A 44434-nucleotide genomic window follows, 5' to 3' on the forward strand; every position below is an offset into this window, starting at 1 on the left:
CATCCCGAACAGGACCGTGAAACGACCTAGCGCCGATGATAGTATGGATACCCATGTGAAAGTAGGACACCGCCAGACGCCCCATAAGAGAAGAACCCGGTTGAGAGATCAACTGGGTTCTTTGCTTTGTATGGATACCCATGTGAAAGTAGGACATCGTCAAACAACCATTTAGAGCTCCGGACGGTTATGGATCGGAGCTTTTACTTTGGGTGGCGTGTCTGTTTAGGTCAGATATGTGACACTTATACAAGATTATTTATAGACTCAAATTTCCGAATTTTTGCATTAAATGAAAAGAATCACAGTTGATATTTAAACACTCTGTATTACATGTGTTTTAATTAGAAATTCGGGAATTATCCTTTTTAAATAAAAATATAATTTTAATAGATGGTAATAATATGTTGTTTTATATCAATAGGCGGAGTTAACAATATTATTAAAATTTTTTAGATGCTAAAAGAGGTTGTTTTTTTAAGTGTTGGCAATTTTTGATTGTGACAGAAATAGAAAAGATAATTGAGCCTGAAATTATTAAGATTGTTTTTTGCTTGTATTCGAGAGTAGTGATATATAATATCACTAGATAAATCAACATTAATTCAGGTCATTACATCCTTTGAATTGCGGCAATAAACTATAAATATTAATAAATATTTGCATTTATAAACCAAAAAATCAAAAAGGAGATAGCATTGAGCATTCAAAAATTATTAGATGATGTTACGTTATGGCGTGAAAGTTATAAAAAGGCTAATGCATTATTTGACCGCCAACTTGCGCCTGCTTTTCGTTTATTGAATCTATTTTGTATCAATGAAATGGCATTATCCAATTGCTTAGCATTTTTATTGGATAAAAATGAAACACATGGTCAACAAGACTTATTTATTAACAAGTTTTATGAGTTATTTTCTTCACAAAAAAACATACAGCTTGAGTCAAAATATCAGGTTGTTACTGAATATAAAATTCCTACAGGACAGCGGATTGATATTCTCCTCACAGATCATATAAATTATATTGCAATTGAAAATAAACCATGGGCATGTGATCAAAAAGATCAATTAAAAGATTATGGCACGTGGCTACATGGAGAAGCAAAAAATGATAAAAATTGGCTATTGATCTATTTATGTAATAGAGAGATTAACGAATATACTTTGTCTGAAGATACCGATGAGTCTATTTGCGATAATGTATTACACATCACTTTTTATGAATTACGCAATTGGTTAATTGATTGTGCTTTATATGTTCAAGCACCTAAAGTAAGATTATTTGTTGAGGATTTAATTCAATATATTCAAGAAAACGTAAATGGAGAAATCAATATGAAACAACAAGATGAGTTAGTTAAAATGATTCTTTCAAATTCTAACAACCTTAATTCAGCACTTCTTATTGCAAATAATATTGAAGTAGTAAAAAAGGAATTATTTGATAAATTTATTAAAAACTTACGAGACCAAACAGCCAATTTAGGTATGGTAGGTATCAAAATTGAAGGAGATACTGAAATTGAAAAACGTTATGCAGGTTTTCAAATAAAGTTTGATCCAAATGATTATTTTGTTTTGCGTTGGGAATCTCAAGGTACAATGCAAAGAGATATAATTTATGGGATTCGTCGAAAAGATGCTACTGTTCAGCCTAACAAAAAACTATACAAACATATTGCAGAGCAAATGGAAGGTATCCTTTCATCACCACAATCAAATGAATTGTGGTGGCCTGCTTGGGATTCACCCGAAAAAAATGCCATGCCAAAATTCATAGAAGACGAAACATGGATAAGTTTTTCCAATCCTCAGGAGAGTACTTTTACTAAGTCGGTCATTGAAATAATTCGTCAAGTGTATGAAAAACAAACATTGCGGGCATTACTTAAAGAGCGTTGAGGCAATTAACATGCATAATAGTATGATTAATACGTATTGTTATTTAATTTAAATCAACAACCATACCGCAATAGAAATCTTTATATTAAAGGTTTCTATGACGTACTTACTGATACTATTATTGGCAATGACTATATTTTTATGCAGATGTTGGCTAAGCTAAGCTTACAATCCCAGCTTTAGAAGGAAATCATATAAAAGCTATAGTGCCTACCAAGGCAGGTAACGTTTGGGCTATGCAACTACGAGAAAGTCATTGTGTGACGATTACCATGAGCTGCGCTATTGTTGGCTTAAGTCGCTGTGCTGACTATTATCAATCTAAATTACCGGATGATTCGGTGATTGTGTCGGTACTCAGTGCTATCACTGACAGGCATTTACGTTGGGGGCTTTCCCAAGTGTTTTAATCGCATCAGCATGCTCTGTTATAAATGAAATCATAAACGTGTTTATCGGGTGTATTGTCAATTAAAGCTTAATCTTAGGGTAACGCGTAAAAAATGCATTCCACCACAAAGCCCAGAAAATTATCAGTACCGAATAAACAAGGTGAATGCTGGTCAATGGATTTTATGGAGGACAGCAGTCGCAATCAACGCAGGTTTAGAACTTTTAATGTGATAGATGACTTTAATCGTGAGGTGTTAGGCATTGATATCGCGGTCAGTTTGCCGGCTGGCAGGATTACCCGTTATCTGGATAAACTGGCTAAATATCATGGTTATCCACTAAAAATACGAGTGGATAATGAACCGGAATTTACCGGAAATACGTTCACTTACTGGGCAAAATCACATGGTATAACTACAGAAGAGTACATCAACCCCAGCAGCTCATATCAAAATGGCTATATTAAACGATTTAATCGTTGGTATCGTACTGAGGTACTGGATTTATATCTTTTCAATAATCCGCACAAGCAAGGAACGTAACCGAAGAATGGCTAACCATTTATAACGATAAACGACCCCATGAAACATTGAATAATATAATGTAAATTGAATATAAACCTTAAAACAAGCAGTATAATTTTCTACTTGGTTTGTTTACTAAGTCTAGAGTATTTGCAAAGCTATACTACAAAAATCCAGTATTGATGCTCCTTTAATTTTGTTATATGGAAACAGTTAAAACCATGACATTTTGTTTCATTTAGTCAGAAATTTCACTGTGTTTGCTATGAACAGTCATAAACATGGTTTAAGTGAGAAAACCGGTGTTTATGATTACCATGTAATGTCTGCTAAGACTTATATCCTGATTCAGGCTTTGATGCTTAAGCTTGTAACTATATATTGCGTTTAGTGATGGGAGCAGTTGTGCCCTTATTATTGGGTTTGTTTGAGCAGTTTGTGGTAGTAAAAAAATCATTGCTTAATTTGAAATTAAAAATCTTTCTGACCCCTGAGTATAGTAGTTATATTATCAATCATGATTTGTTATATTCTGATTTTGTAGCTTGTTTGGCGAAAAATGTAAAGAATCGGCTTTTGAACTTGTATAGAAATAGCTGCAAAGATATCTTTACTGTCATGTAGTTAAAGCTAATGCTTTATTTTATCCACTATTTTTATAGTAATTTTATTTGAAAAGTAAAGCAATAACCCAGATTAACCATAATATGGCGCAGCTAGCCAAGGCGTATTTGAGTTGCTTTATTGCGCCCTCATACCTTTGCTGCAAGGAAAAGTATTGCAGTTTTTCTTTTTGCCAGATAAAAGCAAGAATAATACCCGCCTGCTGATTATTTTTTGGTGTAAGTTCAGAGAAATAATGGTTGTCCAGCCACAGGCGCCAGCACTGATAGATAACAATGCCAGCGTTTCCTGTAATCAGTACATGTATGAAACCAACAGGCGCGTTGAAGATTACCCATAATAATGGCACTAAAGCCATCAGCAGCAAAAAGCGCCAGCTGGCTAGTGTTTGTCTGATTAACTGTCTGTTCAGGTAAGGATCAGCGGGTTCTGGGCTATTCTGGTTTGCCATTGTCGAAGTAATTCCATATGTTGGGTGCTAAGCACAATTTGCGGGCGTTGTCGCTGCACAAAGGAATATGCCTGCTCTACGGTTTTGAAATGGTCAAAAGCCAGTAGCCAGGCAATAACCACAACTGCACTGCGCGATAGTCCCAATGCACAATGTACCAGTACGCTACTGTTTTGTAGGCGTAATTTTTCTAGCTCAATTACTGCTTGCTGTAATTGAAGCATGGTGGGGCAAACCAAATCAAGCATGGGCATACAGCTGTAGACACAATTGCGGGTTGGATATGCGCGCGAAAATTCGAAAGTTAAATCAAGCACAGCTCGTTGATATATTGTGCTGCATGGGTAACTACCCAAAAAAATATGTCGTCTGATTGGACTGACAGCAGGAATTTTACGCGTGTATAACCAGCGGGAAATGCTCATTATGTAACGCCATGGTAACAGTAAGCAATAGGCTGCGGCGGTATATTTACCCTGCTGTGATTTATATACCAGACCAACACCAAAACGATAAGCAAAACTTACGATAAATAAAGCAAGTGTAAGCCATAATAACCAAGATGTTAACCACAGACTAAGACATGCACACAATAAAGCTGCCAAACCATAGTATCTTGCCAGCTTTATCGATTGTGCAGATTTTCTATGTAAATGTGATAATTTATTGGGTGGTATCAACCAGTCGATAAACATGCCGATAGCTATACCGGTAATAACATCAATAAAGTGGTGTTGCCATGTAGTTAGTACGGAAATGGCAATTAGCAGAAACCAGCCATGGATCAGCCAATGATAGCGTTTGGCAGTATGTCGCAGAAAATGTTGCCACAATAGCCAGCTCAGGATGATGTGTAGTGATGGTGATTGGTTATAAGGTAAGTCAAATTGTTCCAGTTGGCTAAACCACCATCCGGCAAAACCTTCTACTTTCGGCCGGGTAAAGCTAAAACGGAGTGGAAACAGCAAAAAGCCAATGCAGGCAAAGGTAGATGCTAACAATAGCCGGCAAGCCAGACGCTTCTGTTCGGATAAGGAGCGGCAAATAAATAATGATATACCGTAGAGAAAATCTAGACTCCAGTAAGGAATAATGGTTAGGGGTATAAAAGGAATGTATTGTTCCCAGTTAAAAACGATGCTATTTATATTAATACGTGTGGCAGTAAACTGGTTTATTTGACCATAGGTCAGGAAGAAATAGGGGCCAAGAAGGCATAACCAACCTACTGCCTGCAAATTTATTTTACTGCGTAGATTCATGATGCACGGCGTATTGCTATAGAAACGCTAAAGATGCCCCATTCATCGATAATTTGTGTGCATTTATCGAAGCCGGCTGCGTTTACTAATGCATCCATTTCACCCTGAGAGCGATTGCGCATAATCCATGGTTGACCTTCACGATGGCTGGTGAGTGACCATGCAATGGTTTTCAGTTGTGGATGCCATGGCTGGTTGGTATATATCAAGATACCGCCAACAGGAATAGCGGCGGCTAAACCGTTCAGTGAGGTGCGTAATAGGCTATTGTCTGGAAAAAGTTCGTATAGGCCGGAAACGATACCCAGTGTTGGTTTGGGCGAGAGTGAAGCCAATTGTTGCTGATTGAATGCATCGCCGATTTCAAATCGTGCTTTAGCGCTTAAACCGTAGGCAGCTATCATCTGCTGTCCTTTGTTGACATTGATTTCGCTGTAATCGCGCAACAGGATTTGTTCAACGGTATCAATACTGGATAATGCTTCAATCACGTATCGGCCATGGCCAGCAGCAATGTCAACTACGCGAACAGGCATTTTTTGTGCTTGTAATTTAGATACCGCCTGCTTAATCATGTATTCCAGATTGATTTTGCGCTGCCGGATACCTCGCCAGCCAATACTGTTCAAATAGGCTTTATCAAACTGTTTTCCCAGCCAGTTTTTGCCTTGTGGTTGGTTTTGGTAGACATAATCCAATGTGCTGCCAGAATCAAAGCCTGTTTCACAACCCAGCTTAATGCCATTGGAAAGTGTACCAAGAGTACTCATGCCTTTATGCAAGGCACGATAAGCAAAGGCACTGGGTGAAAATGGCACAGGGCCGCCGCTTAGTTGGCGCCAGTTATCTGCACTTGGGCTCCAGCGATCTTCATGTTGGTAGTTAAAGTTGGGAGCCGGTTGCTGGTACAGGGTATCGACAAAGTTGTGAATTTTTGTGAATGCTTCTTCGCGGTTAAGTTCACCCAATGTGTCGTGATAAAAACCAGGAAGAATGTGCATTTCTTTCAGTGGATTGCGAATACGTTGATAGAAATCCAGTTGTGGCTGTCGATGCACAACGTAATCCTGACCGGAGATCAGCAATTGGGTAGGTAACGTAATGGCTGCGGCATCTTCAATAATGCGATCAGCTGTACGGTACAAATCCAGCAGGATATTGACTGCAATGGCGCGGGTAATCAGTGGGTCGCTATTAAAACTGTTAATGCGTTGCGTATCATGAGTTAGGTACTTGCCTTTGACGTATGAATTAACGAAAAACAGACCTTTGAAATGTTGACCAATTGCTAATAGGGGACGGGCAAATGGAACATATAATTTTACTTTGAAAGCCGGAGAGGCCAGTACCAGCCCGCGAATTTGCGGTGCGTAATCGTGCGCCCAAGTTGCTGCCAGTACTGCACCCACACTCTGAGCAATAACGATAATATTGGCAAGAGGTGTCTGGCTATCAGCGGCAACAAATTGCACAAAATCATCTACGTCCTGTACTGAGCGTGCCAGTGACGGACTGTAGCCACGACGGCCGGGTGAGCGTCCATGGCCACGGGCATCCCACGCATAAAAGTCTGTATCTGGCATGTTCAGCTCATCAACAATGTGTTGTAAGCGGCCAGAATGTTCATGCCCGCGGTGAAACAGGACAATAACTTTGCGTATTGTGCCGGTGGTGATGGCAGGCCAGTGGCGATAAAATAATTCTTGTTTATCGCTGGTATGAAAAATACTTTCTTTTGCTTGGCGTTGTTCAGTCATTGGAGTCTCTTTTTGTATATTGCGGACGCAATGCTAGTAAATTGTTTAATAGTTTAGCCTTGAATTGTTCTTTGTCGGGGTGGTAATACATGGGGCAGCCAATGTTGACATCGATAAACAGGGGCAAAGGGATGCGATTGCCTTTGGCCATTATCTGTTCAGTGCCTTGGAGCCACACTGGAATAATCGGTACATTGGGCATGGCGGCACTTAGATACCATAAGCCTGATTTTAATGGCTGCATTTTCCCGGGCTCACCACGTGAACCTTCGGGAAAAAGAATAAGAATTTTATTTTTGCGTAAGGCGTCTTCGCAGCCTTGCAGGGGATTGCCCTGACCACTATTCTGCCGGGTCACTGGAATAATATTCAGGATGTTGAGTGCAAACCAGGCCATCCATTTATTACTGAGAAAGTAATCAGCCGCCGCCGCAGGATGAATGTGGCGTTGTTGTAAGGGTGAATAGAGTGACATCAACGCAAAAACGTCCATATGACTATTGTGGTTGGCAACAATGATGGCAGGACCCCGTTTGGGCAAGTTGTGGTGTTGGTGAATACGTAAACCCATCCATAAACGCATAACCGGCCATACTATGCATAAGGCAAAAATTGGTTTGAGTAATGATTTCAGCATGGTTTAGTAATAGAAATAACGAATAAAGTGAAAAAATACGGGGGCGGTAAAAATCAGCGAATCCAGACGGTCGAGAATGCCTCCATGTCCGGGTAACAGTGTCCCGCTGTCTTTAATCCCGATATCCCGCTTGATTGCAGACATGACGATATCGCCACAGAAACCGCTTACGCTGATTAGCAGGCCGGCCAGTAAGGCCATACCCCAGTTGAGCGAGGTGAGTAGCGGGCCTAATAGCATGGCAGCAATGGTGGTGCTGCCAATTCCACCGAGTAAGCCGGCCAGTGTTTTATTGGGACTGACTTTGGGGGTGATTTTAATTCTGCCCAGAGATTTGCCCCACAGATATTGGGTAATATCGTTGAATTCGGTTAAACCCACCAGAAAAAGTACCAGCAGTGCACCAGTTTGTTGATTATCGTTGGGTAGTACTAAGAGAAAAGCAACATGGCTAAAAGTAAATACAGTGGTCATCAGACCCCATTGTAGCTGGGAGACAGTGCGCAGAAAGTGTCTGGTATCTCCGGCAATCACCATGCGTGCTGGTAAGAACAGGAACATATAGACGGGAATGAATACGATAAACAGCCCATACCAGTCGATTCCGATTAACCAGTAATTAATCGGAATGGTGATAAACATCCATAAAATGGGCATCCGGTCGGCATGGCGGGCAGGTACCAGTGTTAAATATTCTTTTAAGGCCATGAAGCTGACCAGCGCAAAAAAACTTAATCCGAGCCAGTGTGGGCTAATCAGTGCCAGAGAAAACAGGATGATAATAATCCACCACGTGCGAATGCGTAATGTTAGTTCGTGCCAGTCTTTATTCGGTTTCAGACACACCAGCAATCCATTAATAACTGTTGCCAGCAATAACAGGCTGAAGATAACCAGTAAGGACTTTTGCAGCAGCATATTAGTGGCCTCCGGTTAAGGCACTACGGCAGCGGTTAATGCAAGTCCATAGCAGTAAGATGATGGACGCACACCACAACAGATTATTCCATGAGGTTAATTCAGGCCAGATGGCCAGCAGTAATGACCATGTGCCAAAAATCAGGGCACGGTCACTTTTACCCATTGGGCCGGCATAGCTGCGAATCCCGTTAATTGTTTGGGCGAGAATGCCGCAAAATTCGGTGAGCACAGCGCAAAACAGCATAATCAGTACTACTGTAGTATTGCTGCCCAGTAACAGGATAAAGGGTAAATACAGGGCGACATCAGATAATACGTCGCCCAGCTCATTTAAAACTGCACCAAGCCGGCTTTGTTGGTTGCATTCGCGTGCCAGCATACCATCCAGCGCATTGAGTGCCATGCGAATAAACAGGGTAATGGGTAACAGCCAGAATAGCCCGGGATGGGGGAAAATGGTCAGTATGACACCAATAATAACTGAAAGGGCCATAGCGGCAAGGGTTACGTGATTGGCGGTAATGCCCCTTTTGTATAGCCAGAACATAAGTGGACGTAGTAGTTTTTGAAAAGCCGGTTTGATTTTGTAGAGAGTCATGCTTATGCAAGTATGTGGTGTAATTTTTCTATTATAAAATGTATTTAATATTGTTGTTATGTTATTTTTATTAAAGATATTTTGCTTTGGAACGATTTGTCTGGTGATGCTGCTAATCGGTGATAATAAATTTATATTATTTTGTAGCGGGTATTTATTTTTGGTATCTATCGGGCTGGTAGTTGTGAGGCTGATATGGTCTTTAAGCTTTTACTGATATATAAACTGCCGGTAATACAAGATAATATTACCGGCAGTTTTCAGCGTAAATGGAGGCTGAAATACTTTATTCTCCCTGTGGCATTACCCACATCTGGTTTTGATTGTATTGCTGCATAAATTGTTTGAATTCTGGCGACTGATAGGCTGCTTTCAGGTCTTTTGCCCATTGCGTGTCTTTGTTTTTTTCATTGATGGTAACCACCATTTCCATTTCCGGAACCACTTTTTCGCGTAATACAGCTTTTTTCGGATCCAGTTTCGACTGATAAGCAATGCCGCCGGAGGCAAAACCAAAATCTACTTCATTCAGTGTGCGCGGAATCATTACGGAATCAATTTCCTTGATTTTTAGCTGTTTGGGATTGCTGGCAATATCTCTGGTGGTAGCCAGTATTGGATTAGTATTGGGTTTTAGCTGGATTAGATGGTTGTCGGTGAGGATGTGTAGCGCACGGGAAGTATTGGCCGGGTCGCTCGGAATCAGCACGCTGGCGCCATTGGGGGCTTGCTGGATGGAAGTGTATTTATCTGAATAAATGGCAGCTGGAACTGTAGGAATATGTACCAGCGGATACAGGTGTGTGGCTTTTTCATGGTTAAAAACGTTAAGGTAAGCGGTGTGCTGATCAAGGTTAAAATCAACTTGCCCATTATTAACTGATTGATTATTCACTTCCAGCGTGGAAAAATTCAGGGTTTTGATTGTATAGCCCTGTTTTTCCAGAATGGGTTTGATACCTTGTTCAAAGACAGTGCTATAGGGCATGGCAGAAGCACCAAAAACCAGTTCTTTTTTTGTGGTTGGGGTAGTGGGTGCTGTGTCCTGCTGGGTTTTGGAGCAGGCAATCAGGCCTGTTGCCACTAAACAGGATAAAACAAGATAGATAATTTTGTTCATAATGTACCTGCTGAAATTTAATATGGAATTTCAGTATATAATTGGAATGAGTCTGCAAATATACTGATTTTAAATAACTTTACTACTAAATAGAATAAGCATTTATGCCATTTGTCCTCTGCTTGAATAGTTATGCTCACTGATTTAGAAAAAAACGCCATACGCGACCATTACCAGAATATCGCTAAAAGCCTGCCTCATTTCCGGCCACGTCAGGCTCAGCGGGAAATGATTGCAGCCATTGCCAATGCATTTTCGCGTACTCAGCAACAGCAGGCTGGTGAGGATGCACCAGAGCGCAATGGTGAATCCATCGTTATAGTAGAGGGTCCAACGGGTGTCGGGAAAAGTCTGGCGTATTTACTGGCCGGAGGAATTATGGCGCAGACACGTGGCAAGATTCTGGTGGTTAGCAGTGCCACGGTGGCCTTACAGGAGCAGCTGGTGGGGCGGGATTTACCATTTGTCGTCAGGCACAGTGGCTTGAGTTTGAGCTTTGCGCTGGCAAAAGGACGTGGACGTTATTTGTGTCCGTATAAACTGTATCAATTAACCCAATTAAACGCGCAGGATAGTTTGCAGGGGTTTGAACCACAACAGGAATTATGGGACAGAAAGCCAAAGGTGGAGGAATTAGCTGTATTGCGCGAAATGGCGGACCAGTTTGCTGCACGTACTTTTAATGGTGATCGTGATACTTGGCCGGAACAGATTGATGATGGTCTGTGGCAAAGGGTAACCAATGACCGCCATGGCTGCCTGAAAGCCGGCTGCCCTAATCGGCCGGAATGTCCGTTTTTTCTGGCACGGGAAACGCTGGAAACAGTGAACGTGGTTGTGGCCAACCATGATTTGCTGTTAGCTGATATCGGCATGGGCGGGGGCGTGATTCTGCCATCACCGGCTAACAGCTTTTATTGCATTGATGAAGCTCATCATTTATCGCACAAGGCCTTACAGCAGTTTGCTGCTGAACACAGCCTGAATCAGGCATTGTGGTTTTTAGACCGGATGGGTAATGTTGTCGATAAAGTGGCTGGTGTGCTGGATAAAAGTGAGCTGGCTGTACTGGCTGCCGAGGCTGCATCCAGCTTGCAGGAAAGCTTGCAGGAGTGGCTGATTCATCTGGCTGATGAACCCAGTCTGGCCACACAGGAGGGCATCGAAGAAAGCAGCTGGTTGTGGCCGGATGGTACTATTCCGTCCAGCTTAAGTATGCTGGTAAATAATACAGCCATAGCCGCACGCATGCTGCTCAAGCACATAAACAGCATGAGTGAGGCACTAGCGGCCGCACGGCGCGATAAAAATCAAGATAGCAGCCTGCTCGACCGGCTAAGTGGTGATTTGGGTATGCTGCTGGCGCGAACAGAGCAGGTAGTTGATGTATGGGATTTAATTTCTACTGAGAATGTAGAAGGTGAAGCACCACTGGCTAAATGGATTACGCGAACTTTTAAAGATAAAGTGGATTACAGTTTTAATGCCTCACCAATTACCAGTGCCAGCAAATTAGCCAGTGGTTTGTGGCGGCGTGCAGCCGGTGCCCTACTTACCTCAGCAACGCTGCGCTCGCTGGGAACATTCGATTTACTGTTGAAGCAAACCGGCCTGACCTGGTTGCCGGATACCACCATGCTGGCACTGGATAGCCCGTTTCATTTTGCCGAACAGGGTGAACTATATATACCGGCACTGGCCGCCAGTCCGAAAGATGCTGCTGCGCATACCAGTGAAATTGTCAAGTGGCTGCCGAAACTGATTAATGAAAATGAAGCCATTGGTACTCTGGTGCTATTTTCTTCGCGCCGACAAATGCAGGAAGTGGCACTGAAATTACCAGACAGTCATTTGCCGTTATTATTGGTACAGGGGGAAATATCCAAACAGGTATTATTGCAGCGCCATCAGGAAACCATTGCTGCCGGTAAGCCCAGTATCATTTTTGGGCTGGACAGTTTTGCCGAAGGGCTGGATTTGCCTGGTGAAATGTGTGTGCAAGTAATTATTGCCAAGCTGCCATTTGCCATGCCGGATAACCCGATTGAAAAAACCCGTAACCAGTGGATAGAAGCACGCGGCGGCAATCCATTCATGGAAATTACTGTGCCGGAAGCGAGTATCAAGCTGATACAGGCAGTAGGACGGCTGATTCGTACCGAAACCGATTACGGCCGGATAACCATTTTGGATAATCGTATTTTGACAGCACGTTATGGCAAGCAATTACTGGCTTGTTTGCCGCCATTCAAACGCATCGGTTAGGCATAAATCTGGGGGGAAAAGCATAATCTGTCTACCTTGCTGAGTACTGGGGGTTTGTCATATCAACCAAGCGTGGCAATTGACAATCACTTGATTAATCTTTAATATTAGAAGCTTTCGTATATTTATCTGGATTAGCTCCTATGAAAACCTTTTCAGCTAAGCCGCATGAGGTGAAGCGTGATTGGTATGTAGTTGACGCTCAAGACAAAGTTCTGGGTCGTTTGGCTGCTGAAATCGCTCGCCGTCTGCGTGGCAAACATAAGCCAGAATACACGCCGCATGTTGATACTGGTGATTACATCATTGTAATCAACGCTGACAAATTGCGCGTGACTGGTCAGAAACAGACTGACAAAAAATACTATCGCCACTCAGGCTTCCCGGGTGGTATCTATGAGCGTACTTTTGCAGAAATGCAAAACCAATTTCCTGGTCGTGCGCTGGAAAAAGCCGTTAAAGGTATGTTACCTAAAGGCCCGTTGGGCTATGCCATGATTAAAAAACTGAAAGTATATGCTACTGCAGAACATGGCCATGCTGCTCAACAACCTAAAGTTTTGGATATCTAAGGACACGCAATGAACGGTAAATATTACTACGGCACGGGTCGCCGCAAAAGTTCAGTGGCTCGTGTTTTCCTGCAAAAAGGTAGCGGTCAGATTATTGTAAATGGTCGTCCGCTGGATGAATTCTTTGGTCGTGAAACCGGCCGTATGATTGTACGTCAGCCATTGGTACTGACCGAAAATCTGGAAGCTTTTGACATTAAAGTTAATGTAGTAGGTGGTGGTGAAACTGGCCAGTCTGGTGCGATTCGTCACGGTATTACCCGTGCACTGATTGACTACGATGCAGCTCTGAAACCAACTCTGTCTGCTGCTGGTCTGGTGACTCGTGATGCACGTGAAGTTGAACGTAAGAAATTCGGTCTGCGCAAAGCACGCCGTGCTAAACAGTTCTCCAAACGTTAATCTGTATTGTTATATTTCAAGCAGTTTACGAATTCAACAAAAAGAGCCTTTATGGCTCTTTTTGTTTTGTATTTAGTTAACGGAAACGAATTATTAATAATTTAAGATTTTAATTCATCTAATAAGCGTAAAGCCAGTAGCCCATGCCCCATTGTTGCTCCTGCTCTGACAGCTGCAGCAACAGAAATAAGTTCAGCTAATTCCTGTTTACTTGCTCCTACGCGCATAGCGCCTTTAGTATGAATATCAATACAGTAAGCACATTGTGTAGTCAGGGCGACGGCTAATGCAATAAATTCTCTGGTTTTGATGGGAATAATGCCATCTTCACGCTTGACTGTTTGGTGATCGAATTCTATAAAAGCCCGTGCTTCCTGCGGTGCCAGATTCAATAAGGAAGCTACATATTTGATATCATCTGGAGATTGATAATTACTCATTTAAATTTTCCTTAAGGTTAAATAATTTATAATTAGTAAGTGGATTAGTTCGCCAATAATAAAATAAATACAATAAATTCAAATAAATATACTTGTGCAATAAAATAAATTCAACATGTCGTACTATTTTTACTTTAGGTGTGCTGAACGTGATTCATCTTTTTTTGAACATGGAATACATGTTTTACTTGGATTGGTTATTGTTATTATGAACCTGATTAGCCAACAGGCAGGGCATGCTTTTAATGCAATAAATCCTGAAATGGCTGATGTAAGTCCTAATATAATGCTCCACCCAGTGCCTTGAATAAAAAGATATATTGTTAAAGCGAGCAAACTAAATCCAGTATATCTACGGAGTAAATGTCTTAATATGGAACTATTTCTAAACATCACGTCCCTTTTTACGTTAAAAGAGTGAAAACTGGAAAAATAAACTTAAACCAGCATGACTATGCTTAGGCAGCATGTATTGAATTAAAACTTCAACTCATAGAGTTGTGAAAACAGATAAAATTGTTCTTTTTTGTCTTCTATTCATCCAAAAAGATTTGTGAAGTCAGTTTTTCCTTTATCATTGTTCTAGCCCGGTGCAGTCTACTTTTTACAGCTTCAATAGTTATACCTAATTTTTTGGCGGCTTCGGGGGCGGTATATTCTTCAATATCCCGTATAATTAATATTTGGCGATAAATCGGTGGTAGGGTCATAATTGCATTGATTAAATCAATGCGCAGATTTAAATCAGAATCAGGTGTTGCTATGTTTTCCAGATTAAATTCTGTCTCGGTATTTTTTGATAGTCGGGAACTAAATAACCGATAACATTCTCTTTCTATAATTCGGAAGAGCCAACTGGTATAAGCTTTTATTGTTTTTAATGTGCCAATCTTTCTGTGAATTTGCCAAAGTGCTATCTGTACCACATCTTCTATGTCTTCAGATGTGGTACAGGTTTTTCTGGCAAATCTTCTGATATCTTTTTGGGATACAATTAATAGTTGTTCTAAAGCCTGTTTATTACCGGAACAGGCGGCTAGAATTAATTTTTCTGAATTCTGTTTCATGGCAATTTGTCTGTCGCTATCTTTGGGTTTTGCTATATTGGGAACAAATATTGAAGTTGGGGAAAAGATTTAAATTATGTTTTTCACCAACTCTATATTTATATAGAGGATAGAAATGCGTAAAAGGATTCAAAAGATTTTTATTTTTAAAAGATATAGGCATTTTGATATTAATTTAACTGATTTGTAATATAAATGCGTTGCTATTCGCTAACGATGGCCTACTGGTCAGTCAATTTTGTATTCTATATGCAGTAAGCCTGTCCAGTTTCGGCATACATTTCTATTTGAAGAAATAGATTTATTTTTATGTTAATTAATAATAAATTTATGGTCGAAAAGCTTTGCTTTGCAGTGATTGATATTTTTAAGAAATGAGATTGTGCTGGTTATTAAAGTATTTATTAGATTTTAGTGATTAAGTAGTAGAAACGAATATTTTTATTTAAATATATGATATATAATAAATTTTTCCAAAAACTGTTTTGGGGTAAAAGTTATATAGAGTAATCTATAATAAAATGCAATTTATGTTCACTGATAAAGTATAAGTGTATTTATGTGTCTATCAATAATTATTTTAATGTTGATAGACAGTTTCTGCTAATAATATATTTATATTTAAATAACTGTTTTATCAGGATGGCTTTCAGTAATTTGCCTATGTCATAGTGATCAGTCTGTTTGTGATGATTGTAAGTATGTACTGCAATTGTTATGGGGCAGTTGGTGGTTTAGTATTACGGTGTTTATACCGATTGTAGCCAAATAGGTACTGGCTGGGAAAGCGTGCTACCCATTGTTCGACATTGTTGTTGATAATCTGGGCATCAAGTTCACGATTGCCATTGAGTGTACCTTCCAGCGGAGCGATATGCAGGGCAAAGCCGCGGCCGTGGGGCAGACGTTCGCCGCAAAAGAACAGGGCGGTTACTTTAGGCATGACGGCCAGACGTGAGGCCAGTGTCATGGTGTAGGCTGGTTGGCCAAAAAAAGTTGCCCATACGCCTTCACCTTCACCAGGTACCTGATCGGGTAAAACGATGGTGGCCTCTTTGTTTTTTAAGGCACGTACGATTTGTTTGACGCCCTGCATATTGGCCGGTGCGGTATAGCCGTTATCGCGGACGCGGCCATTATTCATTACGCTTTCGAGCCAGCTTATTTTGGGTGGGCGATACATGGCGGTGAGAGGAAAGGGCAGTTTTTCGCTCAGGTAACGGCCGGCAAGGTCGTAATTGCCCAGATGCGGGGTAATGAGCAGCAGACCTTCGTTGCGAGCGAGGGCTTCTTCAATGTGTTCCCAGCCGTGCACTTCTTTAAATAGGGAGACAATGTGTTTGCTGGAGCGGGTCCATGCAATGGATAGTTCTAGTCCGCTTTTAGCTGTTTCGGCGAAAACGGATTTAACCAGTTTCTCTGCTTGTTGGTCGTTGGCAGCAAGTTTGCTAAAATGTAGATTTCTAGTTGTGCGTTTACGTTCGTTGGTGGCAAAGTAATAGCCAAAACGCCCCAGTATTGAACCTATGCCTTGTAAAATTGGCAAGGGAATTAATGCCAACAAGGAAAATACGACATAAACCAGCTTTTGCATCTGTTCTGTATCTCAAACTTAAAATTTGGGCGACATTGTAACAAAAGCATCTATAACTGCCCATAAAGCATTATTAGCATCAGAAAGTATCCGCCAATTATGAGTGAATTTCTGTTTACTTCCGAATCGGTATCTGAGGGTCATCCAGACAAGGTTGCCGACCAGATTTCCGATTCTATTTTAGACGCTATCCTGGCTCAGGACTCTGCTGCACGCGTGGCAGCTGAAACTTTAGTCAATACCGGTTTGTGTGTGCTGGCCGGCGAGGTTTCTACGCGTGCGCATATTAATTATATTCAGGTTGCACGCGATACGATTAAGCGTATCGGTTACAACTCATCGGAGCTGGGCTTTGATGCCAGCGGCTGTGCGGTGATGGTATGTTATGACGAGCAGTCTCCTGATATTGCGCAGGGTGTTAATGAAGGGGAAGGTCTTGACTTGGATATGGGTGCCGGTGATCAGGGGCTGATGTTTGGTTATGCCTGTGATGAAACGCCTACACTGATGCCGTTTGCCATTTATTATGCACATCGTCTGATGCAGCGCCAGAGTGAAGTGCGTAAAAGTGGTGAACTGCCATGGTTGCGCCCGGATGCAAAAGCGCAGCTAACCTGTGTGTATGACAGTGAGACTGGTAAGGTGAAGCGCATTGATACGGTAGTGCTGTCTACGCAGCATGAACCGGATGTCGGGCGTGAGGAACTGGTTGAAGCGGTGAAGGAATATATCATCAAGCCAGTATTGCCTGCTGATATGTTAACTGATGAAACGCAGTATCTGATTAATCCGACCGGCCGTTTTGTGATTGGCGGGCCGCAGGGTGACTGTGGTCTGACTGGGCGCAAGATTATTGTGGATACTTATGGCGGTGCGGCGCCGCATGGTGGTGGCGCGTTTTCTGGTAAAGACCCTACCAAAGTTGATCGTTCCGCCGCTTATGCCTGCCGTTATGTGGCGAAGAATATTGTTGCTGCCGGTTTGGCCAGCCAGTGTCAGATTCAGATTTCCTATGCGATTGGTATTGCACAGCCTACTTCTATTGCAATTGATACTTTCGGTACCGGTAAAGTTGATGAAAATCGATTGATTGAGATTGTGCAGCAGCATTTTGATTTGCGTCCGAAAGGGATTATTAAAATGCTGGATTTGCAGCGGCCGATTTATGCGAAAACGGCAGCATATGGTCACTTTGGCCGTGAAGAGCCGGAATTTACGTGGGAACGCACAGATAAAGCGCAATTATTGCGTGAGGCTGCGGGTATTTGATTCAGCTTGTATGAAAAAAGGCTGCTTTTGAGGCAGCCTTTTTTGCTGGTTGTTGTGTCGGCTGCTGATATGGTTTTGACAGTTGCAGAATTTGGTCAGAATAGGTGTGTGTTGGGTTTATGGTAGGCTGAAAGCTTGTCTGAAGCCTAAACTAAACTTGCTGTTTTTGTCGTTGTTAGTGGTGTGTTTGCTAAGAAAATTGGAGTTTTGTATAGGGGGAAAGGTGCAATTTTGTTCAAGGCTGGTGTGAAAGGTTGTTGAGACAGGCTGGATAAAACAGTTATCTGGTTAATATGGCGTAAAAATCTTCAAAATAACTAAATATTTAATCTGCTATCAAATATAATTATGCCCTTAACACATAAGGATAGTTGTGGATTTTTGTCTTATGGTTTGTATAGAAAAATAATTATCAGTATGGAATTTGTGGCTGGTTATTAATAAATTCGGCTGGTTGATTTTTCTGTGATTGGTTCTGGCTGTTTCTTGGTCTAAATGATGGCTCAAAGCAGTTTATGATTATGGTGTGGCTCGCCTGTTTTCTGGTATGACATATGGCAGATTATGTCTGTGAGCTGGAAAAGGTACATCGTTCATGATATTTGCTGATAGGACGGTATGCGGGCATATAAGAGTAATTTTCAATAAATTTGATAATGTAGTGACTATTTTGGGGTTGGAATATTTTCAGCCAAACTATAAGCTTCATTTATAATAAGTGGTATGGTTATTGTAATGGTTTATTTTTTGGATTTTGAGGTGCTCTAATATGGGTTTTTCTCTTCCTGCTACCGAACTGGAAGCTGCTTTAGGGGTGCTGGCAGTGAAAATGCCAAGCATGAATGTTCAACTGGTGATGCTCAGCCGCTTAATACGTCTGGTGCACACAACCATTCAAAGTGAGCTGAATGAGCGTTTGCACAAGCACCACCTGTCAGAAAGTCTGTGGCATGCGCTGCTGGCGGTTTATGCGCGGCCGAATCATGAAATTTTACCATCAGAACTGAGTAGTATTCTGAATCTAACCCGCACCAGTGCAACGCGTCTGTCTGATGATCTGGTGCTTAATGGCTGGGCAACGCGTTCTACTCATCCTTTAGACCGGCGTAAAATTACGTTGAAATTAACCAAGGCTGGTGAGAATCTGATTCAACTGGTTAGTCCGGAAACCAATGAGGTGCGCCGGCGGGTATGGTCAGCCCTGAGTGAACCGGAATATGAACAATTGCAGCAGTTACTAACCAAGTTATTAACTGCTGCTTAACTTTTTTGCTGAGATTTGCATGAAATTAACTGTGTCTGTGCCCCGATTCCGATTACGTCAGTTATCCCTTGTTACTCCAGTTGCTTTGCTGCTGTTGTCTGCCTGTGCCAATTTTGGCCAGCAACCAGATTTGCAAACACCTCAGGAGGCGACACAACTGCAATTACCTGCCGGTCAGTCTGCCCATGCTAGGCAGAACTGGTGGCTGGGTCTGAATCAGCCGCTGTTGAATAAGCTGATGGATACTGGTTTGGCTAATGCACCGGATTTGCGTATTGCTGCTGCACGTGTTGCGCAAGCAGAGGCGCAATGGCGTGGTGCCAGAGGTGAGGCTGGTGTACAGGTAGGAGTACAGGCAAATGGGGTAGCTGCCTATTTGAATCCGAAGCCAGACTCAAATAGGGCTGGTGATGACCCGAATCATGTTTTCCGTAATGAAATGGCTGCTGTAGCCGTTAATTATACTTTTGATTTCTGGGGCAAGCAGCGGAATCTGATTAAGGCGGCACTAGGTACGCGTCTTGCTGCTGCCTATCAGCAGGAACAGGCACGGCTGGTACTAAGCCAGAGCATTGTATCGCAATATACCCAATGGCAGTTGTTGCAGGAACAGGCGCATATTCTGCAACAGCGTATTGGTGTGAATCAGCAGTTGCAGAAGCTGGTTGCTAACCGGATTCGTGCTGGTCTGCAACCAGCCAGTGATGAGTATGCGTTTACGCAAACAGTATTGGGTTTGCAAAGTGCTTTGCGTCAGACGCAGGCGGATATCGAACGTACCCGTCACAGCATGGCGGCACTGGTTGGTCTGTCGCCAAACCAGCTACCGGCAATGGTACCTCAGCCGCTGGATAAAGTGCCTGAGGTGGCGGTTGATGGTCTGCGTGCGGATATTCTGGGACAACGGCCGGATATTGCTGCACAACGGGCTTTATTACAATCGAATTATTTTGGTATTAAGGCGGCAGAGGCGGCATTTTATCCTAATATTGAAATTAAGGGATTGGCCGGTCTGGCGCACGTGGACGCGTTTGATCTGATACATTCTTCTTCACGGATGCTGGGTATTGTGCCAGCTATTTCGTTGCCTATCTTTACTTCGGGCAGTTTGCAAGCTGCATTGTCGGGTAAACGTTCTGCCTATAATGAGCAGGTAGCTCAATATGACAAAACGGTATTGACAGCCTTGCAGCAGGCAGCCGATGCTATAAGTGATTATCAGCACAGTACGGTGGCGTTGCCATTGCAGCAACAGGCTTTTCAGGTGGCACAGAAGAATGCGCTATCCAGCAGCAAACGTCATGCGGCAGGGCTGGACAATGCTATTACCAAACTGCAACGCGAAGATACTGCTTTGAGGGCACGTGCTGATTGGGTTAAAACCATTGCATGGCAGCAACAGAGCTGGAATAGTCTGCATGCTGCGCTGGGTGGTGGTTTCCAGCTTTCAGATACTCAGGCTACTCGTTAATTTACTGTTATTTTTCTATTTTATTGAGCTATTTACGTATGAGTGAACAAAAGCAAACTAACGAGGCAGTAACAACCTCGCAACCGGCGGTTCAGCCGCAGTCTGAACGAGTGCCCGCAGGCCGCAAGCGCAAGCTGGTGGTGCTGACTGCCGTATTTCTGCTGATTGCGCTGGGCTTTCTGCTGATGTATCTGCTGGTCTGGCAGCATAAAGAATCCACTGATGATGCATATGTGAATGGCCATCTGGTGCAAATTACACCGCAGATTACTGGTACGGTGCAGAAGGTGAATGTGGATGACACGCAAACCGTTAAAGCCGGGCAGGTGTTGGTTGAACTGGATAACAGTGATATGCAACTGGCGTTTGAACGGGCACATGATGAGCTGATTAATGCGATTCGCCAGAATCAGCAGCAGACTGCTCAGTCACGTCAGGCCAGTGCACAGGTGGCCGCACAACAGGCTCAGTTAAAACGTTTGCAAGCAGACTTGCTGCGTCGCCAGAGTCTGGCCGGTACGGATGCCATTTCTGCTGAAGAGTTAAGCCATGCTCGTGATGCGGTATTGGAAGCTCAGGCAAAACTGAAAGCTGTGCAAGGGCAGGAAAGTGCGGCAAAAGCGGTGTTGGGTCATAATGTTCCGCTGCGCCAGCAGCCGGCAGTGATGACAGCAGTCAGCCATCTGAAAAGTGCATGGCTGGATTTACAGCGTACCCATATCAAGGCGCCAGTAGATGGACAAGTTGCCAAACGCAATGTTCAGGTGGGGCAGAAAGTGGCTACGGGCGCGGCACTGATGGCGGTAGTACCATTGAATAATGTCTGGGTAGATGCCAACTTCAAGGAAAGCCAGCTGGCTAAAATCCGTATCGGGCAGCCGGTGGAAATCAGAGCAGATGTGTATGGCAGTAAAGTAACCTATCACGGTAAGGTGGCGGGTTTGTCTGCCGGTACGGGTGCAGCGTTCTCTCTTTTACCGGCACAGAATGCAACCGGTAACTGGATTAAAGTGGTACAGCGCGTGCCGGTGCGTATTGCGCTGGATCCGAAAGAGCTGGCTGCGCATCCGTTGCGGGTAGGGTTATCAATGGATGTTGAGGTAAATACGCGTAACCAGAATGGGCAGGATTTAACATCAGTGCATGCGATTCCCACCAATGGCAGTATGGCTGCAATTGACTGGACACCAATCAATAATATGATTGAGCAGATTTTTGCCCAGTACGCTCCCTGATTCTGTTAACGCCGAATCTCTTATCTGGATACTGCTGGTACAGGAATAATAGTTCTGTCACCAGCAGGCTTTACTCAGGTAGTGATTTAGCCTGATTTTACTGTAATTCCAGAAGCATCATCTTTATGAACTGTATTTTTGTGTCTATGGACACAGATTTGGATATGCTGAAAGATGAAGTATGTTTCTGCAATAAGGCCGCTTGAATGACGCATTCTCCTTTAAAAGGTCCGGCACTGGCTTTGGTTACAGTGGCACTGTCACTGGCCGTTTTTATGCAGGTGCTGGATTCCACCATTGCCAATGTGGCATTGCCAACCATTACTGGTAATCTGGGTGCAGCCAATAGTCAGGGTACGTGGGTGATTACTGCGTTTGCGGTAGCGAATGCGATTTCAGTACCGCTTACTGGCTGGCTGGCGCGCCGTTTTGGTGAAGTGAAAGTTTTTGTTGTGGCAACACTGTCGTTTGTGTTGGCCTCGTTTTTATGTGGTATTGCACCCAGTCTGGCATTGCTGGTGTTTTTCCGCGTGTTGCAGGGTGCTGTGGCCGGGCCGATGATTCCGCTGTCGCAAAGTTTGCTGATGGCTGCCTATCCGCCGGAAAAACGTCCCATGGCACTGGCTATGTGGTCGATGGTAATCATTGTGGCGCCGATTTTCGGGCCGATTCTGGGTGGTATTATCAGTGATAACTGGCATTGGGGCTGGATTTTCTTTATTAATGTGCCAATTGGTTTGCTGGCTGCCGGTATTTCATGGCAGATGATGAAAAAACGCGAAACCGAAACTGTACACGAGCCAATCGACCGCATGGGCTTATCGCTGATGGTAGTAGGCGTAGGTGCCTTGCAAATGATGCTTGACCGCGGCCATGAGCTGGACTGGTTCTCGTCCAATGAAATTATTGTTTTGGCTGTTATTGCTGTAGTGTGTCTGGGCTACTTTGTTATCTGGGAATGGTATGCCAAGTACCCGATTGTAGACTTGCGCCTGTTTAAAGACCGTAACTTTACCGTAGGGGTAATTACCCTCAGTACAGCCTATATGACCTATATGGGAGCGATCGTACTGCTGCCGATGCTGTTGCAGATGCAGCTTGGTTATACCGCTACCTGGGCGGGGCTGGCAACGGCACCTATTGGTATTTTCCCAGTATTGTTGTCGCCGCTGATTGGTAAGTTTGGTAACCGGCTGGATATGCGGGTGCTGGTAACCATCAGCTTTACTGTATACGCTATCTGTTTCTTCTGGCGTACCAATTTTAATGCTGGCATGGGTTTTATGGATGTATTCTGGCCGCAGTTTGTGCAGGGGATTGGCATGGCGATGTTCTTTATGCCGTTAACTCAGATTACCCTGTCTAATATGTCTGGTTCGCAGATTGCCAGTGCGTCGAGTATTTCCAATTTTGTGCGCATTCTGGCTGGTGGTATTGGTACTTCAATGGTAAATGTATTGTGGGATAAACGTGAAGCTTTGCATCATACGCAATTGGTGGAAAACATCCATCCTTATAATAGCACCATGAATGAGTCAATTCAGGGTATGAATCAGCTCGGTTTAAGTGGTGTACAGCCGTTAGGTTCGATTGAGCATACTATTGGTCAGCAGGCGCATATTATGGGTGCGAATGATTTATTCTGGCTGTATGGTTTGACTTTCTTAATTCTGATTGTGCTGGTATGGTTTGCCAAGCCACCGTTTGGTAGTGGCGGTGGCGGCGGGGCACATTGAAATCCTTTGCTATCTATTAACGCGGCCTGTGCATTCTGTGTAGGCCGTGTTATTTTTTATCCTTTCCGTATACACAACACTCTTACAATCTGTTGTAAGGCAAATGTTTATATACAACTGTGAATGTAAAGTGGTGGCAGCTTGTGTACAATAGATAGCGTTTAAGTGCATGGCTGGCGATAAGCAGTTAGGTAATATTAGTAATGATGATGAAATTGGCGTTTGCTTTTTTATATGTGCTGCAATTACTGCCGTTGTGTATGATTCATGCACTGGCACGATGTGTGGGCTGGTTAAGTTATTATGCGGTAGCGCTGCGGCGGCGCATTGGCCTGATTAATTTGCGCCAATGTTTTCCCGAATGGACAGAACGGCAGCGGCGCAAGGTACTGCGTGAACATTTCTATCATATGTCCATGCTGTTACTGGAATATGGCCTATACTGGTATGGCGATGCCCGACGGTTGAAAAAGCTGGTGCGCTATCAGGACAAGCATTATCTGGATGATGCACTGGCTGCCGGTGAGAAAGTGATTTTACTCTATCCGCACTTTACTGCTTTTGAGGCGGCGGTGTATGCCCTCAATCAGGATGTTCCTCTGATTAGCGTCTATTCACACCAGAAAAACAAGCAGATGGATGAGCAAATTCTCAAAGGCCGCCAGCGTTATAACAATGCTTTTCTGATTGGACGTACGGAAGGGCTGCGTGCCATTATCAAGAAAATCAAAGCCAGCAGTGCGCCGTTTCTTTATCTGCCTGATCAGGATTTTGGCCGGCGTGAATCGATTTTTGTGAATTTTTTCGCTATTCCCACTGCTACGATTGCCGGTCTTAGCCGTATTGCAGCTTTAACTAAAGCTAAGGTTATTCCGGCAATTCCTACCCGTGAAGCGGATGGCAGTGTGACCTTGCGTTTTTATCCGCAGTGGGAAAATTTCCCCAGTAAAGACATCGTTGCCGATACCCAGCGCATGAATGATTTTATTGAGGCACGGGTGCGCGAACAGCCGTCACAGTATTACTGGCTACATAAACGTTTCAAAACTCGCCCAGAGGGCGAGGCATCGTTTTATCAGAAAATTCACAAATAAAAACCGGCTATCCGCGCTACAGCAAACAGCCGGGCAAAAAATACTGCTGCCATGAGTTGATTCTCTGGCAGCAGTTGTTTATTCAGACACCTGATAACGCTATAGACTGGCCGATATAAGCATCGTTATGTAGTGCTTTCAGCATAAAATGAGCCACATCCGCACGGGCAATGCGGCCGCTGCCCGTTGGAATGCCCTGTGCTGCTTCAACATAATGACCAGAAAGGGCATCATGAGTTAAGCCAAGCGGGCGCACAATCGTTGCGTCCAGACCAGCCGCCTGAATCTGCTCAATTGCAACACGATGATCGGCCAGCGGATGGCGTAGAAATTCCATTGCTGCCTGACCACGTTCACCTTCCAGCTCATTATCCACACCGGCGGAAGCGCAGTAGACGATGCGTTTAATGCCATGTTGCTGCAATTGCGGAGCAATATTGCTGAGCATGCGCTGCAAATCATTACCCGGTTTGACCCCCTGATTGGTGTTCAGGGCTGAGGCCACTGCATCGTAATGGCTGTTAGCGGCAAACAGTGCCACAACATCAGTAGCCTCAAACGCATCACAGCGGCGAATATGCAAGTTGGGATGCTGTAAGTTGAGTTTTTCCGGTGTGCGCACTGCCGCAGTAATTTCATCACCATTGGCTAGTGCCTGCTCAACTAAAGACCTGCCAACGCCACCAGTGGCTCCAAAAACCAGAATATGCATCAATGTTCTCCCGCTAAATAGTCAGAATCAGTTTAATAAACCGATGGTATAAAAATAGTCCCGATAAATGGCTGCTTTACGTTCCAGTGCGAGCGGATAGGCACGCGAAGAAGAGGGCAGTCTAGATAAAGTTAGATGTCGGCCAGCCAGTGTGGTATCACTGGAATGGCCGATAGTTGGTGCAGCTGTACCGGCTGGCAGAAGCTGTAGTAGTGTGCTGGTGGCCTTGTCACCGGTAGTCATTATGTGCTGACAATCCGGAATCTGTGCCAGTAAGGCCGGTAAATCTACTGGGGTAACCACTTCGAGAAACTTGTCTGCTGCATTGTTTTGCAGGCGCCTGATCTGATAGGCAGTATCATTAATAGCAATGCCGCGTTCAGACAAAAAAGCACGGATTAAGGGCTCATTAAATGCTTTATTGTTTTCGGTAAAGAAATAGTGTTTGTCCTGAAAAAACACCAGCCCAAAAATGCGCCACATATCATTTTGTAGATTGGGATAGTAAAAGTTCATTTTCCAGCGTGCAGTTGGTGGCGGGAATGAACCCAGCATCAGCAGCCGCGCACTGGCTGGTAGAAACGGTGCCAGTGGATGTGTTTCAACTATTATTTCAGCCATAAATACCCATAGCGTAATGGTGTTGTCTAACAGCGGCCAAACAGGCAGGCAACCATATGTGCCTGTTCTTCTGTATAACCCGGTTCGCCCAGTCGCGCCGCCATCACCCATTCATTGGAAAAGCCCTGCTGGCCACTGTATTCATGCCACAGGCGCTGCTGTTCGGCTTTATTGTCATTTTTAATGGCCACTTGCATGCGTTGCTTGATGTTCAGTGGTATAGAATCACTCATCATAACCTCCGTAAGTTTCAGATAAGTTGCCCCTGATTTTCATAGCGGCGGTGAAACCATATCAGACAGGCACAACCGCATAATGTCAGTGGTACACCCAGTAATGCCGGATATTGATAGCCCCAGTGCTGGCTGATGGCCAGCCCACCGCTATATGAACCAATGGCATTCCCCAGATTAAATGCCATCTGTACACTGGCTGCACCAAGCAGTGCACCGCCCGGGGAATGGCGCAGCAATAATAATTGCTGCGGTGCCGATACCGCAAACAGGCAGAATGTACACATACACATCAGTGTTGCCGACAACCAGCCAGTTGAAGCAAACAGAAAAATTAGTAGCAGCGCCACAGCCGCCAGCCCCTGCAAACTGGCGGCTACCTGTCCCGGCGTATAGCGGTCTGACAAACGGCCACCACACCAGTTGCCAGCTACCATACCGGCACCAGCCAGTATCATTAACAAACTAACCTGATTGCCACTGAAACCGGATATCTGCGTCAATAACGGGCTGATATAACTGAACCAGCAGAAGATTCCGCCATTACCTAAAGTAGTGGCCGCCAGAATCAGCCACGGTGCCGCCGATTTCAGAAAATGGAATTGTCCCAGAATACCGGTATCTGGTAGCCGTTCTATTGGTGGAATAAAACGCTGCAAAGTAAACACTAGCACAATTGCCACTACGGCGACCAAAGTAAATACCAGCCGCCAGCTTAAATGCAGACTCAGCCATGTGCCGACCGGAACACCAAGCAGATTGGCTACTGTCATGCCGGCAATCATCATGGCTACCGCCTGCGCCGAACGTCCGGGAGGCGCCAGTTTGGTAGCGACAATCGAGCCGATGCCAAAATAGGCGCCATGTGGCAAGCCGGAAATAAAACGTGCCACCAGCAAAGTTATATAGCCGGGTGCCATGGCCGCCAGTAGATTACCAATCGCAATCAGTACCGCCAAGGACAGCAGAATGGTTTTGGGCGGTAAGCGGTAACTTAATACCAGCAGCCATGCTCCACAGCATACACCAAGCGCATAAGCAGCAATAAAATGTCCGGCCTGTGCAATATCGATACCAAGTGAAATGGCCACATCTGGCAGAATACCCATCATACTGAATTCTGCCATGCCTAGCGCAAATGTGCCTAACGACAACGAAAGTAAGCTTTTTAATAACATGATAATCTACAGCCATAGTTCGTTCAGCTATAAACAGCAAGTTTAGACGCAGCTTGCCTGCTTGTCACTTTTCGTGCACATAAATGCCACCACAGGCTGTATACACGCGATGGTCAATTGACTTTCCACCAGTGTGAGCAGCTATGCAAATAACAGTCAAGACAATGTACTTGGCAGCAGCCAGAGTGCAGATTTCTGCAATGGCAGTCAGATAATAGTTAACAAAAGTTGTATAGGTTGCCTGTGAGAGGGTTGGTTGATTGCGCCAGCCAGAATCATAGCCAGAATCAAAATTGCTCATATCATAACAGTATCGGCACTGCTGTTTCGTATACAGCAGTACTTATGGGAGCTATTTGTCAGGGCAATTTGTTGTTTATGGCGTCTTTAAAATTTCTGGGATTAAATCAGGCTGAGGTAAGAAACAGCTAAAAATGTATTAATTTAAGGTGTAATATGGAACATATTAATATGTAAATAATTTAGAATTTACTGCTGGAGTAGACAGAAATGAAGAAGATAATCGTGCAGTTTTCAACAATTAATGCTTTGATGGCAGGATTGTTTGATGGGGTATTCGGTGTTAGGGAAGCAAAAAAACATGGTGATTTTGGTTTGGGCTGCTCGCATGCACTTGCCGGTGAGGTAATTATTGATAAGGATTTTCTGGAAGCAGACGGTGATAAAGCGGTAAAGGTCATGAGTGACGATGAGCTTTTGCCATTTGTACAGATAACAACGTTTCAGCCGGATAAGGTAGTGGATATCATCGATGTAAGTAAAAATAATCTGTATACACATCTAGCGCACTATTTGCCACTGGATAATGTATTTGTGGCCGTAAAAATCAGTGGCCGCTTAATAAGCTGAAAATCCGCCGTCCGTTTGCGCAGCAGAAACCTTATCCGTCTGTAGTCAAGGTATTTGAACAGCAGGTAGTAGATACTGTAGAGGATGTAAGCGGTACATTAATTGGTTTCTGGACACCGGAATTTTTCAAGGAGCTATCAGTAGCCGGTTTTCATCTGCATTTTATTGATATCACGCGCAAATTGGGCGGGCATGTAATTGATTTTATGGCCAGTAAGGCTGAGCTGGCGTTTGAGCGCAAGCAAGCGGTAGAAATTGTGCTGCCTGAGGACGAGGAATATTTGCGCAAAAACCTGAAAATGAATGATCTAAATAATGTTATTAAACAGGTAGAAAATTAATCTAGGCGTGTTACACTATTTTCCGGTTATCTGGAATAGATTTAAGGGGTGTACGGTAAAATTTACAGGTACTACTGGATAACTTGCCTGCTATTTGTGCTGAAAGTGTAAACCATGAAAAAAATAATCTGTGGGCTATTCTGCCTGTGTTTGCTGGCCGGCTGTAACCGGCAATCAGCGGATTCAGCCACCGCTTCATCTGAAACTGCCAGCCAGCCTGCGCATATGCCGCTGGCGATTGACCCGGCGTTGACAACATCTGTTGATCAGCAGTTGCTGGCGTTACAGAAGAAGCTGCCACAGAAGCATAACCAGATTATGTTTAACGCAGCAGTACGGCATAACCAGACAATTTATTATTCGTATACGATGCTTGATAGCAAGCGTACTCAGAATAATTTTAATGTGGCCGCGGCGAAAAAAGATTTACAGCAGAATTGCCGCCAACCGCTGACTCGGCGTATGTTGCTGGGTGGATTTAATTTTGTGTATGTTTATACGTTTCAGGATCATTCACAGGTGAGTGTGCCGCTGTCTGGCAAAGATTGTCGCTAGAGGTGTCGCTCGGCTTGATGATTGCTTTCTGACTGACATAAACAAGGGGGCAGTTAATGCCCCCCTGTTATTAAGTGATTGCCTTTACAGTTACTGTTTCAAACGGGCAAAGGCCGCAGCCATGGCATTATCTGCACTGCTGGGCTTGTGTGGCGTTTTGCCATTCTGTTTGCGCGGGCGTTCGTTGCGTTGAGATGCTGCCTGAGCATCGTCATTCAGACGCATGGACAGAGCAATACGTTTGCGCGGTATATCAACTTCGATTACTTTAACCTTAACAACATCACCGGCTTTAACAATATCGCGCGGGTCGGCAATGTAACGGTCGGCCAGTGCGGAAACATGTACCAGTCCGTCCTGATGGACACCAATATCAACAAAGGCGCCAAATGCAGCCACATTACTGACCACGCCTTCAAGTATCATGCCGGGCTGAAGGTCGGTAATGTCTTCCACACCGTCGGCAAAGGTGGCGGTTTGAAATTCACCACGTGGGTCGCGGCCGGGTTTTTCCAGTTCGGCCAGAATATCGTTAATGGTAGGCAGCCCCACATTGGCATCAATGTAATCGGCGGGTTTCAGTGCCTTGAGCACGCTGTGGTTGCCAATAAGCTGGTCGGCACGCAGTTGCGCTGTCTGGAGCATTCTGGCAACGATGGGATAACTTTCGGGATGGACGGCACTGGCATCCAGTGGCTCATCTCCACCCTGAATGCGCAGAAAGCCGGCTGCCTGCTCAAAAGTTTTGCTACCCAGACGCGGGACCTTAAGCAGATTCTGACGATTGACGAAAGCGCCGTTCTGGTCGCGGTAGCTGACAATATTCTGTGCCAGTGTGTTGTTTAGGCCGGAAATGCGAGCCAGCAGTGCAACTGAGGCAGTGTTCACATCTACGCCCACTGCATTCACGCAGTCTTCGACTACCGCGTCCAGACTTTTGGCTAGCTGGCTCTGGTTGACATCATGCTGATACTGGCCAACGCCAATGGATTTGGGATCGATTTTAACCAGTTCTGCCAGTGGGTCTTGCAGACGGCGGGCGATGGAAACCGCTCCGCGCAGGCTAACATCCAGATTGGGAAATTCTTTAGCGGCCAGTGCCGAAGCAGAATAAATGGATGCACCAGCTTCGGATACAACGATTTTTTGTAGCTGGTAATCAGGTAGGGCGCGAATCAGTTCGCCGGCCAGTTTGTCAGTTTCGCGGCTGGCAGTGCCGTTGCCGATGGCAATCAATTGGACTTTATGCTGTTTAACCAGATGCATCAGTATAGTTAGTGCGCCTTTCCAGTCGTTACGCGGTTGATGCGGGTAGATGGTGGCGGTTTCCAGCAGCTTGCCGGTATCATCGACCACGGCTACTTTCACACCAGTACGGATGCCGGGGTCAAGCCCGATGGTGGTAAGGCGACCGGCCGGTGCGGCCAGCAGTAAATCTTTCAGGTTTTGAGCAAAAACGCTAATGGCAGCCTGATCTGCATTTTCTTTTAGTCGGTTCAGTGCTTCCAGTTCCAGTGACAGGAAGATTTTGGCACGCCAGCTCAAGCGTACGGTGTCGCGTAACCAGCGGTCGGCGGCACGTCCCATATCAGCAATGCCAAACTGTTGCGCAATCAGTTGTTCGTAAATACTCTGTTCGCTCAGTGGGGTGTCATCTGGCTGGTATTTCAGACTGAGTGCCAGTATACCTTCATTGCGGCCGCGCAATATGGCCAGTGCACGGTGACTGGGCATACTGTGAATCGGTTCGCGGTGATTAAAGTAGTCTTTGAATTTCTCGCCGGCACTTTCCTGACCTTCGAGTATCGTGGCATGGATTTCTCCTTCACGCCACAATTTATCACGTAAGCGCCCAATAAGATTGGCATCTTCGGCAAATTGTTCCATTAGAATTGCACGCGCGCCATCCAATGCCGCCTTGCTATCGGCTACGTTGTCGTTCAGATAGCTTTGTGCGGCGCTTTCCGGATTCAGGTCTGGCTGCGTGAGTAGGGCTTCTGCTAGTGGTGCCAGCCCATGCTCACGGGCAATCTGGGCTTTAGTACGGCGTTTGGGTTTGTAGGGAAGGTAAATATCTTCCAGTGCGGTTTTGTTATCAACTGCTGCTATGGTCTGTCGCAATTCATCAGTGAGTTTGCCCTGTTCTTCGATACTGGATAAGACTGTCTGTTTGCGTTCCTGTAATTCTCGCAGATATTGTAGTCTTTCGGCGAGGGTACGTAGTTGAGTATCATCCAGGCCTCCTGTGGCTTCCTTGCGGTAACGTGCCACAAACGGTACAGTGGCGCCATCATCCAGCAGGTCAATCGCTGCTTGAATCCGTGCAGAAGCAACATTCAGTTCTGAAGCAATTTTCTCAGTGATGTTCATAACAATTTAATATGCAATAAAAAAGGCAAGCATAGCTGGCTATAGTGGCTTTGTCACCTGTTCCTGTTCGTGAATATCGCCATAAGGTATAGTGAGTTGCCTGTATCAGTAAAAAAGGCTATTTGTCTGAGACAAATAGCCGTGAATATTGCTTAGATTAGATGGGTTTATCTGGCGACCGGATAAGTGCCGGGTATCAGGATATCCGTATTGACGGTTTTGATATCAGTATGACCGGTAAAGGCCATGGTGGTATCCATCTCATCGTAGATGATTTCCAGTGCGCGTGTTACTCCGTCTTCACCATATGCACCCAGACCATACAGGAAGGCGCGGCCAATCAATGTACCTTTGGCACCCATGGCAATGGCTTTAAGAACGTCCTGTCCACTGCGGATTCCACTGTCCAGCCAGACTTCAATGTCATTACCTACCGCAGAGATAATATTGGGTAAAGCATGGACAGTAGACGGCGCACCATCAAGCTGGCGGCCGCCGTGGTTAGATACCACAATCGCATCTGCACCGGATTTCACCGCCATTTCGGCATCTTCGGCATCCAGAATGCCTTTGATAATCAGTTTGCCACCCCATAAATCCTTGATTTCTTCAATGTCTTTCCAGCTCAGGCGTGGGTCAAACTGTTCGGATGTCCATGAGGACAGTGAGGTCATGTCAGCTACGCCTTTGGTATGGCCAACGATGTTGCGGAAAGTACGGCGTTGGGTATTGAGCATGGCCAGACACCATTCTGGTTTGGTAGCCAGATTCAACCAGTTGCGCAGGGTTGGTTTTGGTGGGGTAGATAAGCCGTTTTTGATATCTTTGTGGCGTTGTCCCAATACCTGTAAATCGGCAGTAACCACCAATGCTGAACATTGAGCAGCCTGAGCACGACGAATCAGGTCGCGCATGAATTCACGGTCACGCATCACATATAGTTGAAACCAGAAAGGGGCGCTGGTATTTTCAGCAACATCTTCGATGGAGCAGACAGACATGGTAGACAGAGTGAATGGTACGCCGAATTTTTCTGCCGCCCGCGCCGCCAGAATTTCACCATCAGCGTGTTGCATACCGGTTAGTCCTGTCGGTGCCAGTGCCACAGGCATTTTTACTTGTTGCCCTACCATCGTGGTTTCTAGTGTACGGCCGGTCATGTCGGTCAGTACGCGCTGACGAAGCTTAATTCCTTGAAAATCATCACTATTGGCATGATAGGTAGATTCTGTCCACGAACCGGTATCGGCATAATCGTAAAACATTTTCGGTACTTTGCGCTTAGCAACTTTGCGCAAATCTTCGATACAGGTCATCTTGCTTAATTTGTTTTGCATGTGGTTACCTATTTTCAAATTTTCTTGATGGGAATAGTTTTAACTGGACAAGATAAAGTTATACATCAATTCTATCTGGTTGTAATCACTGTCATTGATTTTTGTCGGCATTTAAACTGGTGAGGGCTGCCAATAATCAGACAACACGAGATAGTTTATAAATCATCACCATAATCAGAAGCAGCAGGCAGCTAATGCCAATCAGCATTGTCCAAGGTCCCCAGCGCTGCGTACGTCCACAAAATCCAGCCGTTAATATGGCACAGCAGATGCCGAGTAGGATTAGCAAAATATAAAAGTCCATCTTCTGCTCCAGTAGAATTACTTTGTTGTAAATAATTGATACGATTATTGTAACGGTCAGCCTCCTAACATGTTAGTTTTTTACAGATACAATTATTGTATATAGTATCAGTCCATATATGATATGTATTCATCTGTGTAAAATACTTGGCAGGCAGCAATACCAAAACTGTGGTTTGAACACCAAAAATATCAGGGTGAATGTAATCGTTCTTATCTGCCTGAACAATTGGTCACACAAAATAGGCTTTATCTGTTACAAATTATCCATAAAATAAAACCCCACTCGTAAGTGGGGTTGTACATATAAGGAGAAAAAATTAGTCTTTTTTCTCTTTGTCTTTTACTTCTTCAAATTCAGCATCGACGATATCGTCGTTGCCTTTGTTTTGTGGCTGTTCTGCTTGAGCGCCAGCCTGCTGACCTTCGGCCTGTGCCTGAGCATACATCATTTCGCCCAGTTTCTGGCTGGCTGTACCCAAAGCCTCAGCTTTAGCATCAATTGCAGCTTTGTCTTCGCCTTTAACAGCTTCTTCAGCTTCCTTGATGGCTGCTTCAATTTTTTCTTTCTCAGCAGCATCCAGTTTGTCGCCGTATTCACTTAGAGATTTCTGTACAGAGTGAATCAAGGCTTCAGCCTGATTGCGGCTGCTTACCAGTTCAGCCAACTTGCGGTCTTCTTCAGCATTGGCCTCTGCATCTTTTACCATGCGTTCGATTTCTTCTTCACTCAAGCCAGAAGAAGCCTGAATAGTAATATTGGCTACTTTGCCAGTGCCTTTATCTTTAGCAGATACATGCAGGATACCATTGGCGTCAATGTCAAAAGTTACGTCTACCTGTGGAACACCACGCGGAGCTGGCGGAATATCACTCAGGTTAAACTGTCCCAGACTCTTATTGGCAGAAGCACGTTCACGTTCACCCTGTAATACATGGATAGTTACAGCACTCTGGTTGTCTTCAGCGGTAGAAAATGTCTGCGTTGCCTTGGTAGGAATGGTGGTATTTTTATTGATGAGTTTAGTCATCACACCGCCCATGGTTTCAATACCCAGAGACAATGGCGTTACGTCCAGCAACAATACGTCGTTACGGTCACCAGCCAGTACCGCACCCTGAATCGCAGCACCTACAGCAACGGCTTCATCCGGATTAACGTCACGACGTGGTTCCTTGCCAAAGAAGTCTTTAACCGCTTCCTGTACTTTTGGCATACGGCTCTGACCGCCTACCAGAATCACATCGTTAATTTCGTTTACGCTCAGGCCGGCATCTTTAATTGCGGTGCGGCATGGTTCGATAGAACGAGTAATCAGGTCTTCTACCAGACTTTCGAATTTGGCACGGGTAATTTTCATGGCCAAATGTTTCGGGCCAGAAGCATCCATGGTGATGTAAGGCAGGTTGATTTCAGTCTGCTGGCCGCTGGACAGTTCGATTTTGGCTTTTTCCGCAGCTTCTTTCAGACGCTGTAAGGCCATTACATCATTTTTCAGGTCGATGCCCTGATCTTTTTTGAATTCATCAATGATGTAGTTAATCAGACGCTGGTCAAAATCTTCACCACCGAGGAACGTATCACCATTGGTGGCCAATACTTCAAACTGTTTGTCGCCATCAATTTCAGCGATTTCAATAATGGAAATATCAAACGTACCACCACCAAGGTCATAAACGGCAATCTTGCGGTCGCCTTTTTCACCTTTATCCATACCAAAAGCCAGAGCCGCAGCGGTTGGTTCATTAATAATACGTTTTACGTCCAGACCAGCAATACGGCCGGCATCTTTAGTCGCCTGACGCTGGCTATCATTAAAATAGGCCGGTACGGTAATCACAGCTTCAGTTACTGTTTCACCCAGATAATCTTCAGCTGCTTTTTTCATTTTGCGCAATACTTCAGCAGAAACCTGCGGAGGTGACAGTTTTTCACCATGCGCTTCTACCCATGCGTCGTTGTTGTTGGCCTTAACAATCTGGAAAGGCATGGATTTGATATCGCGCTGTACTTCAGCATCATCAAATTTACGGCCAATCAGACGTTTTACCGCGTAAACAGTGTTCTTCGGGTTAGTTACAGCCTGACGTTTGGCTGGGGCACCCACCAGAATTTCGTTATCGTCCAGATAAGCTACAATGGAAGGTGTAGTACGTGCACCTTCAGCATTTTCTATTACCTTAGTCTGGCCACCTTCGGAAATGGCAACACAAGAGTTGGTAGTACCCAGGTCAATACCGATTACTTTTGCCATAATTTAAAAATCTCCTAATGATTTAATTTCGTAATTTGCGCCGTTATCGTACGGCTGCAAATACAGTAGTTCAAAACCACCGCTATACTATTGCTAATGCATCGTAAATGGGTATGCCCGGGATGATTTCAAGCATAGTTTTGCAAATTTTATCTAAATAATAGCTTGGTAAAAGTCTGCTTTAATATCAATAGCGTTTGCTTACATGGTTATATGTTATATTCATTCAGGCTTGAACAGTAAAATCGTTCTATTTTTGCCAATACCGTCTGATAATTTTTTGCGCTATATCAGACGGTATTTTGCAATAAGAGTTTACAATCACTCTTAATATTAATGATTACTGTCTGGCTGTATCTATATCTTCATGATTTAGGAGTATGTTGTATGCCTGTAAAAATTGGGTTTAAACCCATTCCCGCTGCCATAGCGCTGTTAATCAGCCTGATTATCTGGTTTGCCATACCGGTACCAGAAGGGGTTTCACCTCAGGCATGGCATTTATTGGCCATGTTTGTTGGCGTGATTGCAGCCATCATTGGCAAAGCCATGCCAATTGGCGCGCTATCCATTATTGCCATTATGTTGGTGGCATTAACTGGTGTCACCGCAGAAACCCCCGACATGGCCATGAAGGATGCCCTGAGCAGCTTCGGTAATTCGCTGATTTGGCTGATCGGTGTGGCTATCATGATTTCACGTGGTTTGTTAAAAACCGGCTTGGGTGCACGTGTTGGCTATCTGTTTATTGGTTTGTGGGGTAAACGCACCTTGGGTGTTGCCTATAGTCTGGCCGTAGTGGAATTGTTACTGGCTCCGGTTACACCAAGTAATACAGCCCGTGGTGGTGGCATTATTCATCCAATCATGAAATCCATTGCATCCAGCTATGATTCTGACCCAGAAAAAGGTACAGAAAAGCGCATGGGTAAATTTCTGGCACTAGTAAATTACCACGCCAATCCCATTAGCTCAATCATGTTTATTACTGCTACTGCGCCTAATCCATTAATTGTGGATCTTGTAGCCAAGGCAACAAACAATAATATTCATCTATCCTGGGGTACATGGGCACTGGCCATGTTATTGCCCGGTCTGGTAGCCATGTTCCTGATGCCACTGATTATATATTGGATGTATCCGCCTGAAATCAAGCAGACTCCGAATGCGGTTGCATTTGCTAAAGAACGCCTGAAAGAACAAGGACCAATGACCCGTGATGAAAAAATCATGCTGGGTATTTTTGCAGTATTGCTGATTCTGTGGGCAGGTATTCCGGCCATGCTGTTGGGTAAATTCCTTGAGGTTGTCCCACCTGTCTTTATGGTTGACCCAACCACTACCGCGTTCATTGGTTTATCACTATTATTGTTAACCGGTGTATTAAGCTGGGACGACATCCTAAAAGAAAAAAGTGCATGGGATACCATTACTTGGTTTGCTGCACTGGTAATGATGGCGACTTTCCTGAATAAACTGGGGCTGATTACTTGGTTCTCCGGTGTACTGGAAAGCAGTATTGGTAGTCTGGGTATGGGCTGGATGGGTGCATGTGCACTGTTATTACTGGCTTATATGTATGCACACTATATGTTTGCTAGTACCACCGCACATATCACAGCTATGTTTGCTGCCTTCTATTCTGCTGGACTGGCACTGGGCGCACCTCCAATGCTGTTTGCACTAATGATGGCTGCCGCTTCCAGTATCATGATGACGCTTACCCATTACGCTACCGGTACTTCACCAGTGGTATTCGGTTCTGGCTATGTTACCTTGGGTGAATGGTGGAAAGTTGGTTTCATCATGAGCGTAATTGAACTGATGATATTTGTTGTTGTCGGTGGTATATGGTGGAAAGTTCTGGGTTACTATTAATCTAGGTCTGTTCATCCTCACAGGCTGCCAGAAAATATGGCAGCCTGTTTTGTTGTTTAAAATCAAATTCAATGGTTTTAACAGGAATTTCACTTGTTGCTTCTGTCTGGGATCGGTTATGATGCATTGCCTTAAGGGAGTAGTTGCACAGGTGGTTTTTCCAGTACCTGTGGTTACGGTCAACATATTTGCAGCATTTGCTGTATGGTCGTAACGTCTGACCAAATGGTGGATTAACGAGACTTGAGACAGGATAAAACCGCTATGGCGGGCGTTTTATCATGTCTTTTGTCTTTAAGCCCGCCAACGGTATTCTAAAAATGATTCATGCTTTTCTGTCTTCTGTTATACCAGTCGCTTTGGCTGAAATTGGTGACAAAACTCAATTACTGACTTTATTTCTTGCTACCCGCTTTGCACGAAAATATGCCATTATCGCCGGTATGCTATGTGCTACCCTGCTTAATCATATTGTTTCTGCTTGGTTTGGGGTTGAAGTAGCGCGTTTTTTTACGCCCCAATTAATGGGCTGGGTAGTTGGGTTCAGTTTTCTGGTAGTTGGCTTATGGCTGTTAAAACCAGATAAAGATGATGGGGTCGATACCCGTTTTATGCGCTATGGTCCATTTGTGGCTACAGCAGTATTGTTTTTTCTGGCAGAAGTAGGAGATAAAACCCAAATCGCCACAATATTACTGGCCGCTCAATATCGTGATTTGTACTCAGTAGTGTTGGGCAGTACCGTAGGCTTATTATTGGCTAATGTTCCAGTGATATTTTTTGGCAACTGGCTGATGCAACGCTTACCTCTCAATCGAATCCGCATAGGTGCCTGTTTCTTGTTTTGTCTTTTAGGTATCATTACCCTGATACAGACATGGTTAAACTAAAATATCAGGCATGACTGAGCAGATTGATTAATATTACCGGACTCATCAAAATACCATGCAAAAACAGTTAAAACGCTGTGACTGGGTTAAAGCAGATCCTCTCTATCAGCATTATCATGATAATGAATGGGGGCAGGTGCAGAAAGACGGACAAAAGCTGTTTGAAAAAATCTGTCTGGAAGGCCAGCAGGCCGGCTTATCATGGATTACCGTGTTAAAAAAACGCGATGAATACCGGCGCTGTTTTTACAATTTTGATCCACATAAAATTATTACCATCACAGATATCAAACCATTACTACAAAATCCGGGATTGATTCGCCATCCGGCTAAATTGCAGGCCATTATAAATAACGCCCACGCCTATCTCTCCATGCAGCGGCATGGAGAGGATTTTGCCCGTTTTATCTGGTCGTTTGTCAATCATCAACCAGTTATCAATCACTATAAACTTTTATCTGAAGTGCCAGCCCAGACAAAAGTCAGCGCTGCCATGTCCAAAGCGTTAAAAAAACGCGGCTTCAGCTTTGTCGGACCTACTACTTGCTATGCATTCATGCAATCAATGGGACTAGTAAATGATCATTTAACTAGCTGTTTTTGTGCTCAGCATTAAAAAAGCCAGTTTGTACACATCATCATATCATCAGAATAAACTCAACATTCAACCGCAATAAATACACAAATTAAAAAATCATATGCAAACAATAAAAGCTGCGATAAAAAGCATAAGCACAGTAAATAATTTGTCGTACAATCAGATCCCTTGATGGAATATACAGATTTATTAATTAATTAACCTAATCAGGGTAGTTAATCTATTTGTTTTTATTGTTTAATAGTTTAGTTTAGACCCAATGAGCCATTGCCATGCAAAACAAGTTCAGACTTGGTCTTTATTTTAGTGTCTGCGTACTGTTATCAGGTTATTTAACCCCAGTTTTGGCTGAAGATAAAACAGCAGCATCTGCGGCTAGCGAACCTGCGCCGATAACTTGGTATGCATGCCCGCTGGCAAATAATCATGTCAGCTACACAACTAAACCATTAGATGTTCAATGCCAGATTGCCAAACATCCGCCCACAGACAGCGATGATTTAAAAAAACATTCTCTGGAAAATCAGAATGCTCCCGGCTTAGAGCAGTTACAACGTCTCTGGTATAGTGCTGAATTTGGTCGTGACAGCGATTTAATGAAAGTACCGCCAACACCTAAAATGGGTATTTTGCTGCGCCAGCAAACACCCAAACCAGATACCACCACTGCAATTAAAAATAAAAATAACGCGGCTACAGTACCAGCAAAAATAATTGTAGTACCCAAATTAACCCCAAAGCAGCTAGTACAACGTGATATTACCAGTGAACAACGTGCGCTAGCGACAGCTCAGCAGCAACTGCGTCGAGCACAAAAACAAGGCATTGTTGCCCAAATTCAGCGCTGGCAGCAAAATGTCACCGACCGTCAGGCCAATATCCGCGTATTGAAACAAGAGTTAAGCCGATACTAAAAATAAACCAATAACCATATTTCAAAGTATAGGCAATAACCAGTAATCAAACTTGTAGCCAGAACGTTACCGGTCCATCATTAACCAAAGAAACCTGCATATTTGCTGCAAAAATTCCAGTTTTAGTAATAAGCTGTTTTTGGCACAACTCAACAAAATAATTATACAAACGATTAGCTTCAGCAGGCATTGCACCTTTAGTAAAACTTGGTCTCGTACCTTTTTTGGTATCAGCGGCAAGAGTAAATTGTGATACAACCAATAGCTGCCCATTCACCTGCTTAACATTCAAATTCATTTTATCATCCTGATCACTAAAAACCCGGTAACCAAGTACCTTGTCACAAAGACGTTCAGCTTTTTGTTGATCATCACCCTGTTCAACACCTAACAGAATCAGCAGCCCATGTTCTATCTGGCCGACAATTTCAGCGTTTACACAGACACTGGCTTGTTTAACACGTTGTATTAATGCAATCATTGAATATCCTGTTTAAAATCTATCTAATTTTTTTAATTTCTTTCCCTTTAGACGATTATTCTATCAGTACAGATTAAAAAAACACCATACAGGCAAGTAACCAAACACTATCCATCTGGTACCAATCAGAAAATCCAACCCAATAAAAAACGCCTGCTTAAGTACAGGCGTTTTTTATTATGACAATAAGGCTTAATCAAAATCATGAATAAACTGTACTCCGGTTAACCGCGAGGACAGAATAGCTGATTTAATCATGCGTAAGGCTTTGGGGCGAACAAAATTACGTCGCGAGGCCAATATTACACGTCGTTCTGGTGTCGGATTGGAAAAAGGAATAATACTGAATAACAGATGGTCATTTTCCGTTAATGCTGTAGCAGGCATCACGCTAATACCCAAACCACTGGCAACCATATGCCGAATAGTATTAATAGAACTTCCTTGAATACTATTCGACAAACCCAAAATTTTCTGACGCGAAGCCAGTTCCTGACAGCTATCCAGTACATTATCACGCATACAATTACCCTCTGTAAGCAACAATACACGTTCTTCGCTCAGTTGTTTTGGCGTAACTTCGTCGAGCTGCTCAAAAGGATGACCTTTTGGAACAATAACAAAAAAAGGTTCATCATAGAGAGGGATGGTTTCCAGTCCCGTTTCATGAAACGGTTCAGCAGCCACAATTGCATCCAGAGCACCACGCTTGAGTGATTCCGTTAGCACATCAGTGTAATTTTCATCCAGTTGCAACGGCATTTCTGGTGCTAGCTGCCGCAATGACAAAATCAGTTTCGGTAATAAATAAGGTGCAATTGTAAAAATTAGCCCAAGCTTAAATATCCCTTCCAGCTCGCTTTGTTCCTGATTTGCCATTAGCTTGATACGATCAGCTTCCTCAAGCACCCGACGTGCCTGTAGCACAATTCGCTGGCCGGCTTCAGTTGTCATGACTTCATTACTGCTGCGGTCAAATAATGTCAGTCCTAACTCTTCTTCCAGCTTCTTAATTGCAATAGATAAAGTAGGTTGGCTCACAAAACATCGTTGGGCCGCACGTCCAAAATGTTTTTCCTGAGCTACAGCCACAATATAGCGCAATTCAGTCAGCGTCATTCACTGGCCTTTTCTTACCTGTTTCCGGTAAGGTAATATTGAGTGCCAATACATCCATACCATCTTTCTTTTCCTGAGTAATCTGAATATCATTCAAAGACACATGAACATATTTTGACAACACTTCCAATAGCTCTTTTCGCAGTGTAGGCAAATAATCCGGCGTTTGTGTAGCACGCTCTTGCGCAATAATAATCTGCAAGCGGTCGCGTGCCATCTGAGCGGATTGTTGCTTCTTGCCAAAAAGAAAATCCATTATAGACATGGCTTAACCTCCAAATAGGCGCTTGAGAAAGCCTTTTTTCTCAGCATCCAGAAAGCGGATTGGACGGTCTTCACCCAACAGGCGCGCCACCACGTCTTCATACGCGTCAGCAGCCACAGAATTCTCCTGCAAAATAACAGGCGTACCCGAATTAGAAGCCTGTAGCACATTTTGTGATTCAGGAATCACACCAATCAAAGGAATGCGCAAAATATCCTGAATATCCTGAACCGACAGCATTTCACCTTTTTCTACCCGTTCAGGCGAGTAACGCGTAATCAGTAAATGTTCTTTTACCGGAGCGCTATTCGTTTCAGCACGACGGGATTTGCTGGATAAAATCCCCAAAATACGATCAGAATCCCGTACACTGGAAATTTCCGGATTGGTGGTTACAATAGCTTCATCTGCAAAGTACAAAGCCATCAGAGCACCCTGCTCAATACCCGCCGGTGAATCACAGACCACGTAGTCGAAGCCCATCTTGCCAGTCAGGTCTTTTAAAACCTTTTCCACCCCATCCCGAGTAAGCGCATCCTTATCACGAGTTTGCGAGGCAGGTAAAACATAAAGATTGTCGCAGTGCTTATCCTTGATTAACGCCTGATTAAGAGTAGCTTCATTCTGGATAACATTAATCAGGTCATAAACCACACGGCGCTCACAACCCATAATCAAATCCAGATTACGCAAGCCTACGTCAAAATCAATTACCGCAGTTTTATGGCCGGCTAAAGCCAAACCTGTTGAAATGCTGGCACTGGTCGTGGTTTTACCAACCCCACCTTTACCTGACGTCACCACAATAATCTTTGCCACAATTAAATTCCTTTTGTTATATAAATGAATCAATCAATACATTCACAAATCAGCAACACATAAAGTTCATGAGTCTGAATAAATTAATTTGCCTGAATCGCACTGAGTACCAGCCGGTCATTTTGCAGAAAAATCTGCACCGCGTGACGATCCAGATGTGCCGGTAACTGTTGATCAAAAATACGATAAATACCTGCCACAGATACAAGTTCAGCCTGCATAGACTGGGCAAAAATACGAGTATCCTTATTACCCGCTGCGCCAGCTAAAGCCCGGCCGCGTAAAGGGCCATAAATATGAATATTGCCATCAGCAATGATTTCCGCGCCTTCGCTAACCAGCCCCAGAACAATCAAATCAGATTTTTCCGCATAAACCTGCTGCCCGGTACGAATCGTACGGTCAATAACCAGTGTTGGCAGAGCATTTGTGGCAACTGACGAAATAATTTTTTCATTATTAACATTTGCCGCTTGTGGAGACAGTGCCTCGGCTACAGCTTTAACCCGTGTATTAGCCTGCTCTTCCGGCAAAATACTAAAAGCTATATTTTGTTGTTTAGCCAAACTGGCCCATACTGCATCAGAATGACGAACAGCTATAATACGCAAATGATATCGTGCAAACAGCGCAATCAACTTTCCCAAATCCACTGTTGCCGGATTGGCAAGATTTTGCAGATCCAGAGTAAAAGGCATATTACGTAAATTACCAAAACGTTCTGCCCGTTGCTTTAATTCATAGTTAATCAAAGTCAGGTCATCAGTCAGTAACTGTACTGATAGTGCATCCAGACGCGCGGATTTCACATTAAAAGCAGCTTTCATTAACGTGTTTGCCCAAGTAAATTATGATTAGAATATAGAGTAAGTACCGAAGTGTACCGTTTTGATTAAGCGGCTTCAATTACAACCCATGACCTTAAACAAAATAATCACTCTTTAGCCGAGAAAAATTGATAATGACTGACACCTTTACCAAATCCACTCAACCAACAAAATCATATATACCACGAATAAATATCATCGGTACCGGTAAAGTTGCTTCAACACTGGCCATCATCTGGCATCAAAGTGGGCAAATCAATATACAGGCAGCCTGGAACCGCAGTTTTACAGCAGCACAGCATCTTAAGAACCACATACCGCATATTCAGCTTCACCAACAGCTAAATACCTTACCACCCGCAGATATCATAGCCATAGGTGTCAGTGATCAGGCCATAGAAACAATTAGCCAACAAATTAATCAGGCAGATTGGATAACAGCCAGCACATTAATACTTCATTTTAGCGGAGCATTAAATAGCAAAGTATTAATGTCAAACAAACAGAAAGCATTAACTGGTTCATTACATCCAGTATTTGCTTTTGCCTCAATCGAAACAGCAATGAATACATTGGCCGGCCATCTGTGCGCCATAGAAGGTGATAGTGCAGCATTACCTCTATTACAACAGCTAGCACAGGCGGCAAACCTAAACAGTTTCAGTATTGATTCTGCTCAAAAAAATCGCTATCACGCAGCACTTTCCATCAGTGCTAATTTTTTAGTCACATTAAATGCTTATGCACGCAATATATTAACTTCCCTATCCTTACCGCAAGATTTAGCAGAAAAACTGGTCAACCAGCTAATGCAGCAAAATCTGAATCAGCTGCAAATAATGTCACCAACAGAAGCATTAACCGGCCCGATAAAACGAGGCGACAGCAACACAATCGCTCACCATTGGCAAGCATTAAATTCTTCAGAGCAGGCAGTTTATAAAGCACTGGCAGAACAAACTTTAAACTTAACCACATTAAGCAGCGACAAACACCAACAGATACTGCAAATAATTTCAACAACAGATACTAAGCCATTAAAGTAAAAGAAATATATTAAGGTAGCTGCTTACACCGAAAACAATCTGAAACCAAGTGTCAAAAATAAATTATTTTAAAATCAATTTATTATTAATTTATACAAAAATAAACGGAGGAAGTAGTTGACAGCGTTTTAGGTGAGGCGTATAGTTCGCCTTCTTCGCTGATGACGCGACACGAAACGAACTAAACAGTTTAAAGTAGAACGCAGTCGAAAGCAATGCTCT

The 44434-nt window shown here is 43.9% G+C and carries 42 protein-coding genes and 1 pseudogene; 20 read left to right on the forward strand and 23 right to left on the reverse strand.

Annotated features, from left to right (window positions below; genetic code table 11):
- The first annotated feature begins 698 nt into the window (after positions 1-698).
- The 4 genes from MJ764_RS10275 (at position 699) to MJ764_RS11680 (ending at position 2904) form a co-directional block, all read left to right on the forward strand.
- Positions 699-1904 (forward strand): PDDEXK-like family protein, encoded by a 1206-nt coding sequence (locus MJ764_RS10275; RefSeq protein ID WP_239326730.1) that lies wholly within the window; start codon positions 699-701, stop codon positions 1902-1904.
- Positions 1905-2140: 236 nt separating this feature from the next.
- Positions 2141-2314 (forward strand): hypothetical protein, encoded by a 174-nt coding sequence (locus tag MJ764_RS10280; protein ID WP_239326732.1) that lies wholly within the window; start codon positions 2141-2143, stop codon positions 2312-2314.
- Positions 2315-2407: 93 nt separating this feature from the next.
- On the forward strand, positions 2408-2839 hold the full coding sequence (locus MJ764_RS10285) for a DDE-type integrase/transposase/recombinase (RefSeq protein WP_275415310.1): 432 nt from the start codon (positions 2408-2410) through the stop codon (positions 2837-2839).
- 17 nt (positions 2840-2856) lie between these two features.
- Complete coding sequence (locus tag MJ764_RS11680; protein ID WP_420853954.1) at positions 2857-2904, forward strand: hypothetical protein; 48 nt, start codon at positions 2857-2859, stop codon at positions 2902-2904.
- A gap of 584 nt (positions 2905-3488) precedes the next feature.
- Here the strand turns inward: MJ764_RS11680 and MJ764_RS10290 are convergent.
- From MJ764_RS10290 to MJ764_RS10320, 7 genes are all read right to left on the reverse strand, one after another.
- Complete coding sequence (locus tag MJ764_RS10290; protein WP_239326736.1) at positions 3489-3896, reverse strand: hypothetical protein; 408 nt, start codon at positions 3894-3896, stop codon at positions 3489-3491.
- Complete coding sequence (locus MJ764_RS10295; protein WP_239326738.1) at positions 3854-5158, reverse strand: phosphatase PAP2/dual specificity phosphatase family protein; 1305 nt, start codon at positions 5156-5158, stop codon at positions 3854-3856. The genes MJ764_RS10290 and MJ764_RS10295 overlap by 43 nt, the downstream gene beginning before the upstream one ends.
- Positions 5155-6915, reverse strand: a complete 1761-nt coding sequence (locus MJ764_RS10300; RefSeq protein ID WP_239326740.1) for a bifunctional alpha/beta hydrolase/class I SAM-dependent methyltransferase — start codon at positions 6913-6915, stop codon at positions 5155-5157. The genes MJ764_RS10295 and MJ764_RS10300 overlap by 4 nt, the downstream gene beginning before the upstream one ends.
- On the reverse strand, positions 6908-7552 hold the full coding sequence (locus MJ764_RS10305; protein ID WP_239326742.1) for a lysophospholipid acyltransferase family protein: 645 nt from the start codon (positions 7550-7552) through the stop codon (positions 6908-6910). The genes MJ764_RS10300 and MJ764_RS10305 overlap by 8 nt, the downstream gene beginning before the upstream one ends.
- A 3-nt stretch (positions 7553-7555) precedes the next feature.
- Entirely contained in the window at positions 7556-8470 is a 915-nt protein-coding gene (locus MJ764_RS10310; protein WP_239326744.1) for a phosphatidate cytidylyltransferase, read from the reverse strand.
- 1 nt (position 8471) lies between these two features.
- Positions 8472-9071, reverse strand: a complete 600-nt coding sequence (locus MJ764_RS10315) for a CDP-alcohol phosphatidyltransferase family protein (RefSeq protein WP_239326746.1) — start codon at positions 9069-9071, stop codon at positions 8472-8474.
- Positions 9072-9357: 286 nt separating this feature from the next.
- Positions 9358-10191: a MetQ/NlpA family ABC transporter substrate-binding protein gene (locus MJ764_RS10320; protein WP_239326748.1), complete on the reverse strand. Its 834-nt coding sequence runs from the start codon at positions 10189-10191 to the stop codon at positions 9358-9360.
- 132 nt (positions 10192-10323) lie between these two features.
- Between MJ764_RS10320 and dinG the strand changes: the two genes are divergently transcribed.
- The 3 genes from dinG (at position 10324) to rpsI (ending at position 13430) form a co-directional block, all read left to right on the forward strand.
- A complete protein-coding gene (dinG, locus tag MJ764_RS10325) occupies positions 10324-12456 on the forward strand; it encodes an ATP-dependent DNA helicase DinG (RefSeq protein WP_239326750.1) in 2133 nt (710 codons plus the stop codon).
- A 143-nt stretch (positions 12457-12599) separates the two neighbouring features.
- Positions 12600-13028, forward strand: a complete 429-nt coding sequence (gene rplM, locus MJ764_RS10330; protein WP_025329931.1) for a 50S ribosomal protein L13 — start codon at positions 12600-12602, stop codon at positions 13026-13028.
- A 9-nt stretch (positions 13029-13037) separates the two neighbouring features.
- Positions 13038-13430 carry a 30S ribosomal protein S9 gene (rpsI, locus tag MJ764_RS10335; RefSeq protein ID WP_025329932.1) on the forward strand — a complete coding sequence of 131 codons (393 nt, stop codon included), beginning with the start codon at positions 13038-13040 and terminating at the stop codon, positions 13428-13430.
- A gap of 101 nt (positions 13431-13531) precedes the next feature.
- On the opposite strand, the gene MJ764_RS10340 is transcribed toward rpsI, so the two are convergent.
- The 3 genes from MJ764_RS10340 to MJ764_RS10350 all read right to left on the reverse strand — a co-directional run bounded on the left by MJ764_RS10340 (position 13532) and on the right by MJ764_RS10350 (position 16531).
- Positions 13532-13870 (reverse strand): carboxymuconolactone decarboxylase family protein, encoded by a 339-nt coding sequence (locus tag MJ764_RS10340; protein ID WP_239326752.1) that lies wholly within the window; start codon positions 13868-13870, stop codon positions 13532-13534.
- 533 nt (positions 13871-14403) lie between these two features.
- Positions 14404-14937 carry an RNA polymerase sigma factor gene (locus tag MJ764_RS10345; RefSeq protein WP_239326754.1) on the reverse strand — a complete coding sequence of 178 codons (534 nt, stop codon included), beginning with the start codon at positions 14935-14937 and terminating at the stop codon, positions 14404-14406.
- Positions 14938-15652: 715 nt separating this feature from the next.
- Complete coding sequence (locus tag MJ764_RS10350; RefSeq protein ID WP_239326756.1) at positions 15653-16531, reverse strand: lysophospholipid acyltransferase family protein; 879 nt, start codon at positions 16529-16531, stop codon at positions 15653-15655.
- A gap of 99 nt (positions 16532-16630) precedes the next feature.
- Here MJ764_RS10350 and metK point away from each other — a divergent pair, with 99 nt between their 5' ends.
- The 6 genes from metK (at position 16631) to MJ764_RS10380 (ending at position 24600) form a co-directional block, all read left to right on the forward strand.
- Entirely contained in the window at positions 16631-17800 is a 1170-nt protein-coding gene (gene metK / locus MJ764_RS10355; protein ID WP_239326758.1) for a methionine adenosyltransferase, read from the forward strand.
- Between the two features lie 769 nt (positions 17801-18569).
- Entirely contained in the window at positions 18570-19064 is a 495-nt protein-coding gene (locus MJ764_RS10360) for a MarR family transcriptional regulator (RefSeq protein ID WP_239326760.1), read from the forward strand.
- 19 nt (positions 19065-19083) lie between these two features.
- Positions 19084-20535 (forward strand): efflux transporter outer membrane subunit, encoded by a 1452-nt coding sequence (locus MJ764_RS10365; protein WP_239326762.1) that lies wholly within the window; start codon positions 19084-19086, stop codon positions 20533-20535.
- Between the two features lie 38 nt (positions 20536-20573).
- Positions 20574-21770, forward strand: coding sequence for a hemolysin D (locus MJ764_RS10370; RefSeq protein ID WP_476749660.1), 1197 nt, complete (start codon positions 20574-20576; stop codon positions 21768-21770).
- A 206-nt stretch (positions 21771-21976) separates the two neighbouring features.
- Complete coding sequence (locus tag MJ764_RS10375; protein WP_100090672.1) at positions 21977-23506, forward strand: DHA2 family efflux MFS transporter permease subunit; 1530 nt, start codon at positions 21977-21979, stop codon at positions 23504-23506.
- 209 nt (positions 23507-23715) lie between these two features.
- Entirely contained in the window at positions 23716-24600 is an 885-nt protein-coding gene (locus tag MJ764_RS10380; RefSeq protein WP_239326798.1) for a lipid A biosynthesis lauroyl acyltransferase, read from the forward strand.
- A gap of 82 nt (positions 24601-24682) precedes the next feature.
- Here the strand turns inward: MJ764_RS10380 and MJ764_RS10385 are convergent, their stop codons facing one another.
- The 5 genes from MJ764_RS10385 to MJ764_RS10405 all read right to left on the reverse strand — a co-directional run bounded on the left by MJ764_RS10385 (position 24683) and on the right by MJ764_RS10405 (position 27645).
- Entirely contained in the window at positions 24683-25312 is a 630-nt protein-coding gene (locus MJ764_RS10385) for an NAD(P)-dependent oxidoreductase (RefSeq protein WP_239326766.1), read from the reverse strand.
- Positions 25313-25339: 27 nt separating this feature from the next.
- Positions 25340-25933, reverse strand: coding sequence for a uracil-DNA glycosylase family protein (locus tag MJ764_RS10390; RefSeq protein WP_239326768.1), 594 nt, complete (start codon positions 25931-25933; stop codon positions 25340-25342).
- Positions 25934-25959: 26 nt separating this feature from the next.
- The gene (locus tag MJ764_RS10395) at positions 25960-26166 is read right to left on the reverse strand and encodes a cyanate hydratase (protein ID WP_239326770.1); all 207 of its coding nucleotides are present in this window, start codon (positions 26164-26166) and stop codon (positions 25960-25962) included.
- Positions 26167-26183: 17 nt separating this feature from the next.
- A complete protein-coding gene (locus tag MJ764_RS10400; protein WP_239326772.1) occupies positions 26184-27344 on the reverse strand; it encodes an MFS transporter in 1161 nt (386 codons plus the stop codon).
- Between the two features lie 64 nt (positions 27345-27408).
- Complete coding sequence (locus MJ764_RS10405; protein ID WP_239326774.1) at positions 27409-27645, reverse strand: hypothetical protein; 237 nt, start codon at positions 27643-27645, stop codon at positions 27409-27411.
- A 251-nt stretch (positions 27646-27896) separates the two neighbouring features.
- Between MJ764_RS10405 and budA the strand changes: the two are divergent.
- A pseudogene (gene budA / locus MJ764_RS10410) lies at positions 27897-28555 on the forward strand (acetolactate decarboxylase).
- Positions 28556-28669: 114 nt separating this feature from the next.
- On the forward strand, positions 28670-29110 hold the full coding sequence (locus tag MJ764_RS10415; protein ID WP_239326776.1) for a hypothetical protein: 441 nt from the start codon (positions 28670-28672) through the stop codon (positions 29108-29110).
- 90 nt (positions 29111-29200) lie between these two features.
- Here MJ764_RS10415 and MJ764_RS10420 read toward each other — a convergent pair whose 3' ends face one another.
- The 3 genes from MJ764_RS10420 to dnaK all read right to left on the reverse strand — a co-directional run bounded on the left by MJ764_RS10420 (position 29201) and on the right by dnaK (position 35375).
- Positions 29201-31480, reverse strand: a complete 2280-nt coding sequence (locus MJ764_RS10420; RefSeq protein ID WP_239326778.1) for a Tex family protein — start codon at positions 31478-31480, stop codon at positions 29201-29203.
- A gap of 167 nt (positions 31481-31647) precedes the next feature.
- The gene (locus tag MJ764_RS10425) at positions 31648-32817 is read right to left on the reverse strand and encodes an alpha-hydroxy acid oxidase (RefSeq protein ID WP_239326780.1); all 1170 of its coding nucleotides are present in this window, start codon (positions 32815-32817) and stop codon (positions 31648-31650) included.
- Positions 32818-33440: 623 nt separating this feature from the next.
- Entirely contained in the window at positions 33441-35375 is a 1935-nt protein-coding gene (dnaK, locus tag MJ764_RS10430) for a molecular chaperone DnaK (RefSeq protein ID WP_239326782.1), read from the reverse strand.
- 399 nt (positions 35376-35774) lie between these two features.
- On the opposite strand from dnaK, the gene MJ764_RS10435 reads away from it, so the two are divergent.
- From MJ764_RS10435 to MJ764_RS10450, 4 genes are all read left to right on the forward strand, one after another.
- Complete coding sequence (locus MJ764_RS10435; protein ID WP_239326800.1) at positions 35775-37253, forward strand: DASS family sodium-coupled anion symporter; 1479 nt, start codon at positions 35775-35777, stop codon at positions 37251-37253.
- A gap of 323 nt (positions 37254-37576) precedes the next feature.
- Complete coding sequence (locus MJ764_RS10440; RefSeq protein WP_239326802.1) at positions 37577-38143, forward strand: TMEM165/GDT1 family protein; 567 nt, start codon at positions 37577-37579, stop codon at positions 38141-38143.
- A 55-nt stretch (positions 38144-38198) separates the two neighbouring features.
- Complete coding sequence (locus MJ764_RS10445; protein WP_239326784.1) at positions 38199-38759, forward strand: DNA-3-methyladenine glycosylase I; 561 nt, start codon at positions 38199-38201, stop codon at positions 38757-38759.
- A 254-nt stretch (positions 38760-39013) separates the two neighbouring features.
- Complete coding sequence (locus tag MJ764_RS10450; protein ID WP_239326786.1) at positions 39014-39655, forward strand: hypothetical protein; 642 nt, start codon at positions 39014-39016, stop codon at positions 39653-39655.
- A gap of 46 nt (positions 39656-39701) precedes the next feature.
- Here MJ764_RS10450 and dtd read toward each other — a convergent pair whose 3' ends face one another.
- The 5 genes from dtd to minC form a co-directional block, all read right to left on the reverse strand.
- Positions 39702-40136, reverse strand: coding sequence for a D-aminoacyl-tRNA deacylase (dtd, locus tag MJ764_RS10455; protein WP_239326788.1), 435 nt, complete (start codon positions 40134-40136; stop codon positions 39702-39704).
- 192 nt (positions 40137-40328) lie between these two features.
- Positions 40329-41255 (reverse strand): LysR substrate-binding domain-containing protein, encoded by a 927-nt coding sequence (locus MJ764_RS10460; RefSeq protein ID WP_239326790.1) that lies wholly within the window; start codon positions 41253-41255, stop codon positions 40329-40331.
- Positions 41242-41520, reverse strand: a complete 279-nt coding sequence (gene minE, locus MJ764_RS10465; protein ID WP_100136785.1) for a cell division topological specificity factor MinE — start codon at positions 41518-41520, stop codon at positions 41242-41244. Before minE ends, MJ764_RS10460 begins: the two co-directional genes overlap by 14 nt.
- A 3-nt stretch (positions 41521-41523) precedes the next feature.
- Positions 41524-42339: a septum site-determining protein MinD gene (gene minD / locus MJ764_RS10470; RefSeq protein ID WP_239326792.1), complete on the reverse strand. Its 816-nt coding sequence runs from the start codon at positions 42337-42339 to the stop codon at positions 41524-41526.
- An 83-nt stretch (positions 42340-42422) separates the two neighbouring features.
- Positions 42423-43166: a septum site-determining protein MinC gene (gene minC / locus MJ764_RS10475; RefSeq protein ID WP_239326794.1), complete on the reverse strand. Its 744-nt coding sequence runs from the start codon at positions 43164-43166 to the stop codon at positions 42423-42425.
- Positions 43167-43300: 134 nt separating this feature from the next.
- Here minC and MJ764_RS10480 point away from each other — a divergent pair, with 134 nt between their 5' ends.
- Positions 43301-44212 (forward strand): Rossmann-like and DUF2520 domain-containing protein, encoded by a 912-nt coding sequence (locus MJ764_RS10480; protein WP_239326796.1) that lies wholly within the window; start codon positions 43301-43303, stop codon positions 44210-44212.
- Positions 44213-44434 lie beyond the last annotated feature (222 nt).

It is taken from the genome of Snodgrassella gandavensis, from assembly GCF_914768025.1.
Taxonomy (GTDB): Bacteria; Pseudomonadota; Gammaproteobacteria; order Burkholderiales; family Neisseriaceae; genus Snodgrassella; species Snodgrassella gandavensis.

Excerpts from the sequence above, each read along its gene's own strand:
- MJ764_RS10280 (WP_239326732.1), top strand. The coding sequence starts at position 2,141 with ATGCAACTACGAGAAAGTCATTGTGTGACGATTACCATGAGCTGCGCT.
- MJ764_RS10285 (WP_275415310.1), top strand. The coding sequence starts at position 2,408 with ATGCATTCCACCACAAAGCCCAGAAAATTATCAGTACCGAATAAACAA.
- MJ764_RS10290 (WP_239326736.1), bottom strand. The coding sequence starts at position 3,896 with ATGGCAAACCAGAATAGCCCAGAACCCGCTGATCCTTACCTGAACAGA.
- MJ764_RS10295 (WP_239326738.1), bottom strand. The coding sequence starts at position 5,158 with ATGAATCTACGCAGTAAAATAAATTTGCAGGCAGTAGGTTGGTTATGC.
- MJ764_RS10300 (WP_239326740.1), bottom strand. The coding sequence starts at position 6,915 with ATGACTGAACAACGCCAAGCAAAAGAAAGTATTTTTCATACCAGCGAT.
- MJ764_RS10305 (WP_239326742.1), bottom strand. The coding sequence starts at position 7,552 with ATGCTGAAATCATTACTCAAACCAATTTTTGCCTTATGCATAGTATGG.
- MJ764_RS10310 (WP_239326744.1), bottom strand. The coding sequence starts at position 8,470 with ATGCTGCTGCAAAAGTCCTTACTGGTTATCTTCAGCCTGTTATTGCTG.
- MJ764_RS10315 (WP_239326746.1), bottom strand. The coding sequence starts at position 9,071 with ATGACTCTCTACAAAATCAAACCGGCTTTTCAAAAACTACTACGTCCA.
- MJ764_RS10320 (WP_239326748.1), bottom strand. The coding sequence starts at position 10,191 with ATGAACAAAATTATCTATCTTGTTTTATCCTGTTTAGTGGCAACAGGC.
- dinG (WP_239326750.1), top strand. The coding sequence starts at position 10,324 with ATGCTCACTGATTTAGAAAAAAACGCCATACGCGACCATTACCAGAAT.
- rplM (WP_025329931.1), top strand. The coding sequence starts at position 12,600 with ATGAAAACCTTTTCAGCTAAGCCGCATGAGGTGAAGCGTGATTGGTAT.
- rpsI (WP_025329932.1), top strand. The coding sequence starts at position 13,038 with ATGAACGGTAAATATTACTACGGCACGGGTCGCCGCAAAAGTTCAGTG.
- MJ764_RS10340 (WP_239326752.1), bottom strand. The coding sequence starts at position 13,870 with ATGAGTAATTATCAATCTCCAGATGATATCAAATATGTAGCTTCCTTA.
- MJ764_RS10345 (WP_239326754.1), bottom strand. The coding sequence starts at position 14,937 with ATGAAACAGAATTCAGAAAAATTAATTCTAGCCGCCTGTTCCGGTAAT.
- MJ764_RS10350 (WP_239326756.1), bottom strand. The coding sequence starts at position 16,531 with ATGCAAAAGCTGGTTTATGTCGTATTTTCCTTGTTGGCATTAATTCCC.
- metK (WP_239326758.1), top strand. The coding sequence starts at position 16,631 with ATGAGTGAATTTCTGTTTACTTCCGAATCGGTATCTGAGGGTCATCCA.
- MJ764_RS10360 (WP_239326760.1), top strand. The coding sequence starts at position 18,570 with ATGGGTTTTTCTCTTCCTGCTACCGAACTGGAAGCTGCTTTAGGGGTG.
- MJ764_RS10365 (WP_239326762.1), top strand. The coding sequence starts at position 19,084 with ATGAAATTAACTGTGTCTGTGCCCCGATTCCGATTACGTCAGTTATCC.
- MJ764_RS10370 (WP_476749660.1), top strand. The coding sequence starts at position 20,574 with ATGAGTGAACAAAAGCAAACTAACGAGGCAGTAACAACCTCGCAACCG.
- MJ764_RS10375 (WP_100090672.1), top strand. The coding sequence starts at position 21,977 with ATGACGCATTCTCCTTTAAAAGGTCCGGCACTGGCTTTGGTTACAGTG.
- MJ764_RS10380 (WP_239326798.1), top strand. The coding sequence starts at position 23,716 with ATGAAATTGGCGTTTGCTTTTTTATATGTGCTGCAATTACTGCCGTTG.
- MJ764_RS10385 (WP_239326766.1), bottom strand. The coding sequence starts at position 25,312 with ATGCATATTCTGGTTTTTGGAGCCACTGGTGGCGTTGGCAGGTCTTTA.
- MJ764_RS10390 (WP_239326768.1), bottom strand. The coding sequence starts at position 25,933 with ATGGCTGAAATAATAGTTGAAACACATCCACTGGCACCGTTTCTACCA.
- MJ764_RS10395 (WP_239326770.1), bottom strand. The coding sequence starts at position 26,166 with ATGAGTGATTCTATACCACTGAACATCAAGCAACGCATGCAAGTGGCC.
- MJ764_RS10400 (WP_239326772.1), bottom strand. The coding sequence starts at position 27,344 with ATGTTATTAAAAAGCTTACTTTCGTTGTCGTTAGGCACATTTGCGCTA.
- MJ764_RS10405 (WP_239326774.1), bottom strand. The coding sequence starts at position 27,645 with ATGAGCAATTTTGATTCTGGCTATGATTCTGGCTGGCGCAATCAACCA.
- MJ764_RS10415 (WP_239326776.1), top strand. The coding sequence starts at position 28,670 with ATGAAAAAAATAATCTGTGGGCTATTCTGCCTGTGTTTGCTGGCCGGC.
- MJ764_RS10420 (WP_239326778.1), bottom strand. The coding sequence starts at position 31,480 with ATGAACATCACTGAGAAAATTGCTTCAGAACTGAATGTTGCTTCTGCA.
- MJ764_RS10425 (WP_239326780.1), bottom strand. The coding sequence starts at position 32,817 with ATGCAAAACAAATTAAGCAAGATGACCTGTATCGAAGATTTGCGCAAA.
- dnaK (WP_239326782.1), bottom strand. The coding sequence starts at position 35,375 with ATGGCAAAAGTAATCGGTATTGACCTGGGTACTACCAACTCTTGTGTT.
- MJ764_RS10445 (WP_239326784.1), top strand. The coding sequence starts at position 38,199 with ATGCAAAAACAGTTAAAACGCTGTGACTGGGTTAAAGCAGATCCTCTC.
- MJ764_RS10450 (WP_239326786.1), top strand. The coding sequence starts at position 39,014 with ATGCAAAACAAGTTCAGACTTGGTCTTTATTTTAGTGTCTGCGTACTG.
- dtd (WP_239326788.1), bottom strand. The coding sequence starts at position 40,136 with ATGATTGCATTAATACAACGTGTTAAACAAGCCAGTGTCTGTGTAAAC.
- MJ764_RS10460 (WP_239326790.1), bottom strand. The coding sequence starts at position 41,255 with ATGACGCTGACTGAATTGCGCTATATTGTGGCTGTAGCTCAGGAAAAA.
- minE (WP_100136785.1), bottom strand. The coding sequence starts at position 41,520 with ATGTCTATAATGGATTTTCTTTTTGGCAAGAAGCAACAATCCGCTCAG.
- minC (WP_239326794.1), bottom strand. The coding sequence starts at position 43,166 with ATGAAAGCTGCTTTTAATGTGAAATCCGCGCGTCTGGATGCACTATCA.
- MJ764_RS10480 (WP_239326796.1), top strand. The coding sequence starts at position 43,301 with ATGACTGACACCTTTACCAAATCCACTCAACCAACAAAATCATATATA.